The organism is Nocardia sp. NPDC058666, from assembly GCF_042714895.1.
Classification (GTDB): Bacteria; Actinomycetota; Actinomycetes; order Mycobacteriales; family Mycobacteriaceae; genus Nocardia.
Genome location: NZ_JBHXRY010000004.1, coordinates 184,532 through 241,411, shown reverse-complemented (window position 1 = coordinate 241,411; position 56,880 = coordinate 184,532). Strand labels below are relative to the sequence as shown.

Here is a 56,880-nt window from a genome sequence, read left to right as displayed (position 1 = left end):
CGACGTGCTGATCCGGCGATTCGGTTTCGCGCGGCGCCGTCATCCGCTGCAGAGCGACAGCCCCGACGGCACCCTGTCGGCCGGTCTGACCGCCGAACGAGCCAGGCTCGCCCCGGTCAAAGGCGCCGCCGACCTGGTCATCGACACCACCGCGCTGTCGATCCACCAGTTGCACCGCAAACTGGAAGAGGCCTACGGTGCGGGCGCGCCCGCCGCACTGCAGCTGACCGTGCAGTCGTTCGGCTTCAAGTACGGTGTTCCCCTCGACGCCGACATGGTGTTGGACGTGCGATTCCTGCCCAACCCGCATTGGATTCCGGAACTGCGGGAACACACCGGGCAGGAGTCGGTGGTCAGCGACTACGTGCTGTCCAGGCCGGGCGCCCAGGACTACCTGCGCACCGGCACACACCTGGTCGACCTGACCACGACCGGATACCGGCAAGAGGGGAAGCGATACATGACCGTGGCAGTGGGGTGCACCGGCGGCAAGCATCGCAGCGTCGCCATCGCCGAGGCACTTGGCACGCGCATCGGCGCCGACACCGAGCACACCGCGGTGGACGTCGTGCGCGTTGTGCACCGGGATCTGGGGCGCGAATGAACGGCAGCGACACCGAACCGGCCGTAGTAGCGCTGGGCGGCGGACACGGGCTGTACGCGACACTGACGGCGCTGCGCAGGCTGACCACGCGGATCACCGCCGTGGTCACCGTCGCCGACGACGGCGGGTCGTCGGGCCGACTACGCGCCGAACTGGGCATGCTGCCGCCCGGCGATCTACGGATGGCGCTGGCGGCGCTGTCCGACGACGCCGACGGCATCTGGACCACCACTGTGCAACACCGCTTCGGCGGCACCGGCGCGCTGGCCGGGCACTCGGTGGGCAATCTGATCCTGGCCGGGCTCACCGATGTGCTGGGTGACCCGGTGGCGGCGCTGGACGAAGTGGGCCGCCTGCTGCGGATCACCGGTCGGGTGCTGCCGATGTCACCGATTCCGTTGGACATCGAAGCGGAAGTGTCAGGGCTGGAATCGGATCCGCGGATCGGCCGGTGTGTGCGCGGTCAGGTTGCGGTGGCGACCACGCCGGGTAATGTCCGGCGGGTGCGGCTGATTCCGTCCGATCCGCCCGCCAGCCCCGACGCGACCGCGGCCATCGAACGCGCGGATGTTGTTGTGCTGGGCCCGGGTTCGTGGTTCACCAGTGTCATTCCGCATGTGCTGGTGCCGCAATTGCACGAGGCGCTGGTGCGCACGCACGCCCGGAAAGTGCTGGTGTTGAATCTCGCCGCGGAGCCGGGGGAGACGGCCGGCTTTTCCGCGGAGCGTCATCTGCATGTATTGTCCCAGCACGCACCGGATTTCGCGGTCGACGACGTACTGGTCGATTCGGCGTCGGTGCCGCAGGGGCGGCAACGGGAACATGTGGCAAGAGCCGCCGAACAGTTGCGTGCACGGGTAACGTTCTGCGATGTCGCCGAAACGGGAACGGATCGGCACCATCGGGGAAAGCTTGCCGCCGCGCTGGATCAACTGATCCGGTCGCCGCGGTCGCAACTGGCTGGGCTTCGAGTCGATGGACGGCACAGTGCCTCAGATGCGCACAGTGTTGCAGAACAGCGTTCGGGGTCGGTGGGAAAGGAGCGCGTCTCGTGGCGATGACAGCCGAGGTCAAGGACGAGCTGAGCAGGCTCGTGGTGTCGCAGGTCAGTTCGCGGAAAGCGGAGCTGTCGGCCCTGCTGCGGTTTGCGGGCGGTCTGCACATCGTGGGGGGCAGGGTGATCGTGGAAGCCGAGGTGGACATGGGGTCCATCGCCCGCCGCCTGCGCAGAGAGATTTTCGAGCTGTACGGATACGGCTCCGACGTGCACGTACTCGGGGCGGGTGGGTTGCGCAAGACCTCCCGTTACGTGGTGCGGGTGTCCAAGGAGGGCGAGGCGCTGGCCCGGCAGACCGGGTTGCTCGATGTGCGCGGACGCCCCGTGCGCGGCCTGCCCGCGCAGGTGGTCGGCGGCAGCATCGGTGACGCCGAAGCGGCCTGGCGCGGTGCGTTTCTCGCGCACGGCTCGCTCACCGAGCCGGGTCGTTCCTCCGCGCTCGAGGTGAGCTGCCCGGGTCCTGAGGCGGCGCTGGCACTGGTCGGCGCGGCGCGCAGACTCGGCATCACCGCCAAGGCACGCGAGGTGCGCGGCACCGACCGTGTGGTCGTGCGCGACGGTGAGGCCATCGGCGCCCTGCTGACCCGCATGGGCGCGCAGGACACCCGGCTCACCTGGGAAGAACGGCGGATGCGCCGCGAGGTGCGTGCCACCGCCAACCGCCTGGCCAACTTCGACGACGCGAATCTGCGTCGTTCCGCGCGCGCGGCCGTGGCGGCGGCGGCCAGGGTGGAACGGGCGTTGGAGATCCTCGCCGACGACGTGCCCGAACATCTGGCCGCGGCGGGCCGGTTACGGGTGCAGCACCGGCAGGCCTCGCTCGAGGAGCTGGGTCAGCTGGCCGAGCCGCCGATGACCAAAGACGCTGTGGCAGGCCGGATTCGACGCTTGTTGTCGATGGCCGACCGACGCGCCAAGGACCTCGGCATTCCCGACACCGAGTCCGCGGTCACCGCGGAACTGCTCGACGACGCGTAAGCGGGTGCCGCACCGAAAGGTGCGGCCGATCAGACGATTCGAGTGACGAATCGTCACTATTGGGGCAGAGCGGTCATACGTGACCGCTCTGCCCTCTATTCTGGGTTTTCCCGGAAGCGTGGGGCCCGGGTCGTCATAAATCGCAGGTGGCTGTCGGTGGGGTACCGGCGGCCACTACTGTGGTTGAGGTCGGAATTGAATCCGCTTGAAAGCTGAGGAGCGATAACGTGACTGTCCGGGTAGGTATCAACGGCTTCGGTCGTATCGGACGTAATTTCTTCCGTGCGGTGGAGGCCTTGAAGGCTGTCGGCGAGACCGATATCGAGATCGTCGCGGTCAACGACCTCACCGACATCAACACTCTCGCCACCCTGCTGAAGTACGACTCGATCCTGGGTCGTCTGCCGCAGAACGTCTCGGTCGAGGGCGACACCATCGTGGTCGGCGAGCAGCGCATCAAGGCGCTCGCGATCAAGGAAGGCCCTTCGGCACTGCCGTGGGCCGAGCTGGGTGTCGACGTCGTCGTCGAGTCCACCGGCATCTTCACCGCCGCCGAGAAGGCCAAGGGCCACCTGTCCGCGGGTGCCAAGAAGGTCATCATCTCCGCGCCTGCCACCGGCGACGACATCACCATCGTGATGGGCGTCAACGATGACAAGTACGACGGCAGCCAGAACATCATCTCCAACGCGTCGTGCACCACGAACTGCCTGGGCCCCGTGGCCAAGGTGCTCAACGACTCGTTCGGCATCGTGAACGGTCTGATGACCACCGTGCACGCGTACACCCAGGACCAGAACCTGCAGGACGCGCCGCACAAGGACCTGCGTCGCGCCCGCGCCGCGGCCCTGAACATCGTGCCCACCGGCACCGGTGCGGCCAAGGCCATCGGCCTGGTGCTGCCCGAACTGCAGGGCAAGCTCGACGGCTACGCGCTGCGCGTTCCGGTCCCGACCGGCTCGGTCGTCGACCTCACCGCGACCCTGGCCAAGACGGCCACCGTCGAGGAGATCAACGCCGCGATGAAGGCCGCCGCCGAAGGTCCGATGAAGGGCATCCTCAAGTACAACGAGGACCCGATCGTGTCGAGTGACATCGTCACCGACCCGCACTCGTCGATCTACGACGCGCCGCTGACCAAGGTCATCGACAACCAGGTCAAGGTCGTGTCCTGGTACGACAACGAGTGGGGCTACTCCAACCGTTTGGCCAACCTGGTCGATCTCGTCGGCAAGTCGCTCTGACCGTCATGACAGTTCAGACACTGCAGGACCTGCTGGCCGAGGGTGTCGAAGGTCGGGGCGTGCTCGTGCGCTCCGACCTGAACGTCCCCCTCGACGACAACGGTCAGATCACCGACCCGGGCCGCATCATCGCCTCGGTCCCGACCATCAAGGCACTGGTCGACGCCGGCGCCAAGGTGGTCGTGATGGCACACCTGGGCCGCCCCAAGGGCGAGCCCGACGCCAAGTTCTCGCTCGCCCCCGTGGCGGCGAAGCTGGCCGAGCTGCTGGGCCGCAACGTCCAGCTGGCCGGTGACGTGGTGGGCTACGACGCGCTGTCGCGCTCGGAAGGCCTCACCGACGGCGACGTGCTGCTGCTCGAGAACGTGCGCTTCGACCCGCGCGAGACCAGCAAGGACGAAGCGGAGCGGGCGAAGTTGGCCGCGGCGTTCGTCGAGCTGGTCGGCGACGACGGCGCGTTCGTGTCCGACGGTTTCGGTGTGGTGCACCGCAAGCAGGCGTCGGTCTACGACGTGGCGAAGGTGCTGCCGCATTACGCGGGCACGCTGGTCGCCGCCGAGGTCGAGGTGCTGCAGAAGCTCACCCAGGATCCGGCCCGCCCGTACGCGGTCGTGTTGGGCGGTTCGAAGGTCTCGGACAAGCTCGCCGTCATCGAGGCGCTGGCCCCCAAGGTCGACACCCTGGTGATCGGCGGCGGCATGTGCTTCACCTTCCTTGCCGCGCAAGGGCTTCCGGTCGGTGGCTCGCTGCTGCAGGCCGAGATGATCGACACCTGCAAGGACCTGCTCGAGCGCTTCGGCGACGTGCTGCACCTGCCGGTCGACATCGTGGTGGCCGACAAGTTCGCGCCCGACGCGGACTCCAAGACCGTCGCGTCCACCGAGATCCCCGACGGCTGGCTGGGCCTGGACATCGGCCCCGAGTCGGTGGCCCGGTTCTCCGCGCTGCTCACCGAAGCCAAGACGGTGTTCTGGAACGGCCCGATGGGCGTGTTCGAGTTCGAGAAGTTCGCCGCGGGCACCCGTGGCGTCGCCGAAGCCATCGTGACCGCCACCGCCAAGGGTGCGTTCACGGTCGTCGGCGGCGGTGACTCCGCGGCCGCGGTGCGCACGCTGGGCCTGCCCGATGACGGGTTCTCGCACATCTCCACCGGTGGTGGCGCGTCCCTGGAATACCTGGAAGGCAAAGAGCTGCCCGGTATTTCGGTATTGGAGGGTTGAGCGATGGCAGCGCGTAAACCGCTCATCGCGGGCAACTGGAAGATGAACCTCAACCACCTCGAGGCCATCTCGCTGGTGCAGAAGGTGGCGTTCGCGCTGCCGGAGAAGTACTTCGCGAAGGTCGACGTGGCGGTCATCCCGCCGTTCACCGACCTGCGCAGCGTGCAGTCGATCGTGGACGGCGACAAGCTGCTGATCACCTACGGTGCGCAGGACGTCTCGGCGCACGACTCCGGTGCCTACACCGGCGAGATCAGCGGCGCGATGCTGGCCAAGCTCGGCTGCACCTACGTGGTGGTCGGGCATTCGGAGCGTCGGCAGTACCACCACGAGGACGACGCGACCGTGCTGGCCAAGGCCAAGCAGGCGCTGAAGTACGACCTCACCCCGATCGTGTGCATCGGTGAGGGGCTCGGGGTCCGCGAGGCGGGCACGCATGTCGAGTACAACCTCGAGCAGTTGCGTGGTTCGCTCAAAGGTCTGACGGCGGAACAGATTTCGCAGGTCGTCATCGCCTACGAGCCCGTGTGGGCCATCGGCACGGGCAAGGTCGCCTCGGCGGCCGACGCGCAGGAAGTGTGCGGCGCGATCCGTGGCGAGCTGGAGAAGCTGGCTTCGCCGGAGGTCGCCGCGGGTGTGCGGGTGCTGTACGGCGGGTCGGTGAACGCCAAGAACATCGGCGAGCTGATCCGTCAGCCCGATGTCGACGGTGCGCTGGTGGGTGGTGCGTCGCTCAAGGGTGACGAGTTCGCCACGCTGTCGGCGATCGCCGCGGGTGGTCCGCTGCCCTGATCGGGTAGGAACAACGCTGAGGGCCGCAAACCGATTGGTTTGCGGCCCTTCGCTTTTCGTGGCTACTGCTGTGCGTGCAGGATCAAGCCGAAGCCGTTGTCGTTGCGCAGAGTGAGGGTGTCGGCGTCGATGGTGGCGGTGGTTTTGCCGTCCAGTGCGCGCAGCACGTGCTGCTCGACGTCCATCACGTCGGGCGGGCACATCATCCTGGTGGTGGCCACCGCGAACGTGACCGTCGCGCCGTCGACAGCCGCGGTGCCGGTCATCCGGTTGCACCCGGCGTTGCCGCTGACGGCGCCGCCGTCGCTGATGAGCAGGGTCGGGGCCGCCTCGTCGAGCGCGGTCGAGCGGACCTGCGCGTCGGGGGTGAGCATGGTGCCGGCCGCCCACGTAGTGCCGATCAGCGGCTTGTCGGGGGACGCGATCTTCTTGTCGGTGAGGTACACGGTGGTGCCTGCGCCGGTGAGCGTGAGCTTGCCACCGTCGAGGCGCCAGCCCGGCGCGGACTCCAGGAAAGTGTTCTGCCAGCCGTCGGCCTTGGCGCCCTCGCCCGGACACCCCATCAGGGTGCTCGCCAGCGCGGACGTGCGCAGGATGCGATCGCTGAGGTCGACGGTGCCGCTGCTGGTGTTGCAGCCGGAGTTCGCCGAGATCCGACCGTCGGCGAACGTGAGCGTCAACGGGCCGCCGCCGGGGATCGAGCCGCCTTCGACCTCGGTGGAGATATAGGTGTGGCCCATCGGCGTGGCGGCCTCGTCGGCCGGTTCCTTCTCCGCCGACCCGCACCCGGCCACCGCCGCGGTGAGAACGGCGAGGGCGGCGAGACGTCGAACAGTGATCCGCATGAAGCCGATCGTACGGCCCACCCCGAACGCCGACCGGCAATGTTCGAGGCGGGTTGTCGGGTTCTAACCGACCGCGGTGTCCTGGCAGGTGGCGGTGCCGGCCACACCGGAAGCCTGATCTTCGGCGATCACCTTGCCGTCGACGGTCACCTTGCACGAGACCGTGCCCCCGTCGACGCCAGCGAGGTGAACTTCCCCGATCCGCCCATCACGCTCGGTGTTTCGCCTTCTATTGTCGTGGGCCACAAGGTATCTGAGAGTTCGCGGGGAACTGTCGTAGCGGGCGCGCGGGGGCCGGGTGGCGAGGTCGCGTCACGCGGGATGTCGGGGGCCGGGGATAAGGTCGGTGGGTGAGCATTGTCGCGGCGGAACGGATGTCGACCTGGGCGCCGTTGCGGTCGCCGCTGTTCCGGGCGTTGTGGATCGCGCAGTTGGTGTCGAATCTGGGCACGTGGATGCAGACGGTCGGCGCGCAATGGTTGGTGGTCGACCAGCCGAACGCGGCCGCGCTGGTGGCGTTCGTGCAGACCGCGCTGACCCTGCCGGTGATGTTGCTGTCGATCCCGTCGGGGGTGCTCGCGGACCTGGTGGACCGGCGCAGGCTGCTGTTGGTCGCGCAGTCCGGCATGGCGGTGGTCTCGCTGTGCCTCACGGTGTCCACCGCCACCGGCCATACCACGCCCGCGGTCCTGCTCAGTCTGTTGTTCCTGCTCGGTTGCGGGCAGGCGCTCACTGCTCCGGCCTGGCAGGCGGTGCAGTCGGAGTTGGTGCCGCGCGATCAGATCACCTCGGCGGCGGCGCTGGGCAGTATGAGCGTGAACATCGGCCGCGCTGTGGGGCCCGCGGTGGCGGGAGTGATCGTGTCGCTGGCCGGGCCGACGGTGGTGTTCGGGTTCAACACGGTGTCGTTCGTCGGGATCGTCGCGGTGCTGCTCGTCTCCAAATGGCCCACGCGAAGCAGTCCGCTGCCCAGCGAACGGCCGCTGGCCGCGCTGCAGGCAGGTACCCGGTTCATCCGTGCCGCGCCCGCGATCCGGCGGGTGCTGCTGCGCGCGATCCTGTTCATCGCCCCCGCGAGCGCGGTGTGGTCGCTGCTGCCGGTGATCGCGCACGATCGGCTCGGGCTGTCGTCGGACGGGTACGGGCTGCTGCTGGGCGCGCTCGGACTCGGCGCGGTGTGTGGTGCGCTGGGGTTGTCGCGACTGCGGATCCTGTTCACGCCCACGCAGCGTTTGGCGCTGGCCGCGGTGCTGTTCGGCATGGGGGCCGTGGCGACCGCGCTGGTGCACAACGTGGCCGTGGTGCTGGTGTTGCTGGTGGGGGCCGGGCTGGCGTGGTTGCTGGCGATGTCGACGCTGAACTCGACCATGCAGTTGCTGCTGCCCGCGTGGGTGCGGGCGCGCGGACTGTCGGTGTACATGCTGGTGTTCATGGGCGGGCAGGCCATCGGTTCGCTGCTGTGGGGCCTGGTCGCCGGTGCGTACGGTGCCGTGACGGCGCTGCTGATCGCCGCGGGCCTGCTGGCGGGGTGTGCGGTGAGCACGGTGTGGTGGCCGATCCGCCACAACGTCGAGGAGATCGACCTGTCCCCGGCGGCGTTCTGGCCCGAACCGCAACTGGTCGTGGAACCCGAACCCGAGGACGGTCCCGTGCTGGTGATGCGCGGCTACGACGTGCCGCCCGCCGATGTCGCGGTGTTCACCGACTCGATGGCGCTGGTCGGCCGCTCCCGGCAGCGCACCGGCGCGATGGAATGGCGCCTGTACCGCGACGTCGGCACCGTCGACCGCTTCGTCGAAGCCTTCGTCGTACGCTCCTGGGCCGAGCACATGCACCAGCACCAAGTGCGCCTGACCGCCCGCGATCTAGAGATCGAACAGACCGTCGCCCAGTACTCCGCAGGCCCCCAGACCGTCTCGCACCTGGTCGCGGTGGAGCCTGGTTAGACCCTTCGGTCCTCGACCACCTAGGATGGTCGGCATGTCGCTGTTCCTCGATATCCTCCTTGTTGTCACCAGCTTGCTGTTGGTGCTGCTGGTGCTGTTGCACCGCGCCAAGGGCGGCGGCCTGTCCAGCCTCTTCGGTGGCGGCATGCAGTCGAGCCTGTCCGGCTCCACCGTCGTCGAGAAGAACCTCACCCGCATCACCATCTTCGTGGGCATCGTCTGGTTCATCGCGATCCTGGGCATCGGCCTCGAGATCAAGTTCGCCTGATCCGCTAGCCCGACAGCATGACGCGTCGGGCCGCGGCTTCGATCGTTGCTTCGCTCAGCAGGACTGTGTCCGCGGCCGGGCCCAGCGGGATGAAGCTGTCCGCGCTGGTGACCCTGGCGAGTGCGCCGCGGTACCCGGCATCGATCAGCGCGGCATACACCGACTCGGAAACGCCTCCGCTGCCACGGGTTTCGTCGGCTACCAGCACCCGGCCGGTGGCTTCGGCATGGCGAAGTAGGTCGGCGACCGGCAGGGGATTGAGCCAGCGTAGGTCGAGTACTCGCGTGTGAATTCCGTTGGCCGCGAGGCGGTCTGCTGTGCGCAAGCTCATCGCCAGCCCGTTGCCGAAGGTGACGATGGTGAGATCCGTGCCGTCGCCGTACGCGCGGGCGCTGCCGAGCGGGACGTGCTCGGCAGTGGGGCAGGCCAGCCACGCTTCGTCGCCGGGATGCAGGTCTTTGGTGTGATACAGCGCGATCGGTTCGACGAACACGCACACGCGGCCGTCGACTCTGGCCGCCGAGACGCAAGTGCGCAGCATTGCCGCCGCATCATCGGCGCGCGACGGTACCGCCACCACCACGCCCGGTATATCACGCAGTGCCGCAAGGGAATTGTCGTTGTGGAAGTGGCCGCCGAAGCCTTTTTGGTAGGCCAGGCCTGCGATGCGTAGGACCATCGGGTTGCGGTACTGGCCGTTCGAGAAGAATTGGAGGGTGGCTGCTTCGCCGCGGAGCTGGTCGGCGGCGTTGTGGACGTAGGCCAGGTATTGGACCTCGGGGATGGGGATGAAACCGGCCAGGGCGGTGCCGAGGGCGGTGCCGAGGATGGACTGTTCGTCGAGGAGGGTGTCGAAGACTCGGCGGGCTCCGAAGCGTTTTCTCAGGCCTTTGGTGACGCCGTAGACGCCTCCTTTTCGGCCGACGTCCTCGCCGAATACGAGCACGTCACGGTTCTCGGCGAGGAGTTCGCCGAGGGTGTGGTTGATCGACTGTGCCAGTGTCATCGGAGCGGGGAGTTCCGTTGTCGCGGATTCAGGGTGGGGCCGGGTCACGTCTTCACGGATGGCATCGGGATGGGTCGGAGCCAGGGGTGCGATCACCGCGGCCGCGGAATCGAGTCGGGCCTCTCGCACCACCTCGTCCGCGGTCTCGCGCACGCGCGCACCGATGCGCTCGTAGCGATCGAGGAGGTCGTCGGCGTCGGTGACACCCGCTGAGATCAGGTAGCGGGCGGTGCCGAGGAGCGGGTCGCGAGCCAGGTCGGCGGCGATGTCAGCGGGGCTGCGGTAGGCCGACTCGACATCGGAGCCTGCGTGCCCCCCGAGTCGGACCGTGCGCAGATGCAGGAACACCGGCACCCGCCAGGTCCGCGCCAGATGCACCGCGTCCTGCGCGGCACCGAGCGCATCGGGCAGGTCGCACCCGTCGGCGGCGAGGTAGGTCAGGCCCGGTCGTGGACCGTAAGCCCGCTCGATCCAGTCCGGCGCGGTGGGCACGCTGATGCCCAGACCGTTGTCCTCACACACGAAAACCAACGGCATCGGCACCCTCTGATGGGCTGCGTGCAGTGCGGCGTTGATGGCCCCGACGGCCGTCGAATGATTCGCCGACGCATCACCGAAACTGCACACCACCACCGCATCGGCAGGCCACGAACACGAAACCCCTTGCTTGGCAGCCCGATCCAACGCGAACGCCAACCCCACCGCGCGTGGCAGATGCGAAGCGATGGTCGAAGTCTGCGGAATGATCGACGCCGCCGCACTGCCGATCACTTTGTGCCGCCCACCCGAAATCGGATCCGCCGCCGCCGCGACCACCCCGAGCAGCACATCCCGAATCGGATCCAACCCGCCAATCTGTTTGCACCGCTGCACAAAGAACGCCGCCGACCGATAGTGCAGCAGCGCCGGATCGTCCACCCGCAACGCGGCCGCCACCGCCGCATTGCCCTCGTGCCCCGAAGACCCGATGCTGTAGAACCCCTGCCGAGCAGCCCCCAGCCGTCGCGCCGTCAGATCGAGATGCCTACTGGCAACCTGAGATTCGAACAATTCGATCCCGAACGCGGCATCGATGGCCCCCACGGAGTCGATCCGATCGGGCACAGCGATCCGCCCCATCGCGCCCCGAAAAGCCTCATCCAGGTCAAGCGAACCCAGCGCCACCGCAACTCCTCGCCCGCAGTCGAGTCGACGTCCGAACCGTCGGCATCTGCCAAGAAAACTACTGTCATGGCGCGGGCAGCACGGGGCAATTCCCGTAGACGCGCGCAACTTGTGTTACTCGACCGCGAGGCCCGCACGGCGCTGGGCCTGAAATCCGTGGCTCCGATTCGGGAGTGAGTGATCACACATTCGGCTGCATGTCGGACGAGCGCGACCGCGTCAATTCCCCTGGTGGGACGGCATTGTGGGATGCGACAGCGAGTAGTGCGTGATGACTATCAATCCGCACGCAGGTTTTGACGGGGGCGCATTGGTCATGTTTACAGTGGCGCGTCCGGCACCGTGACGGTGCCGTATGTCGACATGATCAAGAAGCGGGGAGTTCGAGATGGCCGGCAAGCACCGAAGAGTCAAAGCAGGAGTAATCGCGCGACGCGCGGCACCGGCATTGGGGATCCTTCCCGTGATGTTCGCTGTCGCCTGCACCGACACCGGCACCGATGTCGCGAGTTCGACATCCACCAGCCAGGCGCCCGGCGACACGCAGACGCCGAAAACTACGACGGCGACGCCGAATCCGGCGACACCGAAACCCGAACCGGGAACCGCCACCCCGCCGCCGCCCGGTGATCGGGGTGCCACGCCGGTGGTCGGGCCGGGGCGCACCACCACGGTGCAGCCGGGTGTCACCGCGCCGGGCGATGATCCCAACGCCGCGTTCGGGCCGCGCACGACTCCGCGTCAGCCGGGGGTGACCGTGCCGCGCGAGGCCAAGCCGGGTCCGTTCGGAGAATATGTTGTGCCGCCGGGCCATCGGACGGTGCCCAGCAACGAGGGTGCGCCGCCGGTGAACCTGGGTGCGCTGCACGCACCGCAAGCGGTGGAGCCGGTCGCGCCGATCGCCCCGCCGGACCGCACGCTGCGGTTGGGCGACTTCACCTCGCCGGTGCCCGACGCGGTGCCCGAGGACCTTCTCGACGGGGTGAACTCGGCCGCCGCCAACACCGAAGCGGCGATCGCCACGGGTGGTAAGTCGATCGGCATCGACCCGAGTCGTTCGGACAAGATCGCCGCGGGCGCCTTGGCCGGCGCGGCGGTGGCCGGCGTGCCGACAGCGGTCGCGTGTGGCGTGGCCGGTGGGTTGATCACCTCTGTCACGCTCGCCCCCGCCGCCGCGGTCGCGGCCGGTGCCGCTGCGGGCGCCGCGACGGCCGGGGTGATGGCCGCCCCTGCGGCAGGCGCTGCGTACGCGGCCACGGTCGCCGCGGGTTCGGCAGTCGGCGCGGTCGCCTGCGGTGTACCCGCAGCAGTGGTCGGCGGCGTTATCGGCGGAGCGGTAGGAAGCGTGGTCTGACGCGGCCGCTGCGCACACTGTGATCTGAACACGTTGCCCTCCACGCCGATTCGGCTGGAGGGCAACGTTTTTCGGTACATGGACCTAGCGCGGTCAGCGTGCTCACGGTGAATCTCGCTGTCCCCTTTGGCAATGGACGCGATCAACGCTCGGTCGTCGGCCACGGTCGTGGTGATGAGTCAACGTCGTTCAGTATGCGGACCCTAGTGCGAGACAGCGTGCTCGAGACGAATCTCACTGTCCCCGTTCGGCAATCGACGCGATCAACGTTCGCCCGTCACGCACCGTCGTGGTGATGAGCTGGGTATACAGCAGATCGTCGGCCGCCGAACCACCGGGCCGACGTTCGGTCAGGTCGAGTTCGTAACTGTCGGGCCCGATTTGGCTGATCTGGGCGCAGTAGGTGGTGCCGACCGGAATGTACTTGTCGATGCCGCCCTGGATGGTCGGCGCCGAACCCACCGTGTCGGCCTCGGGTGCCACGAAAGACCGCGCCTTCTCCCCGTTGCGGTCGGTGTAGAACGCGTACTCGAACCCCAGGATCACGCCGGGACCGGAGTGGATGTCACCGGGGCCGCGGCCGACGGTCAGATTGCCGCGCTGTTCTTCGACGCAGGGCAGTGGTCCTGCCGTCCTGGTCGTCGTCGGCGGGGTCGTCGCGGCGACGACGACCGTCTCGGGTTCGCTGTCCTGACCCGTCACCACCACATAGGTCATCCCCGCCGCGACGCCGATCGCCACCGTGGCCACCGCGCCGAGGGCGATCAGGCCGATCCCGCGACGACCGGACTTCGCAGCGCCGGTGGCAGGCGTGCTCGCGCTGTGCAGCTCATCGAACAGATCGTCCTCGTCCCACGAGGACTGTTGCCGCGGCCGACCGGCCGACTTACCGAGACCGAAGATCTCGGCCATCGGGTCGTCATCCCACGACGGCGGCGGTTCACCCAGCCGATCATCGCGACTGGGCGATGGAGATTCGCGATGCGGTTCCTGCGGCAAAGGCGGGCGAGCCTGCATCGGCGGCGGAGGTTCGCGCCGAGCCTGCTGAATCGGCCGTGCGGGCGCCGACCAGTCGGGCAACCCCTCGGCGGCACGCATCGGCTCATTGCCCGCGGGCGCCCGGAACTGCGGCGGCGGCGCCGGGATCATCGCGTCCGGAGCAGGCTCCGGATCAGCCGGTCGCCACGCAGTCGGCGCCTGCTCGTGCAACCCCGCCACGGCGGCGGGATCGGGCCCGAGGTCGTCCAGGGGCGGACCGAACGGTGACCCCGAACTCTCGTCCTCCCATGGTCCTGAGGAACCCACCCATCACCCTTTCCCTTCCCACGCCGGCACCTCGCACCCGGCTCGAGCGCACACTGCGCGCACGGGGCACGACAGCACCACAGGTAGACAACCCGCGACGTCCCGGCTCGGCGAACTCACGTCCCCCGCCACACCGATCGCCCGACATTTTACCCGCTCCGACCAGGTCGGGAACCGAACAGCGCGCGCGTACAGGGGATACGACCACGCGCTGTGCGAATGATCATGAACTGCCAGAAAAATGTTTAGACGACGAAGCCGGACCGCGAATAGCGCGGTCCGGCTTCGGGAGCAGCTGTGCGCTATTCGTCGTCGAGCAGCAGATCCGAGGCGGCGGGCTCGTCGATGACCCACGTGGTCGACTCGATGCCGACGGCGCCCGCTGCGGGGACGTCGTCGGGGGAGGCGCCGTTGACCGCGGCGGCCACCGCGGCGGCTTTGCCTTGACCACTGACCACGAGCATCACGTGCTTGGAGCGGTGGACCGCGGGCAGGGTCAAGGTGACCCTGGTCGGCGGGGGCTTGGGGCAATCGTGGACGGCGACAACGTATTCCGTTGTTTCGCGGACCGCGGGGGAGTGCGGGAACAGGGAGTCGATGTGACCTTCGGGGCCCATGCCCAGGATGGTGAGGTCGACGTCGCCGCGCTTGTCGAGCTGGTCGTGGATGACCCTGGCGTAGGCGAAGGCGGCTTCCTCGGGGGTGGAGTAGGGGCCGTCGGAGGGGGCGATCGGGAAGATGTGCGCCGGGTTGAGCGGCACATGGGCCAGCAGGGCCTCGGCCGCTTGCAGGGCATTGCGGTCGGGGTCGGCCACAGGCACGAAACGTTCGTCGCCCCAGTAGACGAACAGGTTGGCCCAGTCGATGTCGCCGGGGGACTGGCGGACCTTCTCGAGCAGGCGGATGCCGTCGCTGCCGCCGGTCAGCGACACCGAAGCCTGGCCGCGTTCGGCTTGGGCGGCCACGATCACGTCGACGAAGCGTTCGGCCGCGGCGTCGGCCAGCAACTCGGGGTCGTCGTGGATCTCGATGGTGTTGGCGGGGAATTCGGCACCGAGGTCGTCTGAACTGTCGAGATCACTCATAGGTCACCTTCTCGATTCCGGCGAGCGCTTCGGCGTAGATCTCGTCGGCGTCGAGCCGGCGCAGTTCTTCGGCGAGGCAATCGCGAGTTTCCCGGCGGGCCAACGCAATTCGCTGGTCGGGTTCGCCGGTGCGGGTCAGCGTGGCGGTCCTTCCTAGTTGAGGGCGTTCGATGGCGATCGAATCGGTGGTGCGCTGGATCTCCACCTTCAACTCCCCGGTCTTGCGGATCACCGGGCAGTGCAGACGGGAGGCCAACCAACCGGCCAGGGTGTCCAGTGCGGGTTCGGACGCCAGCCCCGACACGATCACCTTGGTGACCGGTTCGAACGGCGGTTCGTCCAGCGCCGCGGCCAGCAGCGCCCGCCAGTAGGTGATGCGGCTCCACGCCAGGTCGGTGTCGCCGGACGCGTAGGTGCGCACCCGGTTCTTGATCGTGGCCAGCGGATCGGGTGCGAAGGTGGCGTCGGTGATGCGGCGTTTGGCCAGCTTGCCCACCGAGTCCATCGACGGGAACTCCGGCGCGCCACGCGGCCACCACGCCACCACCGGGGTGTCGGGCAGCAGGAACGGGGTCACCACGCTGCTCTCGTGGTTCACCAGCGCACCTTGCAGTCGCAGCACGATCACCTCGGCCGCCCCGGCGTCGCCGCCGACGCGGATCTGCGCGTCCAGGCGGGTGTCGGCGTCGCGGTCACCGCGCGCCAGCACGATGACCCGGCAAGGGTGTTCGCGGCTGGCATCGTTGGCGGCGTCGATCGCGTCCTCGGCTTCGGAGGAATCCAGGGTGCACACCACCAGGGTGAGCACGCGACCCTGGGTGATCACGCCGTTGGTCTCGCGCAACTGCACCATCCGCTTGCCGACGTCGACGGTGGTGGTGTCGGGCATGTCGACGATCACGGGCGCCGCCATTCCCGCCCGCTGCGCGCGAGCATCTCATCGGCCGAAGTGGGACCCCAGGTGCCCGCTTCGTAGGGTTCGGGTTTGCCGCCCGCGGCCCAGTGCGCGAGCACGGGATCGAGGATGCGCCAGGACAATTCGACCTCCGCGTTGACGGGGAACAGTGACGGCACGCCGAGCAGCACGTCGAGGATCAGGCGTTCGTAGGCTTCGGGGGAGGACTCGGTGAAGGCTTCGCCGTAGCTGAAGTCCATGTTCACGTCGCGCACTTCCATGCCCGAACCGGGGACTTTGGAGCCGAAGCGCAAGGTGATGCCCTCGTCGGGCTGCACCCGGATGACCAGGGCGTTCTGGCCCAGTTCCTCGGTCATGGTCTGATCGAAGGGTAGGTGCGGTGCGCGTTTGAACACCACCGCGATCTCGGTCACCCTGCGCCCCAAGCGTTTTCCGGTGCGCAGGTAGAACGGCACACCCGCCCAGCGGCGGTTCTCCACGTGCAGGGTCAGTGCCGCATAGGTTTCGGTGCGCGACTGCGGATCGAAGCCCTCTTCCTGATGCAGGCCGACCACGTGCTCGCTGCCCTGCCAGCCCTCGGTGTACTGCCCGCGCGCGGTGGTTTCATCCAGTGGCGCAACGAGTTTGGTGGCCGACAGCGCCTTGATCTTCTCGGTGGTCAGCTGCATCGGTTCGAAGGAGGTTGGCTCCTCCATCGCGGTCAGCGCCAGCAGCTGCAACAGGTGGTTCTGGATGACGTCGCGCGCGGCGCCGATCCCGTCGTAATACCCTGCGCGACCGCCCAATCCGATGTCCTCGGCCATGGTGATCTGCACGCTGTCGACATAGTTGGCGTTCCAGATCGGCTCGAACAGCTCGTTGGCGAAGCGCAGCGCCAGAATGTTCTGAACGGTTTCCTTGCCCAGGTAGTGGTCGATCCGGAAGACCTGCTCCTCGGGGAACACCCGGTTGACCAGGGCGTTGAGTTCCTTGGCGCTGGCCAGGTCGTGGCCGAACGGCTTCTCGATCACCACGCGCCGCCACGGGACGTACCCGTCGGGTTCGGGGGTGGCCTGTGCCAGGTCGTGCTCGCACAGCTGGTCCAACACCACCGGGAACATGTTCGGCGGAATCGACAGGTAGAAGGCGTAATTGCCGCCGGTGCCGCGGGTTTCGTCGAGATGCTTCAAGGTTTCGGCCAGGGTGGCGAAGGCCTTGTCGTCGTCGAAACTGCCCTGCACGAACCGCAGCCCCTCGGCCAGGTGATCCCAGACCTCCTGCCGGAAGGGGGTGCGCGCGTGTTTCTTCACCGCCTCGAGTACCACCGAGGCGAAGTCCTCGTCGGCGTAGTTGCGCCGTGCGAAGCCGACCAGGGCGAAACCAGGGGGCAGCAACCCCTGGTTCGCCAGGTCATAGATGGCCGGCATCAGCTTCTTGCGGGACAGGTCTCCGGTGACACCGAAGATCACCAGGCAGCACGGGCCCGCGATGAAGGGAACCCGTTTGTCGCGTTCGTCGCGCAGCGGGTTGTGCCACAGCCCCGCCTGATCCGTCGTTGCTGTGCCGGCCATCGTGTTAGTTGCCTTCCGCCGCCGCGATATCCAATTGACCGGTGGTGGCCTCGATCAGCTCACCCCACGCGGCCTCGAACTTGTCGACCCCTTCGCGCTCGAGCAGCGCGAACACGTCGTCGAGATCGACACCGACCGCCGCCAGCTCGGCGAACACCGCGGCACCCTCGGCGCCGCGTCCGCTGAGCGTGTCGCCCAGGACCTCACCGTGATCGGCGAAGGCCTGCAGCGTCTTCTCCGGCAGGGTGTTGACCGTGTTCGGGCCCACCAGCTCGGTGACGTAGAGGGTGTCGGAGTACTCGGGGTTCTTCACCCCGGTCGACGCCCACAGCGGCCGCTGCCGGTTGCCACCCTGCGAGGCCAGGTGGTTGTAGGTGGAGGTGTGCGCGCCACCGTCGAACACGTCCTGGTACTCCGCGTACGCCAGTCGAGCGTTGGCCACGCCCGCCTTGCCGCGCAGCGACAGTGCCTCGGGCGTGCCGATCGCTTCCAGCCGCTTGTCGATCTCGGTGTCCACGCGGGACACGAAAAACGAAGCGACGGAATGGATCTTGGCCAGGTCGTGCCCGCCGATCTTGGCGTTGCGCAGACCGTCGAGGTACGCGCCCATCACCGCACGGTAGCGCGGCACCGAGAAGATCAGCGTCACGTTCACGCTGATGCCCTCGCCGATCACCGAGGTGATCGCGGGCAGGCCCGCTTCGGTGGCCGGGATCTTGATGAACAGGTTCTTGCGGTCGACGATCTTCCACAGCTCGATCGCCTGGGCCACGGTCTTGTCGGCGTCGAAGGCGAAGCGCGGGTCGACCTCGATCGACACCCGCCCGTCCACGCCGCCGGTGGCCTCGAACACCGGCGCGAGCACGTCGCAGGCGGCGCGCACATCGTCGGTGGTCATCGTGCGGATCGCCGCGTCGGCGTCCGCCCCTTGCGCCGCAAGGTCTTTCAGCTGTTTGTCGTAGGAATGCCCCACGCTCAACGCAGCCTGGAAGATGCTCGGATTGGTGGTGACACCGACGACACTGCGGGTCGCGATCAGCTCGGCGAGGTTGCCGGACTGGATGCGATCACGCGAGAGATCGTCGAGCCACACCGAGACACCCGCGGCCGACAGGGCGGCCAGATTCGCGTTCTGTGTCATGGTTTCTACCCCTTCACATTGTCGAGCGAACGCTGTGCGGCGGCGACCACGGCATCGGCGGTGATACCGAATTCCTTGTACAGCTTCTGGTACGGCGCCGACGCACCGAAGTGGTCGATGCCCACGTGCTCGCCGGCGTCGCCGAGGAACCGGTGCCACGGCATCGCGATACCGGCCTCCACCGACACGCGAGCGCGCACCGACGGGGGCAGCACCTGCTCGCGGTAGGACTTGTCCTGCGCGTCGAACCACTCCACACACGGCAGCGAGACCACGCGGGTGGCGATGCCCTTGCCTTCCAGGGTAGTGCGCGCTTCGAGGGCGAGGTGGACCTCGGAACCGGTGGCCATCAGCACCACCTGCGGGGTGCCGTTCGCGGCGTCGGCCAGCACGTAGCCGCCCTTCGACGCGCCTTCGTAGCTGGTGCCTTCCAGCGTGGGCACGTTCTGGCGGGTCAGCGCCAGCGCCGACGGGCCGTCGGTCTTGGCGGGCTCGAACACCGGGTAGTGCGAGTGGTGCTCGTCGGAACCACGCTCGAGCAGCGAACGCCACACGTAGGTGGTCTCGTTGGCATCGGCAGGGCGGATCACGTTCAGGCCCGGGATGGCCCGCAGCGATGCCAGGTGCTCGATCGGCTGGTGGGTCGGGCCGTCTTCGCCCAGACCGATGGAGTCGTGGGTCCACACGTAGGTGACCGTGGTGCGCATCATCGCGGCCAGGCGCACCGGCGGACGCATGTAGTCGCTGAACACCAGGAAGGTGCCACCGTACGGGCGGGTCGGGCCGTGCAGAGCGATGCCGTTGAGGATCGAACCCATCGCGTGCTCGCGCACACCGAAGTGCAGCGTGCGACCGTACGGCTCGGCCTTCCAATGAGCGGTGGAGATGTCCTTGGGACCGAAGCTGGGCTGGCCGGGCATCGTGGTGTTGTTGGACTCGGCCAGGTCGGCCGACCCGCCCCACAGCTCGGGCAGCACGTCGGCCAGCGCCGCGAGCACCGCGCCCGACGCCTTGCGAGTGGCCATGCCCGACGCGCTGGGCTCGAACTCGGGCAGCGACTTCTCCCAGCCCTCGGGCAGCGCCCGGGCCTGCAGACGCTTGTAGAGGTCGTGGTTGTCGGGGTTCTTCAACGCCCACGCCGCGAACTCGAGATCCCACTTCGCCTGCTCGGCCAGGCCGCGGATCACGGCCTTGCGGGTGTGCGCGATGACGTCGGGGGCGACCTCGAAGGACGCGTCGGGGTCGAAGCCCAGCTCCTTCTTGATCGCGGCGACCTCGTCGGCACCCAGCGCGGCACCGTGCGCGGCACCGGTGTTCATCTTGGTCGGCGCGGGGAAGCCGATGATGGTGCGCAAGATGATCAGCGACGGCTTGTCGCGCACGGCCTTGGCCTGGGCCAACGCCGCCTCGATCGCGACGATGTCCTCGCCGCCCTCCACGGTCTGCACGTGCCAGCCGTAGGCCTCGTAACGCGCGCCGACGTTCTCGTTGAACGCGATCAGCGTGTCGTCTTCGATGGAGATGTCGTTGTCGTCGTAGATCACCACGAGGTTGCCCAGCTGCTGGGTGCCCGCGATCGACGAGGCTTCCGAGGTGACGCCCTCTTCGAGGTCACCGTCGGAGGCGATGGTGTAGATGAAGTGGTCGAACAGGCTCTCGCCCTCGGCAGCGGACGGGTCGTACAGACCACGCTCACGACGCGCCGCCATCGCCATACCGACCGCGGACGCCAGACCCTGACCCAGCGGGCCGGTGGTCATCTCCACGCCGTTGGTGTGGCGGTACTCGGGGTGGCCGGGGCACAGCGAACCCCACTGGCGCAGCGATTCCAGATCCTCGAGCTCCAAGCCGAAACCGGCGAAGTAGAGCTGGATGTACAGGGTGAGGCTGGAATGCCCACACGACAGCACGAAGCGGTCGCGACCGGTCCACCACGGATCGGCGGGGTTCTGCCGCATCGTGCGCTGGAACAGGGTGTAGGCGACCGGTGCGAGGCTCATCGCGGTGCCGGGATGCCCGTTGCCCGCCTTCTGCACAGCGTCGGCGGCCAGCACGCGGGCCGTGTCCACGGCCTTGGTGTCGAGGTCCGTCCAGTCGCTGGGGTAGTTCCGCTGAGTGAGGGCGCGAATGTCGCTGGTGACTGGCACGACCGTGGTTCTCCTGACCTAGGTTTCGTCGACGGCGATAGCGTGGCAGCGGCGATGATGACGTACGGATCGCACGCGGCCGGGATGCGTACCGATGTTCATGAATACCCTAGTGGTGCTGGTTCATCGGATCGGCGCGAACCCTGGGTGCGAGTCTAGTTCGGAACCCGCGCAACGTAGTGACGGCGCCCACGGTGGCGGGGGTCTGGCGCGGAGCGGCAGGTGAGTGGGTCTACCATCCTCTGTAGTAGTGGCCGCGCCGCAGCCGCGCGCTGCTGCATTCCATTACCGGATGCGAAGCGAAGCACAGCGTGCGAGGAGATACAGTGCGGATCGGTCACGAGCCGGGTAACAGCGGTGCGCACGGAACTTCGTCGACGGCACTGGCCGACCGCCTCGCGGGCGACAGCCTGGGCGCGCGAATCGTGCGCAAGCCGCTGGCCTACATCGCCCTCACCAAGCCCCGCGTCATCGAGCTGTTGCTCGTGGCCACGATTCCGACGATGCTGCTGGCCGATCGCGGCAACGTCGACATCCGGCTGATCCTGGTCACCCTGTTCGGTGGCTGGATGGGCGCGGCCAGCGCCAACACCCTCAACTGTGTGGTCGACGCCGACATCGACAAGGTGATGAAGCGGACCGCGCGTCGCCCACTGGCCCGCGACGCGGTGCCCACCCAGCACGCGCTGGTGTTCGGCGTCGTGCTCGGCGCGATCTCGTTCTCCTGGCTGTGGTGGCAGGCCAACCTGCTCAGCGGCGTGCTCGTGGTCGCCACGATCCTGTTCTACGTGTTCGTCTACACCAAGGGCCTCAAGCGTCGGACCTCGCAGAACGTGGTGTGGGGTGGCGCGGCCGGGTGTATGCCCGCGCTGGTCGGTTGGTCCGCGGTCACCGGCACCGTGGGCTGGCCCGCGATCGTGCTGTTCGCGGTCATCTTCTTCTGGACACCGCCGCACACCTGGGCGCTGGCCATGCGCTACAAGGAGGACTACCGCGCGGCCGGCGTGCCGATGCTGCCGGTGGTGGCCACCGAGCAGGTCGTCACCAAGCAGATCGTGATCTACACCTGGCTGACCGTGCTCGCGACCATGGCCCTTGTCCCCGCGACCGGTGTCATCTACGCCGCGGTCGCGCTGGTGGCCGGCGCCTGGTTCCTGCTGATGGCCCACCAGCTCTACGCCGGGGTGCGCCGCGGAGAGCCGGTGAAGCCGCTGAAGCTGTTCCTGCAGTCGAACAACTACCTCGCGGTGGTGTTCTGCGGTCTGGCCGTGGACTCGGTGCTCGGGTGGGACACGATCGGTAGCTTCGTCGGGCTGTAGAGCCTGTCTCGCGACGATGGCCGGGCAGTGATGCCCGGCCATCGTCGTTTCCGGATCCGGCTGCCGCGACTGGTCAGGGCAGCAGGACGATCGAGCCGGTGGTCTTGCGGGCGGCCAGGTCGCGCTGGGCCTGGGCGGCGTCGGCGAGGGGGTAGGTGGCGCCGATGCGCAGGTTCAGGGTGCCCGCGGCGATCCAGTCGAAGACATCGGTTGCGCGCCACAGGAATTCGGTGCGGTCCCGGGTGTAGGCGCCCAGCGACGGGCGGGTCAGCCACACGGATCCGGCGGGGTTGAGGCGCTGCGGGTCGAACGGGGGGACCGGGCCGCTGGCCGCGCCGAACAGTGCGAGGGTGCCGCGCACGCGCAGGGAGGCCAAGCCGGCTTCGAAGGTGCTCGCGCCCACGCCGTCGTAGACCGCGGCCACGCCGATGCCGTCGGTGAGGTCGCGAACGCGGGCAGCGAGGTCGTCGCCGTAGCGCAGGACATCGGTGGCGCCTGCTTCGCGGGACAGTTTTTCCTTGGCGTCGGTGGAGACCGTGGTGATCACCCTGGCGCCCTTCGCGACGGCCATCTGGGTCAGCAGCAGGCCCACACCGCCCGCGCCCGCGTGGATCAGGACCGGGTCGCCGGGTTCGGGGGTGAACACCGATTCGGTGAGGTAGTGCGCGGTCATGCCCTGCAGCAGTGCGGCGGCCGCGACGGCGATGTCGACGTCGTCGGGGACCTTCACCGCGACGGCCTCGTCGACCGCGACCAGCTCCGCGTAACTGGCGGGCGCCGCCGCCCACGCGACCCGGTCGCCGATCGCGAACTCGGTGACGTCGGAGCCGATCGCCACCACGATGCCGGTGCCTTCCATCCCGGGGATATAGGGCGTGGGCTGCGGGTATTGGCCGGTGCGGAAGTAGATGTCGATGTAGTTCACGCCCACACCCTGGGTCCGCACCAGCAGCTGCCCCGGCTCGGCCGACGGGTCGGGTACCTCCACATATCGCAGAACCTCGGGACCACCGTGCTCGGAAACTTCAATCGCGCGCATGAGTTAACTTTCTACACCTCGTGTTCGCGGTCACTCGGGGGTGGACGAAAAACTACCGGCCGGTAAACTACGGCGTATGAGTACAACCGCCGCCCCCGAGGCCGTGAAGGTGCCGGCCGAGGTCGAGAAGTCCATCGTGAAGTTCGTTGCGCAGCACGGTGGTTCGGGTACGGCCGTGCTGCAGTACGTGGGCAAGCAGGGCGTGCGCATCACTCTCGTGGGCGCCGACGGCATCCTCGGTGACCGGGTGGTGCGCGACATGGCGACCGCGAAGGCGATCGTCGAGCGCGTGGACGGGTTGGCCGAGACCGACGAGTGGAGCCGTGAGCTGGGCTCGATCGTCACCCCGACCGCGAAGCACTGGGACAAGATGGCGGCGTGGGTCGCGCATCAGACCAAGTTCCCGAAGGCGCGTAACTGGAGGTTGTTCGCCGGGGCGTAAAGGCCTTATCGACGAATCAGGCCCGCGAATCGCAGTGCGACGCGGGCCTTTTCGTGTTCGTTGCGGGGTTCGGCGACGACGAGCCGGTACGGTTGCCGCCGGGATCTGGTCGGCGAACGTGACGGCGCTCAGTGCCTCGAGGTCTGCGACAGGCCTAGTGCACTGAAGTCTGCGACAAGGCTGGTGCGTCGATGTTCTCGCGGGTGCGTAGCGACGCCCACAGTGCGGCGGTCGCTGCGGTGCAGGCGGCGGCCCCGCCGACGTGGATCGCGACCAGTGCCGCGGGCACGTCGGTGAAGTACTGGACCACACCCACCATGCCCTGCGCGACCACCAGCCCCAGCAGCACGAACAACCGCTGACGAATCGCAGGCGTGATCCCGACCGCGAACAGCCCGAACGCCAGGCCGATCAGCAGCGCCAGGTACCCGATCAGCAACTGCGAGTGCAGGTGCACCAGCGTGACGATCTCGACCTGCAGCCGTTCGACCGGCCGCTCGATGCTCTTGTCGCCGGCGTGCGGACCGGCCGCGGTCACCAGCGTGCCCGCGATCAACACCCCGGCCAGCGCGACACCGCTGAGCGCGGTCAGCCAGCGCAGGGGAGCGGGCACCTGAACGGTGGCGATGCCGTCATCGGGTTCGCAGATCTTGGCGTACAGCACCACGGCCAGCCACACCATCACCATCGACACCAGCAGGTGCACGGCCACGGTCCACCACAGCAGTCCGGTGCGCACGGTGATGCCGCCGATGATCGCCTGCACGACCGTGCCACCGGGCATCAGCCAGGCGTAGACGAGGACTTCCTTGCGTCGCCGCGCGCGCACGACGGCGAGCACGATCAGTGCCGCGCACAGCGTCACCGCGAAGGTGAGCAGGCGGTTGCCGAATTCCACGGTCTGGTGGATGACCGGCACTTCCGAGACGCCCACCGGGGTGAAGCTGCCGGGGAAGCACTGCGGCCAGGTCGGGCAGCCGAGGCCCGATGCGGTGACGCGCACGATGGCGCCGGTCACCGAGATTCCGGCCTGGCTCAGGATCACCGCGATGGCGATGAGCCGCTGCACCCGAAGGGAGGGCAGCGGCAGCCGGTCGACGAGGGCAACGAAGGCGCGATACAGCACGTCAGGAATGGTACCGGCCGGAAATTCGGCGCTGATACCAGGGCTACTACAGTGCGTCGTTGGTCACGTCAGTGGAACCGGAACAGTCGGGTCGCGAGCCATCCGCACACCAGGCCCCAGGCCGCGAGCACGGCCACGCCGAGCCAGTCGATCGACCCGGTCAACGCGCTGTCCAGCGCGAACGCCAGCGCACCGGACGGAATGAGTCGGGCGACGACGGTGAGCGCGGCGGGCAGGCTGTCCACCAGCACCAGGCTGGCGATGCCGAGCATGATGAACCACGCGATGTTCGCCAGCGCGAGCACGACCTCGGCCTTGAGCGTCCCGCCCAGCAGCAGCCCCATCGCGGCGAAGGTCGCGGTGCCCAGTGCGATGACCAGCGCGCCCAGCGCGAGGCCGCCCAGACCGGGTCGCCAACCGAGCGCGAGACCGATCGCCCCGAGCAACATGGCCTGCAGCACGACCACGATCAACACCGCCGCGCTCTTACCCGCGATCACACCCCACCGTGGCAGCGGTGTCGCGCCGAGTCGTTTGAGCGCGCCGTAGCGCCGGTCGAAGCCCACGGCGATGGCCTGTCCGGTGAACGCGGTCGACATCACCGCGGTCATCATCACCATCGGCACGATCCGGTCCACCCGGTGTTCGCCGAGGTCGCCGAACGGCAGCAGGGTCAGGCCGATCAGCAGGGTGATCGGGATGAACATGGTCAGCAGCAGCTGTTCGCCGTTGCGCAGCAACAGTTTCAGCTCGAGCCGGGTCTGCGCGGTGAGCATCTGCGCGCGCGAGGCCGGGCGTGGGTCGGGGGCGAAGGTGCCGGGCAGGAAACGGCTCATGGTGTCGCTCATCCGCGCAGTTCCCGTCCGGTCAGTTCGAGGAAGACGTCTTCCAAGCGACGTTGTTCGATGCGGATATCGGTGGCCAGCACGTCCATCCTGGCGCACCAGGCGGTGACGGTGGCCAGCACCTGCGGGGTGATCTCGCCTTCGACCAGGTAGGTGCCCGGTGTGGTTTCGTGCGGCGAAAAACCTTCCGGCAGAGCCGATTTCAACAGGTCGAGGTCGAGTTTGGGTGGGGCGCAGAACCGGAGCTGGCCCGCGGCCCCGTGGGCGGTGACCTGTGCGGGCGTGCCCTGGGCGACGATCCGGCCGTGGTCGATGATCACCAGGTGGTCGGCCAACTGTTCGGCCTCGTCCATCATGTGGGTGGTCAGCACCACGGTCACGCCGTCGCGGCGCAGGGCGTCGATGAGTTCCCAGACGATCAGCCGAGCTTGCGCGTCCAGGCCCGCGGTGGGTTCGTCGAGGAAAACGATTTCGGGCCTGCCCACCATCGCACACGCCAGTGCCAGGCGCTGCTGCTGCCCGCCGGACAGGCGTCGGTACGGGGTACGTCGGCTGTCCTGCAGGCCCAGCGTGGACAGCAGCCAGTCGGGGTCGATCGGGTCGGCGGAATAGGCGGCGACCAGGTCGAGCATCTCGCCCGCGCGCGCACCCGGATAGGCGCCGCCACCCTGCAGCATCACGCCGATACGCGGCCGCAACTGTTCGGAATCGGCGATCGGGTCCAGACCCAGCACGCGGACGGTGCCCGCCTCGGGCCGTACGAACCCCTCGCACATTTCGACCGTGGTGGTCTTGCCTGCACCGTTGGGACCCAACAATGCGAAGACCTGGGCGGGCTCGACGTCGAAACGCAGACCATCCACCGCGGTGGTCTCGCCATAGCGCTTGACCACGCCGTCGACGCTAACGGCCGGTCCTGGGCGACTTGTCACGGTGTCACACGGTAAGCGCTGCCCCCGTGTGACGGAGCCGACACCCCCGGCTGCGCCCGCCAGGGCAGCGTGTGCCGGGTGAGCGCGAAGAACAGTGCGAAGCAGATCACCGCGGCCAGTGCGGCGCCGATGATCTGGAAGACCTGGAATTCCGCACCGCGCGGCATCACCAGCATCGACACCACCGCCGAGAACGCCACGGCGGGCACCCGGAACACCGGCTGGGTGGCCCACGCGGCCAGCGGCACGATGGCCCACAGCAGGTACCAGGGCTGGACGACGGGGAACAGCAGCACGATCGCGGCCAGCGAAACCCCGAGCGCGCCGACCGGATGCAGTCGACCCATGCCGGTGGCCACGAGCATCCGCACGGTGATGAACGCCGCCACGGCTCCCGCGATCGGCCGGGTGATCGACAGCAGCGCGGTCGTGTGGTCGCCGAGACCGAGGAGTACGCCACCGAATCCGGTGACGATCCCGATGATGGTGGGCAGCGACATCCAACTGCGCACGGCGTTGGCGACGCTGAGCGTGTGGATCCAGCCGAAGCCCAGTCCACTGGCGATTCCGATGAAAAGTGTTGTCACCCCGGCGATTACACCGAGCAGGGCGGCGGCTTTGACCACGGCGGTGAACGTGCCGCCCCACCGTCTGGCCAGTGCCATCCCGACGAAACCGAGCGCGATGATGGAGGTGAGTTTGATCGACGACGACAGCGTGATCACCACCGCACCACCGATCAAGAAGGCGTACGCGCGGGCATCGAACGGTGGCAGATTCGTGGCCGTGAGCCGGTCGGGTTTGCCGCCTTCGCCGTAGATCGCGCGCAGCATCAACTCCACCCCGGCCAACATCAGGCCCAGCATCAACGCGTCGTTGTGCACCCCGCCGACCAGGTGGAACAGCACCAGCGGGTTGGCCGCACCGAGCCACAACGCGCTCACCGGCGCCACCCCGCAGCGCACCGACAGTCGCGGCAGCGCCCAGACGATCAACGCCACACCCGCGAGAGCGAGCAACCGGTGCACCCACACCCCGGCGATGATGTTGTCCCCGGTCAGCTCCGCGATGCCGCGCCCGATCCACAGGAACAGCGGCCCGTACGGCGCGGGCGTATCCCGCCAGATCGTGGGCACATTGTTGGTGAGCACATTGTCGATCCCGAGCCCCGCGACGGGACCTTCGGAATACGGGTCGATGCCACGCGCGGCGATCTCGCTCTGTGCCAGATAGGAATACACGTCGTTGCTGAACATCGGCGGCGCCACCGACAGCGGAATGATCCACAGCAGCAGCGTGCGATCCAGTTGCGAGCGGCTCAGCCGGTGCAGCGGCGAACCCGCCAGACCACCAACGGCGAAGCGCCCCAACAACAACCACGCCCCGATCACCAGGGCGGTGCCGAACATGCACATCGCCAGCGACCCGGTGTGGGCCCGCGCGAAAATGCCCAGCACCCGCACACCCGACACCGGATTCTGGTGCACGGGTTGCGCACCGATGCCCAGCGCCGCGATCGCCATCAGCACCGCGCCGGTCGCGCCCATCAACCGGATCCGGTCCAGTTGGGCGCGTTCGCGCTTGTCCAGTCCGGGGAGTTCGGTCTCGTCGCGATGCAGCACCGCGACGGTGTGATCGGGCGTGCTGACGTCGAGCCCGAGAGCTCGCCGCCCGAACGCCAGTGTTTTGCGCGCCGCGCCCTCCAGTACCGCCACGGGGTCAGAGCCTAGTGGGCTGACAGCGTTCGTTCCGCCGCGGCAGTGCCCGCGCCGATCATCACCACCGGCGTTTCCGACCGCAGCGACATCGCGGCAAAGCCGATCACCGCCAGGCAGAACACCGTCACCGCGCCCAACGCCACCCATCCGATGCGCTTCACGGACTGTTCATCACGGGCCGACATCCACGTGGGCACGAACAGAATCCCGAGCGCGCTCAACGTGCCCGCGGCCAGCCCACCCAGGTGTCCCCACAGCGAGATCCCCGGAATCGAAAAACTGATCAGCACATTCACACCGATGACCACCAGCATCGGTGTCGGACTCTGCCGGTTCCGAATCAGTGCCACCGTGACCGCGCCGAACAACCCGTACACCGCGCCCGACGCACCGGCGGTCGCGGTGATCGAATCCGACAGCACCATCACCGCCGCCGACCCACCCAGCAGAGAAACCAGGTACACGCACCCGAACCGCGCCCGCCCCAACGCCTGTTCCAGGTCCCGCCCCACCACATACAGCGCGAACATGTTCACCAGCAGGTGGATGGCCCCGTAATGCAGGAACCCCGACCCGATCACCCGCCACCACTCGCCGTCGGCCACCAACCGCGGCACCAACACGAACTCCCGGAACACCGAAGACCCGCGATAGTTGTCCATCGCACTACCCGCCTGCGCGGCGGTGATGACGTACACGAGCACATTGATCGCGATCAGCCCGTACGTCACAAAGGGAACCGGCCCACCCGTCCCCACCGGGCGCACCTTCCGCACATCCTGCTGCCCCCGCTGCACACAATCCACACAGTGCTGCCCCACCGCAGCAGGCCGCAAACACTCAGTACAAGCAGGCCGCCCGCACCGCGTACAAGCGAGCCCGGTAAACCGATCAGGATGGCGAACACAAGTCACGACAGGCGGATTGGACACCCTCCCATCGTGCCAGACCGCACCCCGTAGAGCTGGACCATTGATCACCACGCTCTCATGGTGTGATTTCGCCAAAATTTCCTCCACCAGAGCGTGGTGATCAATCGACCAGGTCGGGGTCGCACCGGAGGGTGCGTGTGCGATGGGTCACCTCGGGGTGCGGGATCGGGTGTTGGGTGGGGGCGGGACCTGGGGTTTTGTGGAGGTTGGGGGCGGTGGGGAGGGTGACTTCGCAGGTCAGGGCAGCCTTGGGAAGGTGACCCTTATTAGATTTAGGGAAGTAATTCCGCCACACTGGTGTTGTGAAAACCGTGGGTTTGCGGACAGACGTGGAAAGTGACGGTCGTAAGGCGACCGGCGCTCGGTCGTCTGCTGTGCCCGCGGCCGCCGCGCAGGAAGGGCAGACTCGGGCGGCCATCGTCCAGTTGCTTCTCGAGCAGGGTCCGATCACCGCGACCGCGATCGGGACCGAACTCGGTCTCGCGCCCGCCGGAGTGCGCAGGCACCTCGACGCGCTCATCGACGCAGGTCAGGCTCGGGCGAGCCGCTCGGCGCCGTGGCAGCAGAAGGGCCGCGGTCGACCGGCCAAGCAGTACCAGCTCACCGCGGCGGGACGAGGGAATCTCGGTCACGCCTACGACGATCTGGCCGGGGCGGCGATCCGTCAGCTCGGTGAGATCGGTGGCGACGCCGCGATCGCGGAATTCGCCCGCAAACGGGTTCGGGTGATCGTCGAGGGCATCGAGCCCGTCGCCGACCACACCGCGCCGGTGATCGAAGCCAAAGTCGAGGAGATCGCGGAAGCGTTCGCCGAGGCCGGTTTCGCCGCCACCACCCGTCAGGTCGGCGCTGGTGTGCAGATCTGTCAGCATCACTGCCCGGTCGCGCACGTGGCCGAAGAGTTTCCCCAGTTGTGCGCCGCCGAATTGGACGCTTTCCGCGACCTGCTCGGCACCCACGTGCAGCGACTTGCGACGATCGCCAACGGCGATTGCGCCTGCACCACCCACGTGCCGCTGGTTGCGGTGCCGAAGATCCCATCCGCCGCACAGCCCGCGGCGGGACGTACGAACGACTCCGGAAGGAGTGCCGAATGACGACCCCTACCGACCAGGTGCAACCGCTCACCCAGGACGAAACCATCGCCTCGCTGGGCACCTACGGTTACGGCTGGTCCGACTCCGATGTGGCCGGTGCCAGCGCGCAACGTGGCCTGTCGGAGGCCGTCGTCCGCGATATCTCGGCGAAGAAGAGCGAACCCGAGTGGATGCTCGACGTGCGCCTCAAGGCGCTGCGCATCTTCGATCGCAAGCCCATGCCGAACTGGGGCTCCAACCTCGACGGCATCGACTTCGACAACATCAAGTACTTCGTGCGTTCGTCGGAGAAGCAGGCCGAGAGCTGGGAAGACCTGCCCGAGGACATCAAGAACACCTACGACAAGCTGGGCATCCCGGAAGCGGAGAAGCAGCGTCTGGTCTCCGGTGTCGCCGCGCAGTACGAGTCCGAGGTCGTCTACCACTCCATCCGTGAGGATCTGGAGCAGCAGGGCGTGATCTTCCTCGACACCGATACGGCGTTGAAGGAGCACCCGGAGATCTTCCAGAAGTACTTCGGCTCGGTCATCCCCGCCGGTGACAACAAGTTCTCCGCGCTCAACACCGCCGTGTGGTCGGGCGGCTCGTTCATCTACGTGCCGCCGGGCGTGCACGTCGACATCCCGCTGCAGGCCTACTTCCGGATCAACACCGAGAACATGGGCCAGTTCGAGCGGACGCTGATCATCGTCGACGAGGACGCCTACGTCCACTACGTCGAGGGTTGTACCGCCCCGATCTACAAGTCGGATTCGCTGCACTCCGCGGTCGTGGAGATCATCGTGAAGAAGGGCGGCCGCTGCCGCTACACGACCATCCAGAACTGGTCGAACAACGTGTACAACCTGGTCACCAAGCGGGCCAAGGCCGAGGCGGGCGCGACCATGGAGTGGGTCGACGGCAACATCGGCTCCAAGGTGACCATGAAGTACCCGGCGGTCTGGATGACCGGCGAGCACGCGCACGGCGAGGTCCTCTCGGTCGCGTTCGCGGGCCCCGGCCAGCACCAGGACACCGGCGCCAAGATGCTGCACCTGGCCCCGCACACCTCCTCGACCATCGTGTCGAAGTCGGTGGCGCGTGGTGGCGGTCGGGCGTCGTACCGCGGTCTGGTCCAGATCAACAAGGGCGCCAACGGTTCCAAGTCGACCGTGAAGTGTGACGCGCTGCTGGTCGACACCATCAGCCGCTCCGACACCTACCCCTACGTCGACATCCGCGAGGACGACGTGACGATGGGTCACGAGGCGACCGTCTCCAAGGTCTCCGAGGAGCAGCTGTTCTACCTGATGAGCCGCGGCCTCTCCGAGGACGAGGCGATGGCGATGATCGTGCGCGGCTTCGTGGAGCCGATCGCCAAGGAACTGCCGATGGAATACGCATTGGAACTGAACCGGCTCATCGAGCTGCAGATGGAAGGGGCCGTGGGCTGATGTCGACGCTCGAGACGCCGATCCAGAACCCTGGCGCGGGCGCCGCGGTCAACAAGGGCGAGGTCTTCACCTCGTTCGATGTGGATCAGTTCGAGATCCCGTCGGGTCGCGACGAGGCGTGGCGGTTCACCCCGCTGCGCCGCCTGCGCGGCCTGCACGACGGCACCGCCGTCGCCGACGGTGTCGCAGGAGTCGAGGTGAGTGAAGTCGCCGGTGTCACCGTGGAAACGGTGGGCCGCACCGACTCTCGCCTCGGCCAGGCCGGTACCCCCGCCGATCGTGTTGCCGCCCAGGCCTATTCGGGCTTCTCCGAGGCGACCGTGATCACGGTCGGCCCGGAAACCGAAGTGACGGATCCGGTTACGGTGACCATCACCGGTCCCGGTGAGGGCAAGACCGCCTACGGTCACCTGCAGATCCGCCTGGACAACTTCGCCGTCGCGACCGTGGTCATCGACCAGCGCGGCAGCGGAACCTACGCCGAGAACGTCGAATTCGTGCTCGGTGACAGCGCCAAGCTCACCGTCGTCGCGGTCCAGGAATGGAACGAAGACGCCGTGCACGTCACCGCGCATCACCTGAAGCTGGGCCGTGACGCGAACCTGCGCCACGTGTCGGCCACCCTCGGCGGCGACCTGGTTCGCCTGTCGGGCACCGTGCGCTACGCCGGTCCCGGCGGTGAAGCCGAGCTGTTCGGCCTGTACTTCGCCGACGCCGGTCAGCATTTCGAGCAGCGTCTGCTGGTCGATCACGCCGAGCCGAACTGCAAGTCGAACGTGCTGTACAAGGGTGCGCTGCAGGGCGATCCGAAGTCCCCGAAGGGTGACGCTCGCACGGTCTGGATCGGCGATGTGCTGATCCGCGCGGCCGCCGAGGGCACCGACACCTACGAGGCGAACCGCAACCTGGTGCTCACCGACGGCGCGCGCGCCGATTCGGTGCCGAACCTGGAGATCGAGACCGGCGAGATCGCCGGTGCCGGACACGCGAGTGCCACCGGCCGTTTCGACGACGAGCAGCTGTTCTACCTGCGCGCTCGCGGCATTCCCGAAGACGTCGCCCGCCGCTTGGTCGTGCGTGGCTTCTTCTTCGAGATCATCCAGAAGGTCACGGTCCCCGAGGTCCGAGAGCGGCTCGAGGCGGCCATCGAGGCCGAACTCGCCACTGTCGGTATCTGACACCCACTACTTCCCAAAGGATTTTGATTCGATGACCACCTTGGAAATCAAGGACCTGCACGCGGAGATCACCACCCCCGAGGGTGAGTCCAAGCAGATCCTCAACGGCGTGAACCTCACCGTGAAGTCCGGCGAGACGCACGCCATCATGGGCCCCAACGGCTCGGGCAAGTCCACGCTGTCCTACGTGATCGCGGGCCACCCCAAGTACACCGTCACCCAGGGCACCATCACCCTCGACGGCGAAGACGTCCTCGCGATGTCGGTCGACGAGCGCGCCCGCGCGGGCCTGTTCCTGGCCATGCAGTACCCGGTCGAGGTCCCCGGCGTGTCGATGTCGAACTTCCTGCGCACCGCCGCCACCGCCGTGCGCGGCGAGGCCCCCAAGCTGCGCACCTGGGTCAAGGAAGTCAAGGAGTCGATGAAGGAGCTCGAGATCGACTCGGCCTTCGCCGACCGCTCGGTGAACGAGGGCTTCTCCGGTGGCGAGAAGAAGCGTCACGAGGTGCTGCAGCTGGGTCTGCTCGCGCCCAAGATCGCGATCCTGGACGAGACCGACTCCGGCCTGGACGTCGACGCGCTGCGCATCGTCTCCGACGGGGTGAACCGCTACAAGGAGCGCACCGACGGCGGCGTGCTGCTGATCACGCACTACACCCGCATCCTGCGCTACATCAAGCCCGACTTCGTGCACGTGTTCGTCAACGGCAAGATCGTCGCCGAAGGCGGCTCCGAGCTGGCCGACGAACTCGACGCGAACGGCTACGAGCGCTTCACGTCCGCGACCACTGGAGCCTGACATGACCGCGACGGTCCCAGCTCTCGACGTAGCCCGCATCCGGGCCGACTTCCCGATCCTGCACCGCACGGTGCGGGACGGGAAACCGTTGGTGTACCTGGATTCCGGTGCGACCTCGCAGCGTCCGCTGCAGGTGCTGGACGCCGAGCGCGACTTCCTGCTCACCCGCAACTCCGCGGTGCACCGTGGTGCGCATCAGCTGGCGGAGGAGGCGACCGACTCCTACGAGGAGGCGCGCGCCGATATCGCCCGCTTCGTCGGTGCCGACGCCGGCGAGATCGTGTTCACCAAGAACGCGACCGAGTCACTGAACCTGGTGGCCAACGCTTTCGGTGACGACCGGTTCCCGTACAAGGTCGGCCCCGGTGACGAGATCGTCATCACCGAGCTCGAACATCACGCGAATCTCGTTCCGTGGCAGGAGCTCGCGCGCCGCACCGGTGCCACCCTCAAGTGGTACGGGATCACCGACGACGGCCGCATCGACCTGGATTCGCTGCAATTGTCGTCCGCGACAAAGATTGTCGCGTTCAGCCACCAGTCGAACGTGACCGGCGCGGTCGCTCCGGTGGACGAATTGGTCCGCCGGGCAAAGCAAGTCGGCGCGTTCGTCGTGCTCGACGCCTGCCAGTCGGTGCCGCACATGGCGGTGGACTTCCACGAGCTCGGTGTCGACTTCGCCGCGTTCTCCGGCCACAAGATGCTGGGCCCGATGGGCGTGGGCGGACTGTACGGTCGGCGTGCGCTGCTCGAGGAGACCCCGCCGTTCATCACCGGTGGCTCGATGATCGAAACCGTCACCATGGAGAAGACCACCTACGCGCCGCCCCCGCAGCGCTTCGAGGCGGGTACTCCGATGACGTCGCAGGTGGTCGGGCTGGCCGCCGCGGTGCGCTACCTCGAGAACCTCGGCATGGATGCCGTTGCCGCGCACGAGCATTCGCTCACCGGTGCGGCACTGGACGGCCTGTCCGGGATCGACGGGGTGCGGATCATCGGACCCACCGAGAACATCGATCGCGGTGGCGCGGTGTCGTTCGTGGTCGACGGGATCCACGCCCACGACGTGGGTCAGATCCTCGACGACCAGGGCGTCGCCATCCGCGTCGGTCACCACTGCGCCTGGCCGCTGCACCGCAAGTTCGGTGTCGCAGCCACCGCGCGTGCTTCGTTCGCGGTCTACAACACCCTCGACGAGGTCGACGCGCTGGTTGCCGCCGTGCGCAAGGCCAAGAGCTTCTTCGGAGTCGCGTAAGTCATGCGTATGGAGCAGATGTACCAGGAAGTGATCCTGGACCACTACAAGCACCCGCACCACCGCGGGCTGCGGGAACCGTTCGGCGCCCAGGTGCACCACGTCAACCCGACCTGCGGTGACGAGGTGACCATGCGCGTGCACGTCGACGACGCGGGCGAGATCGCCGACGTGTCCTACGACGGTCAGGGCTGCTCGATCAGCCAGGCCGCCACCTCGATCCTCACCGATCAGGTGATCGGCCTGCCGGTGCAGCAGGCGCTGAAGGTGGTCGACTCGTTCAGCGAGATGATCTCCAGCCGCGGCACCGTCGAAGGCGACGAGGACATGATCGGCGACGGCATCGCCCTCGCCGGCGTGAGCAAGTACCCGGCGCGCGTCAAGTGCGCGCTGCTGGGCTGGATGGCGTTCAAAGACGCTGTCGTGCAGATCAGTTCGGCCGAAGAATCCAAGGCACCGATGGGAAATGGGGAGTCTGCCACATGAGTGAGAGCACCGATACCGCACAGACCCCGGAGGCCGCCCAGGCACCGGAGGCCGCCGAGGTCGTCGCCGAAACCGTCGAGTTGACGGCCGAACAGGCGCAGCAGATCGAGGACCTCGAGGAAGCGATGCGCGACGTCGTGGACCCCGAACTCGGCATCAACGTCGTGGATCTTGGCCTGGTCTACGGCCTGTCCGTGGACGCGGAGAACATCTGCACCCTGGACATGACGCTCACGTCGGCGGCCTGCCCGCTGACCGACGTCATCGAAGACCAGTCCCGCAACGCCCTGGTCCGCAGCGGCCTGGTCGAGGACTTGAAGATCAACTGGGTCTGGATTCCGCCGTGGGGCCCGGACAAGATCACCGACGACGGCCGCGAACAGCTGCGCGCCCTCGGCTTCACGGTGTAACAAGGCATTTGATGGGCCCGGATCCTTGGTGGATCCGGGCCTTTTCATGTTCTGCCGGTATTGCACTGACAGGTTCGATTGTGACCTCTTACCGCGAGGTTGGCTATCACCGGGCATTCGGTGATGATCTTGGAGGTTCCGGAGTTCCGGAACAGCTTTCCAGAGGAGATCTTTCGAATGAGTTTCATGGGTAAGGCCGGCTTCGCCGTCGCGGCGATGGGCCTTGCGGCCGGTTCGGTGTTGGGTGCCGGTTCGGCGAGTGCGGCGGGCAATCAGTGGGCGTCGATCGCGGTGAGCCACGCCGAGCTGATCTACGGCACCAGCGCCAACGAAGGTGATGTCGCGTCGGCCGAAGCCATCGCGCTGGCCGATTGCCACTACGCCAGCTGCGAGGTCCTGGTGAGCTGGGCCAACGGTTGCGCCGCCCTCGTGCAGAGCAAGGACGCCTTCGCGTGGGCGGTCGGCGCCAACCGGGCCGAGGCAGAGCGTGTCGCGTACGAGCAGTTGTCGACGCGCACTCCCACTGCGATCCTGGCCAACACGGGTTCGGCGAACCTGAGCGGTGCCAAGATCATCGACGTGATCTGCACCGCGAACGCACGCTGATCCACCACTAGCATTCGGGCCCGGATCCTTTCGCAGGATCCGGGCCCGAAGTGTTTGTGCGCTACACTTTTTGGGCGTCGGACACCTGGGCGATCCAGGCGCCGATCATGTCGGCGGTCTGGTCGATGACCGTGTCGCGGTCCAGCCCCTCGTTCTCCATCTCCACCGAACGCAGCGCCGTGGCGAAACCGGCGTTGAGCACCACGAACGACATCGTGTCGATGTCGATGCCGCGGGTCGGGCCCAGCATCTGGATCAGGTACAGCTTGAGGATCATGCGCAGGCGCGGCTCGAACTCCGGGATGCCGCTGCCGTAGAACTGCAGGTCCGCCACGAGCGCGCGCACCAGCGGCCCGTTGGCGATGAGGATTTCCACCGCGATCCTGATCACCTCGGCGACCGCGTCGCGCGGGGTCTTGTCCGCGCCGGTGCTGAGCAGCCTGCTGTATCGCTCCTCGACCTGCAGGAACAGGCCGTCGGTGAGTTCCTTGACGATCTCGTCGCGGTCGGTGAAATACCGGTACAGCGTGCCGATGCTCATGCCCGCTTCGGTGGCGATCCGGTTGGTGGAGGTATTGCCGATTCCGCGGGTGCCGAAAAGGTGAGCGGCCACCGTGAGAATGCGTGTTCGGGTTTCCTTCGCCCGGTCCTGCTTGGGGCGTTTGCGCTGCTTATCGGCCTGCGTGGGCATCAATCGACCTCGGTGGAAAGAGGAGTAGAAGGTGAGCGGTTGCTCACTCTAGAGTCATGATCACTGAGAAACCGCAGTGTAGGCCATCACATCGGGCCACACCACGGCAAGCACAACCACCACCAGCGGTGCCGGGGTGTAGAAGGAGGAGTCGACGATGACGATCCCAATGGAAGGGCCGACCATGTGGCAGCCCTTGCGTGACGTGCGGGCGATGACCGGGAAACTGGTCGGCCATTTCGTCGACAATGTCGCGCCCTGCCGAACGTTGCCCGGCGACGTGATCTCCGGTGACGTCACCACGGTCACCCGGATGTGTCTGGAAATCGTCGGCGGGATGCTCGACGGCCGCGACGAGGAAGCCAAGCTGAACCGCTTGGCGGTCGCCGCGGCGGGCTGGGCGCGCGAAGGGGTGCCGATCGACACGATCCTGCACGCCTTCCACGAGGGTTTCCGCCTGGCGTTCGACGCGGTCTACGACGAGGTAGCCGACGCCGACCGCGCGAGCCTGATCCACGGCTTCCGCCGCACCACCGAGATCTCGGACCTGTTGTGTACCACCGTGACTCGCGCCTACATCCGCGAGCATCGCGAAGCGGTCGGCGAACACCACTCGGCCGTGCACACGCTCACGTCGGCGCTGCTGGCCGGTCAGTCGACCGTGACGATGGCACGCGAGGTCGGAATCACTGTCGCGCAAGCGTATTCGGTGCTGGCCCTGTCGATCGGCAAGCATCCCGACGAGCACAACCCGCGCGTGGACGGTGCCGTGGTGGCCCGCCGCAAGCTGCGCCGAGTGCAGACCGCGCTGGCGCATCGCTGCGGTGAGCAGGTGCTGGCACTGCTGTCGGTCGACGGTGGCACCCTGCTGATTCCCTCGGACCTGCTGATGGGCGAGCAGCTCGACGCGCTGGTCGAAGCGTTGTCGCGTGCCGCCCGCGTGGACATCACCGGCGCGCTGGTCCCCGCCGCCACCGAGGAGATCCCCGACGCCGCCCAGCGTGCCCACGAACTCCTGGACATGGTCGAACGCCTCGACAGCGCCCCCGGCCTCTACCGTTTCGGCGACCTGGCCCTGGAATACCAGCTCACCCGCCCCGGCCCCGGCCGCGCCCGCCTGGGCGAACTCCTCGCCCCCCTGGACAACCACCCCGAACTCTACGAAACCCTGCGCGTGCACATCGCCAACAACATGAACCGCCAACGCACCGCCCGCCTACTCCACATCCACACCAACACCGTCGACTACCGCCTCCGCCGAGTAGCCCAACTCACCGGCCTCGACCCAGCCCAATCCTCGGGCCTGTGGCAACTGCGCTCCTCGATGATCGCCCGCAGCTTCCACACCGGCACCGCCACCACCCTGGAAACCGGCACCCCCCGCCGCACCCCCTACTCCGCCCCCGACTTCGAGGACATCCGCTCGGCCTAGAGCCCTTCCGCTGACTCGCCCACCTCTCACGAGAGGTGGGCGAAATGCGTTAGCGCGCAGGCTTTTCCTGTCGGTGGGGGCGACGGCCGTTGTCGGCTGATCGGAACTTGTCGGAGGTCGTTGTTACTCTGTGGGGGACGAACGGTTCGGGAGGAACGGGCGTCGGGATCGTGAAAGCTGTTGTGGGCGATGATGTGTCGACGCTATGGCGGGTTTCGCGGGAATGGTCGCGGTGATGTCGGAAATCTATTTCCGGTGTGGCCGAAGGCTGTTCATGATTGGTTCGGCTTCGACCGTGAAGTCGACATTTCGATGGGGAGAATCTCTGATGTCTGTTCTGGGCAAGTACGCGCTGGGTGTGGCTGTGATGTCCGCGGTGGCGGCGGCGACCGTGGCCACCGCGGGGCCTGCTGCCGCGGGTGCCAGCGGTGTGGCGATCGCTGAGGTGCCGGGGTTCACCGCGGTGTCACGTGATGGTGGGTTCCAGGCCGCGGCCGGGGACCTGTATGGGGCGATGGCGTTGTCGCCGGGGCAGGCCGTGGTCGCGTCGGCGGTCAATTACGGCAGCTGGACGGCGGCGCGCAATGCCGCGTTGGATGAGTGCGGAGTGCGGGACTGCCAGATCGTGGTCGACTTCCGTAACGCGTGCGGTGCGGTGGCGCAGGGTGCGGACTACCGGTTCGGTTGGTCGTGGGATCGCTCCCTGGCCGCGGCCGAACGTTCCGCGGTGGACGTGCTCGGGTTCAGCGCCCCGCCGTTCCCCGACCTGGGTTCGGCGTCGCCGCGTGCGGCGTGGGTTGTGCTGTCGGCCTGCACGGCGAACGTCTGATGAACCGGCAGGGGCACCCGATTACCGTGTGCCCCTGCCGTATTCAGCGTCGCAACACTTTGCGTGCGAGCCAGTTCCCGAAGAACTGCACACCCTGCACGCCGACGATGATGATCAGTACCGCCACCAGCGTCACCTGCCACTGGAACTGCTGATACCCGTAGACGATCGCGAAATCACCCAGGCCACCACCACCGACGGTGCCGGCCATCGCGGAGATATCAACGATCGAGATCACCACGAACGTGTAGCCGAGGATCAACGGCCCCAACGCTTCTGGAATGAGCAGCGTGACAATGATCCGCAACGGTCCCGCGCCCACAGCGCGCGCCGCCTCGATCACGCCCGGATCGACCGTGACCAGGTTCTGTTCCACGATCCGCGCGATCCCGAACGAGGCCGCCACGATCATCACGAACAGCGCCGCCTCGGATCCGATCGTCGTCCCGACCACTTCCAGGGTGACCGGGCCCAGCGCGGCCAGCAGGATGATGAACGGAATCGGCCGCACCACATTGACGAACACATTGAGCACGAAGTAGATCGGCGCGTTCGCCAGCAGCCCACCCTTGCGCGTGGTGTAGAGCGCGGTGCCCAGCGCCAGCCCGATCACCCCGGCCACCACGAATGTCACGCCGACCAGGTAAACAGTGGTCCCGATCGCCTCGAACAGTGTGGGCCGCAACTTCTCCCAGTTCGTTTCCATCAGCCCACCTTCTGTTGCAGGTCGGCGACAACACGATCCACCGCGGCATCGGGCCCGTGCAAGGCCAGGGTCACGCTGCCGAATGTCTTGTCCTGCAACGTACTCACCCCGCCGTAGACGATCTCGAACCGCACCTCGGCAGCCGCCGCGGCAGCCAAAGCCGTGCCGAGACCGCTGTCGTCATCGATATCGATCGTGACCAACCGGCCACCGTGCAACTGCTGCAGTCGATCCAGCTCCGTCGCGTCGGGCCGATTGTGCAGCACCGTCGCCACGAACGAACGCGTAGGCGCGGCCTGCGGTGCAGCGAAAACCTCGAAGGTGGAAGCCAATTCGACGATCCGACCTTCGGCCAGCACCGCGACACGATCGGCGACCGCCCGGATCACATCCATCTCATGAGTGATCACCACAATGGTCACCCCGAGCTCGGCATTGATCTTCTTCAACAGCCGCAGCACCTCACCCGTGGTTTCCGGGTCGAGCGCGGAAGTGGCCTCGTCGGCGAGCAACAGCGAGGGCGAGGTCGCCAAAGCCCTGGCGATCCCGACCCGCTGCTTCTGCCCACCCGAGAGCTGATCCGGGTAGGCGCGTGCCTTGTCGGTGAGCCCGACGAACTCGAGCAGTTCGGCCACGCGGGCTTTGCGTTCGGCCCGCTTCCACCCCGCCACTTTCAGTGGATACTCGACATTGCCTGCGGCAGTACGTGATCGGAACAGGTTGAACTGCTGGAACACCATGCCGATATCGCGCCGCAACGTGCGCACCGCCGACTCCGGCACCCCGGTGATGGGAGTGCCGGAGATCGTGACAGTGCCCGAGGTCGGCTTGTCCAGGGCGTTGATCAGCCGCACCAGGGTGGATTTGCCCGCCCCGGAATAGCCGATCACGCCGAAGATCTCACCCGGCTCGATCCGTAGATCGATGTTGTCGAGCGCGGTGTGCTGGTCCGCGCCGGTGCCGAAAACCTTGGTGACGGAACGAAATTCGACCGCCGCTTCGGTGCTCACTTGGTCGTGCGGATGCCCTGCTGCACCCGATCCAGGATCTTTTCCAGCTCGGGACCTGGCCGATTCACGGCCACCGCGGTGTCCTTGGTGACCTCGGCGTGCGCGGTGGCCACGGCCTGATCCTTCCAGATCTCCGTCAGCTTCAGATAGGTCGGATTCGTCTTGTCCTCGGCGCGGCTGACGATCACATTGATGTACGGCTCGGCAGCCGGGTTCTTCGGATCATCCTTGTACAGCGCGGATTTCGGGTCGACGCCCGACCGTTCGAGGAAGGTGTTGTTGATCACCGAACCGTCGACCGAGGGCAGCGACAGCGCGGTCTGCGCGGCATCGACCGGCGTCACCTTCACCTTGGACGCGGCCTTGTCGATGTCGGCGGGAGTCGGCTGCACCGACGTGCCGGTGAGCTTCAGCAGCCCGGCCGCCTGCAGCACGAACAGTGCGCGCGCCTGGTTGGTCGGATCGTTGGGAATCGCGATCTCACCACCGGCTGGAATATCGGCCAACGCCTTGTGCTTCTTGGAGTAAAGACCCAGCGGCACAATGTAAGTCGACCCGATCGGCGTCAGCGTGTCCGAGCTGGCCACGTTGTACTGGCCGAGGAACTGCAGATGCTGGAACAGATTCAGGTCGATCTGCTTCTGCGACAACGCCACATTGGGCTGCTTGTAATCAGAGAAGTTGGTGACCTTCAGCGTGATCCCCTGCTCCTTGGCCTTCTGCTCGAAAACCTCGAAAGCCTTGTCCTTGTCGGTGGTCCCGATCCGCACCACCGTCCCCGACGCCGCATCGTCGGCACCGCACGCCGTGAGGGTGATGGCAGCGGTGGCAATCAGCACTGGGATCGCCAGCGCTCGACGGAATTTCACTTGTACTCCCGAATGACTCGCAGAAGATGAACTCGGTCATCCAAGCCGCCACCACCAACCCTCGACAATGGTTTAGCTTGCGGTGAGCGAAACCCTCGCGAACAGTGGGACGAGCGTCTAGCTTGTGGACAATGTGAATCCTGCGCGGACGGCCCTGAACCTCGAGCAGTTGCGCATCAACGTCGGCGGATCGTCGGCACCAACTCCGCAGCCAGCTTGCGGTGGTCGGCGACGATTGCGTGATGCCGGGCAGCCTTGAAAGCGGAGTAGTCGAGCGCCTGAAAATCCATGTACCAGCCCCGTTCTAGCAGCAGCTGGTTGAAGAAGGCGCGCTGCGTGCGAGTGTTGCCCTCGCGGAAGGCGTGGACGGCGTTGACTTCGCCCCAATGGTAGGCAAGCCGATCGACGAAGGTGTCCACGTCAGAAGACTTCAACCCGTCGTCGCGGCAACGAAGCGGCTTTGAGTCTCGATGTTGGCCGGCGGGCAGAAAGGGATTCCCTTACTGGTCTGTACTGTGCGGATCCGCCCCGTCCAATCGTAGAAATCGCCGAAAAGATAGCGATGGATCCCGCACAGGTGGTCGAAGTCGAATCCGCCGCTGATGGGATGCGCCTGCAGCTGCGCCGCACGCAACGATGCGAGCTCGACCTCTAGCTCCGCGGCCATGACAGGGTCGCGCTCATCGAGCAGGTTACGCAGGACGTTGGTGCCGGGGTAGGCGTACGGATCCTCCGTCACTGCTGGTCAGGAGGCTGCGCGGTGCCGACTGCGGTGTCCGCGGATTGCGGCGGCCACTGCTTCGTCGACGGCGATCTCACCCTTCAGAATGCGACGCATTTGGCGCTGGACGCGCTCAGGTGTCTTGTGACCTGCCATTTTGTTTCCCGCCACCACAGCTTCGACTGCACGGTCCGCGTCCTTGTCGTTCATCGCATCCTCTCGGTGTCGGTGACATCTCGCGTTGCGCACTCGCCACACCGCCCTGGACACCAGGCTACCGTGCTTCGAGCGGCCGGACCTTGCATTGAGACGTACGTTTGGGCAGGTGAGTGAGCGTCAGCACGTCAATCGTGGAGGAACTTGTGGACGAGCATTACTGCCATCGAACCCTCGCCCACGGCGGCGGCTACTCGGTGGCCGTTGAAGGCGCGCACGTCTCCTGCGGCGAAAACGCCGGGGACGGTGGTTTCCAGGTGTAGGGGTGGGCGGTCGAGGGGCCAGGGGGAGTGGGAGCCTTCGACGGTGGTGATGTCAGGGCCGGTCAGCAGGTAACCGTGACTGTCGCGGGCGAAGGAGGGGTCCAGCCAGTCGGTGGCGGGTTCGGCGCCGATGAAGGCGAACAGCCAGTTGGCGGGGACTTCTTCGACGGCGCCGGTGGTGCGGTCGCGCAGGGTGAGGTGTTCGAGGTGGGTGCCGCCGGACGCGTCGACCACCTCGACGTCGGTGCGAACTTCGATCGCCGGAATCCCCTCGATCTGCTTGATCAAGTACGTCGACATCTCCACGGCCAGCGAATCCGCGCGCACCAGCATGATCACCTTGCGCGCGCACGACGCGAAGTACACCGCCGCCTGGCCCGCGGAGTTCGCACCGCCCACGATGTACACGTCCGAGCCCGCGCACAACGGTGCCTCGGTGAGCGCGGAGAAGTAGAACACGCCGCGGCCGTTGAACTTGTCGACGCTGGGGATGTCGAGGGTGCGGAAGGTGGCCCCGGTCGCGATGATCACCGATCGGGCGTGCACGGTGATGTCGTCGGTGCAGTGCACCGCGAAGCCGTGGTCGGTGGGGCGAAGGTGGTCGGCTTGCAGGCTGATCACCAGTTCGGCGCCGAATTTGCAGGCCTGTTTGCGGGCGCGGTCGGTGAGGTCGGAGCCGGAGATGCCGTCGGGGAAGCCCAGGTAGTTCTGGATGCTCGAGCTCAAACCTGCTTGACCGCCGATGGCCCACCGTTCGAGCAGGACTGTGTGCAGGCCTTCCGACGCGCCGTAGAGCGCGGCCGCCATGCCCGCGGGTCCGCCGCCGACGATGAGCAGGTCGTAGTTGTCGGAGCTGGGTTTCGCGTGCAAGCCCACCCACTGGGCCAGTTGTTCCTCGTCGGCGGGCTTCAAGCTGCTGCCGTCCGCCTTGAACAGCACGGGAGTGTCGTCGGCGGTGAAACCGTGCTGCTCGAGCAGTTGTCGACCGGTCGACTCGGTGGGTTGCAGCCAGCGGCAAGCGATTTCGTTGCGTGCCAGGAAGGTGCGGATCGCGGTGCACGCGGGCGACCACATGTCGGCGACGACGGTCAGATCGTGCTCGTCCCTCGGAGTATGAGCCACCCGTCGAGGATAGGCCGGACCTGCGGTTTTGCGTTCGAGGCGCTCCGTCGGCAGCTCAGCGCAGCGGGTGTTCGATCGACAGGCGACCGCGTCGGACGAGGTCGCGTTTGGTGATCGGCGGCAGCGCGGCGTCGTCGTCGGGGGCGGCGGGGTTGGGGCGAACGAGCAACGTGACGGTCGCCGCGGGCACGAACCCGCTGCTGGTCATCAGCGCGGCCGAGGCGCTGTTGCGATCCTCGACATCGGTGACGATATGCCGGGCCCCGCGCGCGAACAACGCCTCCGAGCACACGTTCACCAGCCGCCTGGCGATCCCGTGGCCCTGCATGTCGGGCGCGACCGCGATCCACTCCAGGTAGGCCCAGTCGTCACGATTCTCGAACTCCATCGAACCGAGCACGAACCCGACCACCCGGTCCGAATCCAGGGCCACCCAGCACGCATTGTCCGGACTGTCCAGATGCTGGGCGACGGCGGTGAGCGACCATGACGTGTACGGCTTGATGGTGGTATCGAAAACCTGATGGCCCAGGTCGAGGACCTGACGCAGATGTCCGAGTCCCATCGGCACGACAACGGTGTCCATGGGCTCCTACGCACCCTTGCGGGTAGCGGTCTTGGGCTCGGCGGTTTTGCTCGCGGCCTTGCGCGGTGCGGCTTTCTTGGCGGCCTTCTTCGCCGGCTTCTCCGGGGCGGCATCCCGGCGACCGCTGGCCTCGAGGCTGCGCTGCAGGGCCGCGACAAGATCCACCACCTCGGCATCGGCCTGTTCGGCCGGTTCGGTTTCCGCGGCGGGCTCGACCTTGCCGGTCCCGCTGGCGATCGCCTCATCCAGGAGCTTCTGCAGTTCGATCTGGTATTCGTCGGTGTACTCGGACGGATCGAAATCGCCCGACATCGACTCCACCAGCGTCTCCGCCATCTTCAATTCCTGCGGGCGCGGGGCGGGCGCGTCCTCGAGCGACGGGAACTCCACCGCGCGCACCTCGTCGGGCCACAGCAACGTCTGCAGCACGAGCACCCCGTCGCGCACCCGCAACGCGGCCAACCTGGTCTTCTGCCGCAGCGTGAAGTGCACCAGCGCGGTCTTGTCGATGCGTTCCAGCGTCGCCGCCAGCAACTGATACGCCTTCGGCGTCGCCGAATCGGGTTCGAGGTAGTAACTCTTGTCGAACAGCACCGGGTCGATCTGATCCGACGGCACGAACTCCAACACCGGAATCTCGTGCTTTTCCGCCGCGGGCAACTTCGAGAAATCCTCGTCGGTCAACACCACCTGCTCCCCATCAGGCGAGGTGTAAGCCTTATCGATATCGGCGAACTGCACCGAATTCCCGCACACCTGACACACCCGGTCATATTTGATCCGGCCCCCGTCCTTGCCGTGGACCTGATGAAACCTGATGTCATGATCCTCGGTCGCGGTATAAACCTTGACCGGGACATTGACCAGCCCGAAAGCGATCGAGCCCTTCCAGATCGACCTCATGCTCCCATCATGGTCGATATGTTGCGCCGGTGCGAGCAAGCAGCACCGAATCGGCGCTGGTCCGTGATGTTTCGGTGCTTGAAATCGGGACCCTTCTGCGCCTGACCGAAAATAAGTAGCGCCCGCGCGCCGGGGTTGATAGACAAGCGCATGGCCGAATTGTCAGTCCCGACGCTGTTCGCGTTCGCGGGACTTTGCCTGCTGCTGGCGATCACACCTGGACCGGATACTTTTCTCGTGCTGCGACATTCGTTGTCGGATTCGCGGCTGGGCGTTGCTGTCGCCGCTGGTTCGGGTCTCGGATCGATGGTGTGGGCGGGGGCGGTTGCGGTGGGGTTGGCTGCGCTGCTCACTGCATATCCGACGGCGTTGCAGGTTCTCAAGATTGTCGGCGGTGTCTATTTGATCTATTTGGGCGTCAGTGGGTTCCTGCGCCGCGACACGATGGGGCCGGCTGCGGCGGACGAGCGGGAAGCTGGGCGCAGCCTTGTGGCCGCATTCCGGGACGGGATCGTTCCGTGCCTGCTGAACCCGAAGGTTGGGCTGTTCTTCCTGGCGGTTGTTCCCCAGTTCGCGCCCGCGGATTCTTCGGCAGCGAGTGTGACGATGGTGTTGGGCGCGATCGACGGTGTCGTGGCGTTCGTGTGGTTGGTGTTGGTGTCGGTTGTCGCGGCCCGCGCGGTGCGGTGGTTGCGCAGGCCGCGGGTGGCTCGGACGTTGGGCAATCTGAGTTCGGGTGCGTTGGCTGTCCTCGGGGTCGCGACGATTTCGGCTCGAACGTCGCCGTAGGGCGGGGACGATTGGTTGTGTGAGGCATCCGGCGCGCGGGCCAGCTGTCAGCTATCGGTCTTGTCCACCTTCAGCACGGTGACGGTGTTGGCTCCTTCGCCGAAGGTGGCCAGCACGCGGCCGTAGTCGAGGGCGGTGAAAACCCAGGGCATCGTGGCGGGTGATTGGGCCGAGATGGTGGCGGCGGACAGGGCCAGGTAGTCGATGGCGGTCCAGTTGCCGATCTCGGTGGCCACACCGGGGTCGCTGTCGACCTTGTAGACCCAGACGTTGTGTCGGGCGTCGAAGCCCGCGTTGAGCAGGTCCAGCCAGAGTTCGCTTTCGGTGACCAGCAGCGCGTCGCGGGGGATGTTGGCGGCGATCCAGGCGACGGCTTCGCGTTCGGGGCGGTCTTCGTCGAGGGTGAATTGTCGGTGCAGGGTGTCGGGCCAGGTGTGGGCCAGGGTGGTTGCGGCGATCGGGTACGCGATCAAGGCGGCCACCAGGGCGAGTACGGCGAAGCGGGGGACGGGCTCCGTGCGGGACCAGGCGGCCAGGCGCGAGTGGCCGAGATCGGCGACCGCGGCCAGCGCCAGTGCCAGGAAGGGCAGCAGGGTCACCACGTACATCGCCGGCACGTATCCGCCGCGCACGAGCATCGCCAACTGGAATGCCACGAGCACTGCCACCGGTCGCCATCGCGGCACGAATATCAGTGTGGCCGTGGCGATCACGCCGCCGACGGGTAGCAGCAGGTCCAACGCGAGCCAGGTGTCGATGAGCATTCGCACGTCGCTACCGGCATCCAGTATCGAGCCGCTACCGGCACGCGCGGACAGCTGCCATTCGATGGCTTCCCACAGGCTGACGTGCCCCGGACCGGGCAACAGTTCGTTCTTGATGGCCGCGAACAGCGGGTACAGCGATACCGACATCACGAACACCACCGCGAACGAGACAACCACATACTCCCGGTTGCCCGCGCCGCGATAGTGCCGCCACAGCGCGTAGGCCAGCGCAGGTGCGGCGATGGCCAGGGTCTCCTTCGTGGTGACGGCGACCGTAAAGCACACTGCCGCACCGACTGCCGCGCCCCAGCGACGTCGCGGTGACAGCGCGAGCGCGAAGGAAGCCAGCAGCCAGGCCAGGGCGATGTTGTCCAGCAACACCATTCGGCCGTAGTGCACCGCCAGCGGACTGAACACGAACAGCATCACAGCCAGCGCGGCCCAACCGTTGCGCATCCCCAGTCGGCGCGCGAGCACGAACAGCAGTGCAGCCGTAGCCATTCGGACAACGACCATGAACTCGCGTCCGGCCATCACCGTGTTGTCCGACCAGCGTTGCAGGCTGCGGGTGAGTTCGAACCAGATCGACATCTGCACCCAGCCCATCGGCGGATGGTCGTACCAATAGGTGTAGTGCGCCAGCGCGTGCAGATTCGGAATCGCCCACGCCTGAGCGATATACACGCCCTCGTCACCGAAACGGATGGGGTATCCGGTGATTCCGATCGCGGTGACCACGCCGGAACACAGCGTGAGTACCGCGACCAGCAACTGAGTCTTGCGTCGGGCGGTGAATCGCGTTGGCGCGGGCGCTATTTCGGTGACGGTGGCCAGTGGCCGCTCGGTCGTGGGTGCGCTCATGCCGTGCGCACCAGGGCCGGCGCCGCGACCTGCGCGTCGAAGTGGTCGCCGACGTGCGCGGTCTTGTCCCAGCCCAGCCGCCCGAGCGCGTACCAGAGCACCGCCTGCAGTGCGGCGAACGACAGCACCAGCTGATACGGGTAGAACGTCAGCACGAACAGCGGATACACATGCCAGGGCACCCGTCGTGCGTAGATCCGCCCGTATTCGCGAATCTGCAACAGCTGCAACGCGATTCCGAGCACGATCGGAATAGTCGGCAGGCACACCGCAACGGCCAGTGGCGCAGGGGATTTGATCCAGAACAGGGTGATCAGCGTCAGCGGCAGGATCGCCAGGGAGATCGTCTGGAACAGGCTCATCGACAGAATCCACACCGCGACAATCCGACTGCGCACGGTCGGCAGCGACCGCCAGTTGCCCGCGACCAGGCTCTGCAGGAAGCCGATGTTCCAGCGGCGCCGCTGTTTCACCAGGGTCAGCAGGCTGGGCGGGGTTTCCTCGCGGGTGGTCAGGCGCGGGTCGTAGAAGGTCAAGGTGCGGGCGCGGTGCACGGCGGTGGCGCGGATGCCGAGTTCGCAGTCCTCGGTCAGCGACATCGGCCAGCCACCCGACTTTTCGAGCAGGCCCGCGCGCAGGAACACGGTGTTGCCGCCCAGTGGCATGAAGCCACGGTCGGATTGGTAGCGCATCTGTGAGGAGAACCAGCGGGTGTATTCCAGCAGGTTGTGCCAGGCGTACCAGCGGTGCAGGCGCTGGCCGACGCGGCGCAGAAAACCGCCGGTGATCTGGGGATCCATCAGCTGGATGCCGCCCTGGATGATCTCGACGCCGGGGTGGTCTTGGAAGGCCTGGTCGACCGCGCACAGCAGGCCCGGCGCGGCCAGCGATTCGGCGTCGAGGATGGTGAACACGGTGAACTGGTCGCGCAGCTGCCAGAACGCGTAGTTGAGCTGTTGCGGTTTGTTCGGCGGGCGATCGCGCAGCGGGTAGACCAGCAACTGGACGGGGCCGGGCGACGGTTCCGCCAGGCCTGCGGGCGCGAAACGCAGGGCCTGGTCGAGGTCGCGGCGGATCCGGTCGTAGCCGTGTCCGCGGGCGAAGCCTTCGTTGACGATGTGCGCGGTTGTCGCTGCCACAGCACAGGTTTCGGGATCGTCGTCGTTGATCACCGTCACGACGCGGTGCGCGGGGTGGTCGCGTTGCGTCCACGCGGTGTTGAGCAGCGTGTGGGCGAGCACATCGGTTTCGTGCCTGGCCGGGATGAGCACCGCGATGGCCTCGCGAGCGGGGCCGTCGGGTTCGGCGAGCAGCAGTTGGCCTTCCAGTCCGGATTCGCGGTGCATGTAGACCAGCGAGATCAGGAACGAGCAGCTCATCACCATGGCGAACACCGAGAAGGTCAGCCCGGCCACGATCAGGAAAATTCGTAGATCGTCGGACAGCCACAGGCCCATGGCCACCACTGCGACGGCACCGAAGAGCAAGCCCAGCATGGTTTTTCGTGAGACTTTGCGACTGTTCTCACCGTGGGTGAGGTGTGTTGCGCGCGTACGTGGGGGTGGCGCTTCGACATGCATGATGATCACCCGGATTTCGACGAAGAGCAGCAGCGGAAACCGGTGACCGCCCCGACGTCAGCCCCCGTGCCCCGAACCGGTCCGCGCGACGGCGCCGGCAGGTGGCATGTCCGGCGACGGTACCGGACAGCGAAATCCTAGCAAGGGTGTTGCGGGAGCGCATGTTTGGGAAGTTGTGCGTTTGGGTAAGGGTTTGCCGGTTACTGTTCAGCTGAGGCCGATTACCGAGGTGGCGAGGGTGCGGCGCAGCGTGGGCGGCAGGTCGGCGAACAATGCGCGCATCGCGGCGAGGGTGCCGCGGAGGTCGTCGTGGCCCGACAGGTAGGAATGTTGCAGTGCGGCAGGCAAACCGAAGAACGTGTCGAAGAAGACCGGGACTTCGCGCGGTGGAAGGGCAAGCAGCGCACGCAATCCCGCGCGACGTAGGACTGCGACGGCGCGAGCTTGCGGGGTCCAGACTGTGCCGCCCGCAGCGATGGTGTCAGCGGCGGCGAGCGCGGCGGCGACGCTGTAACCGGTGGCCGGATGCGTGAGTCCTCCGGCCGCACCGAACCGTCCGTGCCCCCGTTTGCCACCCTGTACTGGAAACCGAACTCGTTCAACAGGTTCGGTGCCTGACAGTGTGATTCCCCGAGCGTGCAATCTGTGTTCCAGCCTGTGCCGCAACACATCTGGCGCGAGCGCGGGTCGACCGGCCAAACAGGTTTCCTCGTACAGCACGGTGTCCGCACCGAGCGGCACAACGTAAAGGAACGACGGCACCTCATCCAGAGCAGCACCGTTATCGCGCCGCCAGTCCATGAAGAGGGTCTGCTCACCTTCTTCGAGCGGGAGAACAACCCCGTAGGCAGTCTGCTCAGCACGCCCCGGCGACCTCCCCAACCCCCGCGCATCAACCACCCGTCCAGTGCAGGTCACCCCACCAGCGGTCCGCACCACTCCAAGCCGCGCATCGACCTCCACCGCCCGTTCCGCAACAACAGTCGCCCCCTCCAGCGACAACGAAGCCTGCAACCCCGCCGTACAGAATACCTGATACACCCGCTCGACCCGATGCTCCCGAGTCCCCCATGCCAACGGCCCCGCAACCGTCGCCGCCACCACCCCGTCACCAACCCACGCAGGTAACTCATCAGCCCAAGCCGCATAGGTAGGCGTCCACACCCGATCCGGATTCGGATCGATCGCAATCACCGACAGCCCCTGCCCGACAGCCCGATGAGCCACCGCCCGCCCCGCAGGACCGAGCCCACAGACGATCAGATCAGCACGCACTCCACGATTGGATCAGACGCAACGATCACGGGCCCCGCCGCACCGCGCAATCACCGCCTCCGGACTGGTCGGTACTAAGTACGCGCGCCGCTCATGCGCGACAGGATCTTGTGAAACCGAGTGGGGGAGCACGGCTCGATCGTCAGCTCGTTTCGGGAGTACCGATAGACGTAACGGCCGTCGCCGATGACGTCGAACCAGCTCAGGTATCGGTGCACCGGGCCGTCCTGATCGTGACGGCCTCGCACGATCTCCACATGGCCGTTGCCGGACCTGGGAGCGGCCAGGAGGTCGTGGATCAGGTCGGAAACCGCGACCTCGCCATAGTCGAGATTCACAGTTTGCGAGGGAGTCTCGAGAGCGTCCACCGACTCCGTCATCGACCGTGTGGCACCAGCGGGTCGCTCGCCGGCAAAACGCGCCACCCATGACGCGATCGACTCGGGTGTCCCCGTGCGAACAACGACGTTGCCGCCCGATTCGACCGTGGCACCGGGCATTTGTGCCAGCGCCACCGAAGACTGTTGTGTCACAGCACAATACAGGCGGATGGGCTTGTTGCTGGTACCGATCACAGTGATCGCGGTGTCCGGGTCCGCGGCCAGTCCGAGTACCGCCGACAGATCGGGGTCATCGCGGACCGGCAGACGCTGGCGAAGGTCTGCTTCGATGGCTTCCCATTCGTGACGCCAGCCAACGGATGGAACCACGGTGAGCGGCGCGGGAATTCGATCGCTACCGGTCTCGCCCCATGCGTACAGGAACTCGTCCGGGGTGAATTCCCACCGCACTACTGAGACTCCTGTTCAGGTCGTGGCCGACGTTCGGGTGGGCTGCCGCCGATGACGGGCGGGGTCGTGCCCTGCGGTGGACCGACCAGATCGGCTCGATTACGAGGATGGATCCGCAGTTCGGGGCGACCCTTGTGTTCGTCATCGTCGCCCTTTTGACGTGCGGCGCCGGGCGCACCCATGCCGGACATGCCGTGCATTCCCGCAGTGCCACGACCGCTGGTGCCGCCCGATGAGGCGGCCGCAGCACCAGGAATGCCGCCCTTGATCGGTGTGACCGGGTTGGGAACAGATTTTGCGCCGCCAGGCGAACCCACAGCCACGCCCGGCCCGCCGGCACCCGAGCCGCCGCCCGATCCTGAGACGCCGGCAGTGGGCGAGCCGGATCCGGCGGGGTTGCCTGGCTGGGAGGTGCCGGGAGATCCGGCCGTCAGCGGTGCGCCAGATCCGGGCTGCTCCGCACCGGCTGCCGCGGTTTCGGTGCCGTCGGTTCCGCCGTCGGTTCCAGTTCCGGCGCCGTTGCCTTCGTTCGCCGACCGCGATTCCTGATCGTTCGTCGAACCCGCACCCACGCTGTCGCCCGCGGCCGCCGACTGTTCGGGATCGGATGCCGCCGCGGTGCCGTCGCCCGTTCCCGTCCCGTTCGGCGAACCGCTCGTGGCGGCAGCTCCGCCCCCGCCGGTTCCGACGGGAATATCGTTGCCGCCCAGACCATTCGACGTCGGGAACATCGGAACCCCTTGGCCCGCGGGCTCGTAGGTGGGCACATAATTGTTTCGCATGGTCCAGATGGCGGCTTGCCACCGTTCGTTCGCTTCCTGCGCCGCAGCCACCGCGCTCCCCGCAGGCTCAGCTCCGGGGATGCCCGCCGGCGACGAGGCGGTCGGCGGGGCCTGCACCTGTGCCTTGACCACCTCTGCCCCGAAAGCAGCGGCCTCTACTCGCCAGGCAACGCTTTGCGTGACGTTCTGCAACTCCGTCAACCGCCCCGTCAGCCCGTGCGTGGCAGCTTTGATCGCCTCCGCGGTCTGGCCTTCCCAGCCGCGGGCGATCGTCGCGTTCACCTTCGTGGTGACGCTGATGATGTTGAACGTCAACGCGGTGCTGATCGCCTTCCAGGTCTCGGCCGTCTGCTGCATCACGCCTGGCTGCATCTGTTGAGCCCTGGCGTGGATATCGGCGTGCGACAGGTTCGCGAACTCCTCCATCGCCTTGATATACGCGGGATCCTGACCGGCCGTGCCGGCCGCGATCGTGGCGGCCTTGCGCTGGGTACTGGCTGCGGCGTTGAACGCCGAGATCATCTCGGGGGTCGTTGCCGGCTGCTGAGCGGCCACGACACCGATCACACCCGGAATCATCGGAATCGGTCCGGTCACTGGTCCCCACCCTTCGCTTCGAACATGTCAGTTGCCGGCGCCGATGATGGGCTCGAGGCCTCGGGCGAATTCCATCGCTTTGTCGCACGGAGCTGGAGTGTCAGGGCCAGGAGTTGCTTCGAATGCCGCCTCAACGCCCAGATATCCGACCGATGTCTTCATATCCACCGCGCATGTGGTCGCACCATTCTTCACGGTACGAACGGCTTCGCGGCCGTTGATATCTATGTTCTCCGATTTTCCGGCGTACCTCTGGCGTACCTCGTCGAGAGACACATTGCCGGAATCCACGGCGAGACTCCACCTGTCCTGTGCGGGACCACTAGCGAAATCACACGTCAAGAAGGTGTATTCGGCGACAAGGTCCCGACCGCGCTTACGAGTTGTCGGATCCAGCCCGATAGCCCGAATAGTGTCGTCCGGCGTCCAGGTGCAAGGGTCGACAACTACCTTCGGCCGTCCGCCGGACTGCGTGTACTTGTTGTCCTGATTCGGCGGCTGCAGCTTGGCATCAGTCAATGTCGGCCGCGCCGCGCTCGCAGTGCTGCTAGACAATGCCGCGCTGCTCGGGGCAGTTGGTGAACCATCTGGGGACGTGTTTTGTGAGCACCCGGGAGCCAGAACGGCCAGGGTCAAGGTGGCGCATACGGCGACAGAACGGTTCGTGAACCGGCTCATCAAAGTGCATCCTTCGTTCTGAACAGCGCCGTCGCGGAGTCCAAGTCCTGCTCGACCAATAGCCCACCCGCCTTGAGTACCGCAGCTTGGATCTCTCGGCACTCTTCCCTGGCGCCGATCAAAGCCGCGACGCCTTGGTCAGCCTTGCTTTCGAACCCTGATTGGAGCTGAACTGCGGAGTCGAATCCGCCAAACCCGGAGAGGCGGTTGAGTCGCCTGGTTTCCTGTATCCGTTCCGTGAGCTCATCCGCGAGCCAGCCGTAGTGCGCAGCACACTCCTGTGCCGCATCGGCTTCGAGTCGAAAGCGGCCATCGACAGCAGCCTGCCAGAGACCGGACGGTGAAGTGTCACTGATGGTCACGGTTGCTCACAATCCTGCGAGAATTGAACTCCTCCGCCGCCGGTCATCGCGTCGGCTCGACGGGGGAGTTGAATTTTTCGGCGGGTAAGTGGCAGGCAATATTCAGGACGATGAATGACTTTTCCGAAGTGTTCGCGCCACGGCTGTCCGTATTGTTTATGGTGATCTTGATTCTTTCGCTCTCGGTCGCAAGCACGATCAGGTGCGTGGTGGGGTCGCTGGTCTTGATTTCGGCGAGTTCGATGCCGAGGCCCTTGGCGGCAACTATCGACTGATCGCGAATTGTCGACCATTGGTCATCCGCAACCGGGAGAGTGCCGTGATAGTAGCGGTCTCGTACCAATTTGCCATTTGTGGCGCTGAATGGACCGAAGCAGGATTTGATCGATTCATCCGGGTGCTTTGGATCCTCGAATCGGAGGGTGGGGGCAGATTCGATCATCACTTGCTCTATCTGCGCGACCAACAGTTCACCCTTGGCTTCGGCGTCCTCGAGTGTGCTCCGCGTTTGCAGTTCGACGCCGGCCTTGGCTGCCTCCTCTGGGCTGACGACTTGGCTCGAATAGTCGCTGTCGCGCGCAGCCCACCCCCATACCAGCATGATTGCGACATTCACCATGACCAGGGACACGAGAGTTACCCCGAGCACGATCAGGGTCACTCGTACAGCGTTTGCCAACCGAGATCTCTGCATCCGGGTCACTTGTCCGTCTGTGGGTTGGTGGCGTTCTCTGGCAGGCCGGCCACGATTGCGGCGAGGTTATACCCGGACCGATGAAGATTCTGGGTGGTGCCGTCTGTTCGCCCATACTCGGAGTGGTTGGTAGCGCCGGTGTACGTCTCGCCGTTCACGCTGATGGGGTCAGTGCTGAGATGGGTAACCCATGGCATCTCATTCGGACTGCGCCCGAACGCGTCGAGGTTTCCCACTGGATCCCAATGCTCGGTCATCTCGTACACGTGGCCGTTGCGCACGCCGAGGTCCCCAGCATTTTCCACTGCATCGTTCAAGCCCAAAGCGGAAAATGGAGATGCGAGCCCCCCGACGCCGGGGAGACCGGGAATATCGGCACCCAATCCGGGCGATCCGTAGAACACGACATCGTCGACTACCCCTGATTGTTCTTGCAGCGCAAGGCTTGTCGCCAAAGAACCGTAGGAGTGTCCCAGTGCGGTGATGTGGGGATCGCTTTTCTCGTTTGCGACGTCGAGACCGGTATAGAACGACGACAGTGGTTGGGCTGCCTCCTGCGCCCGCCCCTCGTTGGTGACGTTGATCATGTCCGGGGTGGTGATGTCGTCCAGGCTTCCCATGCCACCCTGTGGCGGGTCGTAGCCGAACCACGCAATGGATGAGATCTGTTCCCCTCCTCGGCCAGCGTCAGCGAGTTGACGCTGGGAGGTCTCGATCAGAGTTTCCGCTTCGCCGACCATGCCGCCGGAAGGATTCCACTTGCCATCGCCGCCTCGACCGCCGAGCAGCGAGGAACTCAGATCAGATCCCAGTCCCGGCGTGGTGACCGAAATATGGTCTGCGGTATCAGGATTCCCGACCGCGACCGCGGCACGCCCCTGCCGTCCGGACTGCATATCCAACGCCATCAGGTATCGCTTGGGCTCAGTACTGCCTTCCATCGCGGTCCTCACCGCTGCGAGGTCACTGAGTTTCTGGGTGGTGCGATCCAACCCGGTCTGTGCCGCGGCTATCCCCGCCATGTCCCCGTTCTCGCCGGCCGTTTTGAGCGCTTGGGCGAACGTGTTGCTGTCGGCGGTGAGCCTGTCCTGTTCGAATGGGATCATCTTCCGGTTCGCCTCGTCGCGTACCGGAGCAGGCAATCCATCGAGATTGCCGATCGACGTCGGCACGGTATTGATGAGCGCGGTCTGTTCGGTTCGACTGAGCGAGTCCCACCACTTCAGGTTCTGCGCAGGTGTGGCTCCTTGCGGCGGCTGCGGAGTTCCGGTCGGTGTGGTGCTCGCATTGCCGAACGAGTCCGCGGTCGGCATGTTCGCGAACGCTGCTTCGATGGCGTTCTTGGCCGCGTTGTCCGCGTCGACCGCGCCTGCCAGTGCAGCTTTGACCCATGTGGTGTGGTTGTTCGCTTCGACCTGAAGGGCCGCCATCGCGGTGGTGAACTTGTTCGCGATCGGGCCGTTGTCGGCTTCGGTGGCGACCGACAGATAGACACGCTGCTTGGTCGATTCGCTGATCGAGCATGTGCCATCAGGCTGGACGTCGAAGCCCTTCGAGAGGGCGGCTGCCTTCTTCGACGCCAGGAACGCCTGTGCCGAAGCGACCGACCACTGCGCCAAGACTGCCGCGTCTCGGCCGCGCTCGAGCGCATCGACGACTACTACCGACTTGGCGTGCACTTCGGCGTAGCGGGCGCGCATGGCGTCGCCGGTGTCACGCCGGAAGGTCTCGCGCGAGCTGTCGACCGCGATGTACTGGGTGTCCATCGCGGTCCGCAGCGCGCCGGCTTGCCGGGTGAACTCGGCGGCTTGGGCGGCGAACGCGATGGGCTTCCAGGACTCGACCAGCGGAATCGTCAAGCTTCGACTCATTCGCCTGCTCCTCGGAGAGCTCCGGCGAATGCCTCATCCTGCTGCTGGAAGGTGACCACGGCTGCCACGGTCTTGCCGCTGAGTTCGGCCAGCGCGGTACCGACCGCGCTCATCGCCTTGTCGGCCAGTCGAGCGGCGGCCTGGTACGCCTGCGGCGTGTGGGCGTTGGGCATACATTCGAAGACACCGTCGGCGAGTGCCCCACCCTTGCCGATGACCTGGATTTCCTGGCCGGCAGTCCCTATT

Annotated in this window: 57 protein-coding genes (2 of these 57 only partly in view); 22 read left to right on the top strand and 35 right to left on the bottom strand. The window is 66.6% G+C overall.

Going from position 1 to position 56,880, the window contains the following annotated elements:
* The 6 genes from rapZ to tpiA all read left to right on the top strand — a co-directional run.
* On the top strand, positions 1–604 hold the 3' portion of the coding sequence (gene rapZ, locus ACFWVD_RS12780) for an RNase adapter RapZ (protein ID WP_379242198.1). The gene continues 353 nt to the left of window position 1, outside the view; only the last 604 of its 957 coding nucleotides appear in the window; its start codon lies off the left edge, out of view; it ends in the stop codon at positions 602–604.
* Positions 601–1,665: a uridine diphosphate-N-acetylglucosamine-binding protein YvcK gene (gene yvcK, locus ACFWVD_RS12775; RefSeq protein WP_379242197.1), complete on the top strand. Its 1,065-nt coding sequence runs from the start codon at positions 601–603 to the stop codon at positions 1,663–1,665. Before rapZ ends, yvcK begins: the two co-directional genes overlap by 4 nt.
* The gene (gene whiA, locus ACFWVD_RS12770) at positions 1,656–2,639 is read left to right on the top strand and encodes a DNA-binding protein WhiA (RefSeq protein ID WP_056810477.1); all 984 of its coding nucleotides are present in this window, start codon (positions 1,656–1,658) and stop codon (positions 2,637–2,639) included. The genes yvcK and whiA overlap by 10 nt, the downstream gene beginning before the upstream one ends.
* 227 nt (positions 2,640–2,866) lie before the next feature.
* Positions 2,867–3,883, top strand: a complete 1,017-nt coding sequence (gene gap, locus ACFWVD_RS12765) for a type I glyceraldehyde-3-phosphate dehydrogenase (protein ID WP_379242196.1) — start codon at positions 2,867–2,869, stop codon at positions 3,881–3,883.
* Between the two features lie 5 nt (positions 3,884–3,888).
* The gene (locus tag ACFWVD_RS12760) at positions 3,889–5,103 is read left to right on the top strand and encodes a phosphoglycerate kinase (RefSeq protein ID WP_379242195.1); all 1,215 of its coding nucleotides are present in this window, start codon (positions 3,889–3,891) and stop codon (positions 5,101–5,103) included.
* A gap of 3 nt (positions 5,104–5,106) precedes the next feature.
* Positions 5,107–5,895 (top strand): triose-phosphate isomerase, encoded by a 789-nt coding sequence (tpiA, locus tag ACFWVD_RS12755; protein ID WP_379242194.1) that lies wholly within the window; start codon positions 5,107–5,109, stop codon positions 5,893–5,895.
* A gap of 62 nt (positions 5,896–5,957) precedes the next feature.
* Here tpiA and ACFWVD_RS12750 read toward each other — a convergent pair whose 3' ends face one another.
* Complete coding sequence (locus tag ACFWVD_RS12750; protein WP_379242193.1) at positions 5,958–6,740, bottom strand: META domain-containing protein; 783 nt, start codon at positions 6,738–6,740, stop codon at positions 5,958–5,960.
* A gap of 63 nt (positions 6,741–6,803) precedes the next feature.
* Positions 6,804–6,986, bottom strand: a complete 183-nt coding sequence (locus tag ACFWVD_RS12745; protein WP_379242192.1) for a hypothetical protein — start codon at positions 6,984–6,986, stop codon at positions 6,804–6,806.
* A 128-nt stretch (positions 6,987–7,114) separates the two neighbouring features.
* Here ACFWVD_RS12745 and ACFWVD_RS12740 point away from each other — a divergent pair, with 128 nt between their 5' ends.
* On the top strand, positions 7,115–8,686 hold the full coding sequence (locus tag ACFWVD_RS12740; RefSeq protein ID WP_379242492.1) for an MFS transporter: 1,572 nt from the start codon (positions 7,115–7,117) through the stop codon (positions 8,684–8,686).
* A 34-nt stretch (positions 8,687–8,720) separates the two neighbouring features.
* The gene (secG, locus tag ACFWVD_RS12735; protein ID WP_379242191.1) at positions 8,721–8,954 is read left to right on the top strand and encodes a preprotein translocase subunit SecG; all 234 of its coding nucleotides are present in this window, start codon (positions 8,721–8,723) and stop codon (positions 8,952–8,954) included.
* Between the two features lie 4 nt (positions 8,955–8,958).
* Here the strand turns inward: secG and ACFWVD_RS12730 are convergent, their stop codons facing one another.
* Positions 8,959–11,079 carry a dehydrogenase E1 component subunit alpha/beta gene (locus ACFWVD_RS12730; protein WP_379242490.1) on the bottom strand — a complete coding sequence of 707 codons (2,121 nt, stop codon included), beginning with the start codon at positions 11,077–11,079 and terminating at the stop codon, positions 8,959–8,961.
* 511 nt (positions 11,080–11,590) lie between these two features.
* Here ACFWVD_RS12730 and ACFWVD_RS12725 point away from each other — a divergent pair.
* Complete coding sequence (locus ACFWVD_RS12725) at positions 11,591–12,478, top strand: hypothetical protein (RefSeq protein WP_379242488.1); 888 nt, start codon at positions 11,591–11,593, stop codon at positions 12,476–12,478.
* A 234-nt stretch (positions 12,479–12,712) separates the two neighbouring features.
* On the opposite strand, the gene ACFWVD_RS12720 is transcribed toward ACFWVD_RS12725, so the two are convergent.
* The 6 genes from ACFWVD_RS12720 to tkt form a co-directional block, all read right to left on the bottom strand.
* Positions 12,713–13,783, bottom strand: coding sequence for a hypothetical protein (locus tag ACFWVD_RS12720; protein WP_379242190.1), 1,071 nt, complete (start codon positions 13,781–13,783; stop codon positions 12,713–12,715).
* Positions 13,784–14,085: 302 nt separating this feature from the next.
* Complete coding sequence (gene pgl / locus ACFWVD_RS12715; protein ID WP_379242189.1) at positions 14,086–14,868, bottom strand: 6-phosphogluconolactonase; 783 nt, start codon at positions 14,866–14,868, stop codon at positions 14,086–14,088.
* A complete protein-coding gene (opcA, locus tag ACFWVD_RS12710) occupies positions 14,861–15,769 on the bottom strand; it encodes a glucose-6-phosphate dehydrogenase assembly protein OpcA (protein ID WP_379242486.1) in 909 nt (302 codons plus the stop codon). Before opcA ends, pgl begins: the two co-directional genes overlap by 8 nt.
* Positions 15,766–17,334, bottom strand: coding sequence for a glucose-6-phosphate dehydrogenase (zwf, locus tag ACFWVD_RS12705; protein WP_379242188.1), 1,569 nt, complete (start codon positions 17,332–17,334; stop codon positions 15,766–15,768). The genes opcA and zwf overlap by 4 nt, the downstream gene beginning before the upstream one ends.
* A 4-nt stretch (positions 17,335–17,338) precedes the next feature.
* A complete protein-coding gene (tal, locus tag ACFWVD_RS12700; RefSeq protein ID WP_379242187.1) occupies positions 17,339–18,475 on the bottom strand; it encodes a transaldolase in 1,137 nt (378 codons plus the stop codon).
* A gap of 5 nt (positions 18,476–18,480) precedes the next feature.
* Positions 18,481–20,622, bottom strand: coding sequence for a transketolase (gene tkt / locus ACFWVD_RS12695; RefSeq protein ID WP_379242186.1), 2,142 nt, complete (start codon positions 20,620–20,622; stop codon positions 18,481–18,483).
* A 326-nt stretch (positions 20,623–20,948) separates the two neighbouring features.
* On the opposite strand from tkt, the gene ACFWVD_RS12690 reads away from it, so the two are divergent.
* Positions 20,949–21,941, top strand: coding sequence for a heme o synthase (locus tag ACFWVD_RS12690; protein ID WP_379242185.1), 993 nt, complete (start codon positions 20,949–20,951; stop codon positions 21,939–21,941).
* Between the two features lie 73 nt (positions 21,942–22,014).
* On the opposite strand, the gene ACFWVD_RS12685 is transcribed toward ACFWVD_RS12690, so the two are convergent.
* Positions 22,015–22,980 (bottom strand): quinone oxidoreductase family protein, encoded by a 966-nt coding sequence (locus tag ACFWVD_RS12685; protein ID WP_379242184.1) that lies wholly within the window; start codon positions 22,978–22,980, stop codon positions 22,015–22,017.
* Positions 22,981–23,056: 76 nt separating this feature from the next.
* Between ACFWVD_RS12685 and ACFWVD_RS12680 the strand changes: the two genes are divergently transcribed.
* A complete protein-coding gene (locus tag ACFWVD_RS12680) occupies positions 23,057–23,422 on the top strand; it encodes a hypothetical protein (protein WP_379242183.1) in 366 nt (121 codons plus the stop codon).
* Between the two features lie 154 nt (positions 23,423–23,576).
* On the opposite strand, the gene ACFWVD_RS12675 is transcribed toward ACFWVD_RS12680, so the two are convergent.
* The 5 genes from ACFWVD_RS12675 to ACFWVD_RS12655 form a co-directional block, all read right to left on the bottom strand.
* On the bottom strand, positions 23,577–24,548 hold the full coding sequence (locus tag ACFWVD_RS12675; protein ID WP_379242182.1) for a heme A synthase: 972 nt from the start codon (positions 24,546–24,548) through the stop codon (positions 23,577–23,579).
* Between the two features lie 68 nt (positions 24,549–24,616).
* Positions 24,617–25,396, bottom strand: coding sequence for an ABC transporter permease (locus ACFWVD_RS12670; RefSeq protein WP_379242181.1), 780 nt, complete (start codon positions 25,394–25,396; stop codon positions 24,617–24,619).
* Positions 25,393–26,325 (bottom strand): ABC transporter ATP-binding protein, encoded by a 933-nt coding sequence (locus ACFWVD_RS12665; protein WP_379242180.1) that lies wholly within the window; start codon positions 26,323–26,325, stop codon positions 25,393–25,395. The genes ACFWVD_RS12670 and ACFWVD_RS12665 overlap by 4 nt, the downstream gene beginning before the upstream one ends.
* The gene (mptB, locus tag ACFWVD_RS12660) at positions 26,322–28,040 is read right to left on the bottom strand and encodes a polyprenol phosphomannose-dependent alpha 1,6 mannosyltransferase MptB (protein WP_379242179.1); all 1,719 of its coding nucleotides are present in this window, start codon (positions 28,038–28,040) and stop codon (positions 26,322–26,324) included. The genes ACFWVD_RS12665 and mptB overlap by 4 nt, the downstream gene beginning before the upstream one ends.
* A gap of 11 nt (positions 28,041–28,051) precedes the next feature.
* A complete protein-coding gene (locus ACFWVD_RS12655; RefSeq protein ID WP_379242484.1) occupies positions 28,052–29,020 on the bottom strand; it encodes a rhomboid family intramembrane serine protease in 969 nt (322 codons plus the stop codon).
* A gap of 266 nt (positions 29,021–29,286) precedes the next feature.
* Between ACFWVD_RS12655 and ACFWVD_RS12650 the strand changes: the two genes are divergently transcribed.
* The 8 genes from ACFWVD_RS12650 to ACFWVD_RS12615 all read left to right on the top strand — a co-directional run bounded on the left by ACFWVD_RS12650 (position 29,287) and on the right by ACFWVD_RS12615 (position 36,239).
* A complete protein-coding gene (locus tag ACFWVD_RS12650) occupies positions 29,287–30,072 on the top strand; it encodes a helix-turn-helix transcriptional regulator (RefSeq protein ID WP_379242482.1) in 786 nt (261 codons plus the stop codon).
* Positions 30,069–31,505: a Fe-S cluster assembly protein SufB gene (gene sufB / locus ACFWVD_RS12645; protein WP_379242178.1), complete on the top strand. Its 1,437-nt coding sequence runs from the start codon at positions 30,069–30,071 to the stop codon at positions 31,503–31,505. The genes ACFWVD_RS12650 and sufB overlap by 4 nt, the downstream gene beginning before the upstream one ends.
* Positions 31,505–32,683, top strand: coding sequence for a Fe-S cluster assembly protein SufD (sufD, locus tag ACFWVD_RS12640; protein WP_379242177.1), 1,179 nt, complete (start codon positions 31,505–31,507; stop codon positions 32,681–32,683). Before sufB ends, sufD begins: the two co-directional genes overlap by 1 nt.
* Before the next feature lie 31 nt (positions 32,684–32,714).
* Positions 32,715–33,482, top strand: coding sequence for a Fe-S cluster assembly ATPase SufC (gene sufC / locus ACFWVD_RS12635; RefSeq protein WP_379242176.1), 768 nt, complete (start codon positions 32,715–32,717; stop codon positions 33,480–33,482).
* Position 33,483: 1 nt separating this feature from the next.
* A complete protein-coding gene (locus ACFWVD_RS12630) occupies positions 33,484–34,737 on the top strand; it encodes a cysteine desulfurase (RefSeq protein WP_379242175.1) in 1,254 nt (417 codons plus the stop codon).
* Between the two features lie 3 nt (positions 34,738–34,740).
* A complete protein-coding gene (gene sufU / locus ACFWVD_RS12625; protein ID WP_379242174.1) occupies positions 34,741–35,223 on the top strand; it encodes a Fe-S cluster assembly sulfur transfer protein SufU in 483 nt (160 codons plus the stop codon).
* Positions 35,220–35,633, top strand: coding sequence for a metal-sulfur cluster assembly factor (locus ACFWVD_RS12620; protein ID WP_379242173.1), 414 nt, complete (start codon positions 35,220–35,222; stop codon positions 35,631–35,633). Before sufU ends, ACFWVD_RS12620 begins: the two co-directional genes overlap by 4 nt.
* Before the next feature lie 177 nt (positions 35,634–35,810).
* The gene (locus ACFWVD_RS12615) at positions 35,811–36,239 is read left to right on the top strand and encodes a DUF4189 domain-containing protein (protein ID WP_379242172.1); all 429 of its coding nucleotides are present in this window, start codon (positions 35,811–35,813) and stop codon (positions 36,237–36,239) included.
* Between the two features lie 61 nt (positions 36,240–36,300).
* Here ACFWVD_RS12615 and ACFWVD_RS12610 read toward each other — a convergent pair whose 3' ends face one another.
* Positions 36,301–36,930 carry a TetR/AcrR family transcriptional regulator gene (locus ACFWVD_RS12610; RefSeq protein ID WP_379242171.1) on the bottom strand — a complete coding sequence of 210 codons (630 nt, stop codon included), beginning with the start codon at positions 36,928–36,930 and terminating at the stop codon, positions 36,301–36,303.
* Positions 36,931–37,087: 157 nt separating this feature from the next.
* Here ACFWVD_RS12610 and ACFWVD_RS12605 point away from each other — a divergent pair, with 157 nt between their 5' ends.
* Both ACFWVD_RS12605 and ACFWVD_RS12600 read left to right on the top strand, forming a co-directional pair.
* Positions 37,088–38,362: a PucR family transcriptional regulator gene (locus ACFWVD_RS12605; RefSeq protein ID WP_379242170.1), complete on the top strand. Its 1,275-nt coding sequence runs from the start codon at positions 37,088–37,090 to the stop codon at positions 38,360–38,362.
* Positions 38,363–38,690: 328 nt separating this feature from the next.
* On the top strand, positions 38,691–39,191 hold the full coding sequence (locus ACFWVD_RS12600; protein WP_379242169.1) for a DUF4189 domain-containing protein: 501 nt from the start codon (positions 38,691–38,693) through the stop codon (positions 39,189–39,191).
* A gap of 43 nt (positions 39,192–39,234) precedes the next feature.
* On the opposite strand, the gene ACFWVD_RS12595 is transcribed toward ACFWVD_RS12600, so the two are convergent.
* The 9 genes from ACFWVD_RS12595 to ACFWVD_RS12555 all read right to left on the bottom strand — a co-directional run bounded on the left by ACFWVD_RS12595 (position 39,235) and on the right by ACFWVD_RS12555 (position 45,587).
* A complete protein-coding gene (locus ACFWVD_RS12595) occupies positions 39,235–39,897 on the bottom strand; it encodes a methionine ABC transporter permease (RefSeq protein WP_379242168.1) in 663 nt (220 codons plus the stop codon).
* Positions 39,897–40,907 carry a methionine ABC transporter ATP-binding protein gene (locus ACFWVD_RS12590; RefSeq protein ID WP_379242167.1) on the bottom strand — a complete coding sequence of 337 codons (1,011 nt, stop codon included), beginning with the start codon at positions 40,905–40,907 and terminating at the stop codon, positions 39,897–39,899. Before ACFWVD_RS12590 ends, ACFWVD_RS12595 begins: the two co-directional genes overlap by 1 nt.
* Positions 40,904–41,776, bottom strand: coding sequence for a MetQ/NlpA family ABC transporter substrate-binding protein (locus ACFWVD_RS12585; protein ID WP_379242166.1), 873 nt, complete (start codon positions 41,774–41,776; stop codon positions 40,904–40,906). The genes ACFWVD_RS12590 and ACFWVD_RS12585 overlap by 4 nt, the downstream gene beginning before the upstream one ends.
* A 176-nt stretch (positions 41,777–41,952) precedes the next feature.
* Positions 41,953–42,195: a Fic family protein gene (locus ACFWVD_RS12580; RefSeq protein ID WP_379242165.1), complete on the bottom strand. Its 243-nt coding sequence runs from the start codon at positions 42,193–42,195 to the stop codon at positions 41,953–41,955.
* An 11-nt stretch (positions 42,196–42,206) separates the two neighbouring features.
* Positions 42,207–42,515 carry a Fic/DOC family protein gene (locus ACFWVD_RS12575; RefSeq protein ID WP_379242164.1) on the bottom strand — a complete coding sequence of 103 codons (309 nt, stop codon included), beginning with the start codon at positions 42,513–42,515 and terminating at the stop codon, positions 42,207–42,209.
* A gap of 6 nt (positions 42,516–42,521) precedes the next feature.
* On the bottom strand, positions 42,522–42,707 hold the full coding sequence (locus ACFWVD_RS12570; RefSeq protein WP_379242163.1) for an antitoxin VbhA family protein: 186 nt from the start codon (positions 42,705–42,707) through the stop codon (positions 42,522–42,524).
* Between the two features lie 134 nt (positions 42,708–42,841).
* A complete protein-coding gene (locus ACFWVD_RS12565) occupies positions 42,842–44,098 on the bottom strand; it encodes an NAD(P)/FAD-dependent oxidoreductase (RefSeq protein WP_379242162.1) in 1,257 nt (418 codons plus the stop codon).
* Positions 44,099–44,153: 55 nt separating this feature from the next.
* Complete coding sequence (locus tag ACFWVD_RS12560; protein WP_379242161.1) at positions 44,154–44,684, bottom strand: GNAT family N-acetyltransferase; 531 nt, start codon at positions 44,682–44,684, stop codon at positions 44,154–44,156.
* Between the two features lie 6 nt (positions 44,685–44,690).
* On the bottom strand, positions 44,691–45,587 hold the full coding sequence (locus ACFWVD_RS12555) for a Ku protein (RefSeq protein ID WP_379242160.1): 897 nt from the start codon (positions 45,585–45,587) through the stop codon (positions 44,691–44,693).
* 150 nt (positions 45,588–45,737) lie between these two features.
* Here ACFWVD_RS12555 and ACFWVD_RS12550 point away from each other — a divergent pair, with 150 nt between their 5' ends.
* Positions 45,738–46,376: a LysE family translocator gene (locus ACFWVD_RS12550; RefSeq protein ID WP_379242159.1), complete on the top strand. Its 639-nt coding sequence runs from the start codon at positions 45,738–45,740 to the stop codon at positions 46,374–46,376.
* A 47-nt stretch (positions 46,377–46,423) separates the two neighbouring features.
* On the opposite strand, the gene ACFWVD_RS12545 is transcribed toward ACFWVD_RS12550, so the two are convergent.
* The 10 genes from ACFWVD_RS12545 to ACFWVD_RS12500 form a co-directional block, all read right to left on the bottom strand.
* Positions 46,424–48,004 carry an ArnT family glycosyltransferase gene (locus ACFWVD_RS12545; protein ID WP_379242158.1) on the bottom strand — a complete coding sequence of 527 codons (1,581 nt, stop codon included), beginning with the start codon at positions 48,002–48,004 and terminating at the stop codon, positions 46,424–46,426.
* The gene (locus ACFWVD_RS12540) at positions 48,001–49,500 is read right to left on the bottom strand and encodes a glycosyltransferase (RefSeq protein WP_379242157.1); all 1,500 of its coding nucleotides are present in this window, start codon (positions 49,498–49,500) and stop codon (positions 48,001–48,003) included. The genes ACFWVD_RS12545 and ACFWVD_RS12540 overlap by 4 nt, the downstream gene beginning before the upstream one ends.
* 291 nt (positions 49,501–49,791) lie before the next feature.
* On the bottom strand, positions 49,792–50,847 hold the full coding sequence (locus ACFWVD_RS12535) for a lycopene cyclase family protein (RefSeq protein ID WP_379242480.1): 1,056 nt from the start codon (positions 50,845–50,847) through the stop codon (positions 49,792–49,794).
* An 86-nt stretch (positions 50,848–50,933) separates the two neighbouring features.
* Positions 50,934–51,650, bottom strand: coding sequence for an ESX secretion-associated protein EspG (locus ACFWVD_RS12530; RefSeq protein ID WP_379242156.1), 717 nt, complete (start codon positions 51,648–51,650; stop codon positions 50,934–50,936).
* On the bottom strand, positions 51,650–53,029 hold the full coding sequence (locus tag ACFWVD_RS12525) for a hypothetical protein (RefSeq protein ID WP_379242155.1): 1,380 nt from the start codon (positions 53,027–53,029) through the stop codon (positions 51,650–51,652). Before ACFWVD_RS12525 ends, ACFWVD_RS12530 begins: the two co-directional genes overlap by 1 nt.
* A gap of 27 nt (positions 53,030–53,056) precedes the next feature.
* Positions 53,057–53,707: a DUF3558 family protein gene (locus tag ACFWVD_RS12520; RefSeq protein ID WP_379242154.1), complete on the bottom strand. Its 651-nt coding sequence runs from the start codon at positions 53,705–53,707 to the stop codon at positions 53,057–53,059.
* Entirely contained in the window at positions 53,707–54,069 is a 363-nt protein-coding gene (locus ACFWVD_RS12515) for a hypothetical protein (protein ID WP_379242153.1), read from the bottom strand. The genes ACFWVD_RS12520 and ACFWVD_RS12515 overlap by 1 nt, the downstream gene beginning before the upstream one ends.
* Positions 54,070–54,112: 43 nt before the next feature.
* Positions 54,113–54,730, bottom strand: a complete 618-nt coding sequence (locus ACFWVD_RS12510) for an LppA family lipoprotein (protein ID WP_379242152.1) — start codon at positions 54,728–54,730, stop codon at positions 54,113–54,115.
* Positions 54,731–54,768: 38 nt separating this feature from the next.
* Positions 54,769–56,622, bottom strand: coding sequence for an alpha/beta hydrolase (locus ACFWVD_RS12505; protein WP_379242151.1), 1,854 nt, complete (start codon positions 56,620–56,622; stop codon positions 54,769–54,771).
* An 8-nt stretch (positions 56,623–56,630) separates the two neighbouring features.
* A protein-coding gene (locus ACFWVD_RS12500) for a hypothetical protein (protein WP_379242150.1) crosses the window boundary here: on the bottom strand, positions 56,631–56,880 show its 3' portion. Its footprint extends 68 nt past the window's final position; 250 of the gene's 318 nt are visible here — the last part of the coding sequence; the start codon falls outside the window, past its right edge; its stop codon occupies positions 56,631–56,633.

What these genes read in the sequence shown, in the direction of transcription:
- yvcK (WP_379242197.1), top strand. Translation starts at nt 601, where the DNA reads ATGAACGGCAGCGACACCGAACCGGCCGTAGTAGCGCTGGGCGGCGGA.
- ACFWVD_RS12760 (WP_379242195.1), top strand. Translation starts at nt 3,889, where the DNA reads ATGACAGTTCAGACACTGCAGGACCTGCTGGCCGAGGGTGTCGAAGGT.
- tpiA (WP_379242194.1), top strand. Translation starts at nt 5,107, where the DNA reads ATGGCAGCGCGTAAACCGCTCATCGCGGGCAACTGGAAGATGAACCTC.
- ACFWVD_RS12750 (WP_379242193.1), bottom strand. Translation starts at nt 6,740, where the DNA reads ATGCGGATCACTGTTCGACGTCTCGCCGCCCTCGCCGTTCTCACCGCG.
- ACFWVD_RS12740 (WP_379242492.1), top strand. Translation starts at nt 7,115, where the DNA reads ATGTCGACCTGGGCGCCGTTGCGGTCGCCGCTGTTCCGGGCGTTGTGG.
- secG (WP_379242191.1), top strand. Translation starts at nt 8,721, where the DNA reads ATGTCGCTGTTCCTCGATATCCTCCTTGTTGTCACCAGCTTGCTGTTG.
- ACFWVD_RS12730 (WP_379242490.1), bottom strand. Translation starts at nt 11,079, where the DNA reads ATGGGGCGGATCGCTGTGCCCGATCGGATCGACTCCGTGGGGGCCATC.
- ACFWVD_RS12725 (WP_379242488.1), top strand. Translation starts at nt 11,591, where the DNA reads ATGTTCGCTGTCGCCTGCACCGACACCGGCACCGATGTCGCGAGTTCG.
- pgl (WP_379242189.1), bottom strand. Translation starts at nt 14,868, where the DNA reads ATGAGTGATCTCGACAGTTCAGACGACCTCGGTGCCGAATTCCCCGCC.
- zwf (WP_379242188.1), bottom strand. Translation starts at nt 17,334, where the DNA reads ATGGCCGGCACAGCAACGACGGATCAGGCGGGGCTGTGGCACAACCCG.
- tal (WP_379242187.1), bottom strand. Translation starts at nt 18,475, where the DNA reads ATGACACAGAACGCGAATCTGGCCGCCCTGTCGGCCGCGGGTGTCTCG.
- ACFWVD_RS12685 (WP_379242184.1), bottom strand. Translation starts at nt 22,980, where the DNA reads ATGCGCGCGATTGAAGTTTCCGAGCACGGTGGTCCCGAGGTTCTGCGA.
- ACFWVD_RS12680 (WP_379242183.1), top strand. Translation starts at nt 23,057, where the DNA reads ATGAGTACAACCGCCGCCCCCGAGGCCGTGAAGGTGCCGGCCGAGGTC.
- ACFWVD_RS12670 (WP_379242181.1), bottom strand. Translation starts at nt 25,396, where the DNA reads ATGAGCGACACCATGAGCCGTTTCCTGCCCGGCACCTTCGCCCCCGAC.
- sufB (WP_379242178.1), top strand. Translation starts at nt 30,069, where the DNA reads ATGACGACCCCTACCGACCAGGTGCAACCGCTCACCCAGGACGAAACC.
- sufD (WP_379242177.1), top strand. Translation starts at nt 31,505, where the DNA reads ATGTCGACGCTCGAGACGCCGATCCAGAACCCTGGCGCGGGCGCCGCG.
- sufC (WP_379242176.1), top strand. Translation starts at nt 32,715, where the DNA reads ATGACCACCTTGGAAATCAAGGACCTGCACGCGGAGATCACCACCCCC.
- ACFWVD_RS12630 (WP_379242175.1), top strand. Translation starts at nt 33,484, where the DNA reads ATGACCGCGACGGTCCCAGCTCTCGACGTAGCCCGCATCCGGGCCGAC.
- sufU (WP_379242174.1), top strand. Translation starts at nt 34,741, where the DNA reads ATGCGTATGGAGCAGATGTACCAGGAAGTGATCCTGGACCACTACAAG.
- ACFWVD_RS12620 (WP_379242173.1), top strand. Translation starts at nt 35,220, where the DNA reads ATGAGTGAGAGCACCGATACCGCACAGACCCCGGAGGCCGCCCAGGCA.
- ACFWVD_RS12615 (WP_379242172.1), top strand. Translation starts at nt 35,811, where the DNA reads ATGAGTTTCATGGGTAAGGCCGGCTTCGCCGTCGCGGCGATGGGCCTT.
- ACFWVD_RS12610 (WP_379242171.1), bottom strand. Translation starts at nt 36,930, where the DNA reads ATGCCCACGCAGGCCGATAAGCAGCGCAAACGCCCCAAGCAGGACCGG.
- ACFWVD_RS12605 (WP_379242170.1), top strand. Translation starts at nt 37,088, where the DNA reads ATGACGATCCCAATGGAAGGGCCGACCATGTGGCAGCCCTTGCGTGAC.
- ACFWVD_RS12600 (WP_379242169.1), top strand. Translation starts at nt 38,691, where the DNA reads ATGTCTGTTCTGGGCAAGTACGCGCTGGGTGTGGCTGTGATGTCCGCG.
- ACFWVD_RS12595 (WP_379242168.1), bottom strand. Translation starts at nt 39,897, where the DNA reads ATGGAAACGAACTGGGAGAAGTTGCGGCCCACACTGTTCGAGGCGATC.
- ACFWVD_RS12570 (WP_379242163.1), bottom strand. Translation starts at nt 42,707, where the DNA reads ATGAACGACAAGGACGCGGACCGTGCAGTCGAAGCTGTGGTGGCGGGA.
- ACFWVD_RS12560 (WP_379242161.1), bottom strand. Translation starts at nt 44,684, where the DNA reads ATGGACACCGTTGTCGTGCCGATGGGACTCGGACATCTGCGTCAGGTC.
- ACFWVD_RS12555 (WP_379242160.1), bottom strand. Translation starts at nt 45,587, where the DNA reads ATGAGGTCGATCTGGAAGGGCTCGATCGCTTTCGGGCTGGTCAATGTC.
- ACFWVD_RS12550 (WP_379242159.1), top strand. Translation starts at nt 45,738, where the DNA reads ATGGCCGAATTGTCAGTCCCGACGCTGTTCGCGTTCGCGGGACTTTGC.
- ACFWVD_RS12545 (WP_379242158.1), bottom strand. Translation starts at nt 48,004, where the DNA reads ATGAGCGCACCCACGACCGAGCGGCCACTGGCCACCGTCACCGAAATA.
- ACFWVD_RS12540 (WP_379242157.1), bottom strand. Translation starts at nt 49,500, where the DNA reads ATGCTGGGCTTGCTCTTCGGTGCCGTCGCAGTGGTGGCCATGGGCCTG.
- ACFWVD_RS12520 (WP_379242154.1), bottom strand. Translation starts at nt 53,707, where the DNA reads ATGAGCCGGTTCACGAACCGTTCTGTCGCCGTATGCGCCACCTTGACC.